Genomic DNA, 57671 nt, shown 5'->3' on the forward strand with positions numbered 1-57671 from the left:
TTATTTTGCCTTTCATGTTCTCTATTTAAATCTTCTTCATTTAAACTCAAATAATTAAGTAATTTTTTCAACACAAATAAACCTTCATTAAACCTATCAGGTCCAAGTTCAAATTTATTATGATGCATCACTACAGTTTGAATCTTTTGTGAGAACTCCATAGAGCTTTTTCCAGTAAGTTTAGCAAGATTTTCAGCTTCTATAAATTTCAAAAGAGCGCTATATGAAGTAGATTGATGAGTGATGTCCATGTCACAGCGTGTGTAGTTTGGACCACTTGGCTCTAAGCAAATAATATCTGGTATTTCTATATTCTCATCTTTTTTTCCCTTGTTAACTTTTTTATTCTTTATTTCATTCCAAATCACTGCATCAACTGCTTCTTGATTTTCATTAGATAAAGACCTTGTATCTCCTGAAAATTTAAATATTACATCTTCCTGTTCAGGATTTATTATCCAACCAGAAATTAAAGATTTATGATGATCACAATGATATCTACCAGAACGATGATCTGCTGGAATACTAATAAAATCTACTTTTTTTTCTATTCCGTCAACATCTTTGCTGCAAGAAATTTTTGTATACCATTCAACCTCCTCTACATTACTAAATCCACAACTCTCAAGTAATTTTTTGTCTTCCATGGGTACAAACACTCTTGGCTGAGGCCAATTTTTTTCTTGATGATGCTTTAATAATTCTTGTAGTGAATTTTTATCCACATGATCACGATGATTGTGTGAAATTAGAATAACATCGATTTTAGGTAGCCCTTCAATTTTTGGATGAGATTCTGTTTTTGCTGAATAAAGCAAATTCATTAAATCATAAAATACTGGATCTGTTAAAATATTAAAGCCTGGAATTTGAATTAATTGAGTTGCATGACCTATATTTTGAATAGCATATTTTTCCTCTGGATGTAGATCTTGTGCTCTGTCAAATTTATAAATTTTACTTTTATCTTTATCTTCTCCTTGAGAAAAGTAAGATAATTTACTCTTTATGTTTTTTGGTACAAATAGACTTATTAAGCTTCTTAATATTCTTTTTGCCTGAGTTTCCTTGAAAATCCTCGAATCATTGTCTGTATTTTCATTATTAGGATCTGTAACATACATACCTTGAACTTTTTCAACGCGTTTGAAATTTATTTCACTATAGTTTTCAGTAGTTTTTAATTCATCTATGTAATTAGGATTAACATTAATTGTACCTTCTTTTACACCGTAGTTTTGATTATTTAAAGATAAATTTTCTTCATCTTGCTTTGCTTCTTCCTTTTTTGTGCTGGATTTTGACATTTTATATACAGTATAAATAGCTGTAAATGCTGTAACTATTATTACTGAACATACTATATATGAAACCTGAGATTTAGTAGCAAAAAGCCCCGCTACTAATGTAGCACTTAGTAAAGCTGTTATACAACAAATACTTGTTTTTTCTACATTTTTTCTGGAGATAAATGAAGATCGAGTAATACTTGTATTGCATGATGTTGAATTAAGTTCAATAGATGGTCCTTGCATTTGAGCAAGTTCATTTTTAATGAGAGCTAAAATAAATTGTGAATTAGTATCAATGTTCTGTGCAAATTTACTACTCACAATATCACTAACTGCTTTTATTTTTTCTCCATCAGAAAGATTTTCTTTTGCACAAACTGTTTTTAGTTGCTCTAATCCTTTACTTTCTGACAGGTGCAGCAAATTACTTACTGCATTTATCGAAAAATAACCACCAGATATAGCTTCTCTTCTGGCCTTGAAGCATTTAAGAAGAAATTCAAAGTCTTTGTGATGTAATACATCTTTACCCTTGATTGCACGAGCTGTTTCACTAATTTTAATAGGAGATTTTCCATTTATGTCTATAAACCACGATAAGTAATCATAAAGTATGCTTTTTGTTTTGTTACTCTGTATTTCACTATTTATATCCTCATCTCTTTTTGCTTCAAAGTTTGCTAATAAATTACTCCATCTTAAATTGTCATTAAGCTCTTTAAGTATGTCACTAATTTGACTTTTATATACACCTGAATGAGGTGTTAGCCTTTCTCGCTTATGATTTGTCAAACAGTAACTAAAACACTCGTAATTAATTACTTTAGTAACTACTAAAAATACATTTTGTGCGTTTGTAGGATAAACATTTATTGGCCTTAGATGTGGATGATGTGCTTTGAACTCTTTAATTATTTCAGATTCTTTTAGAGTCTCCACATTGGATTTAAGCATTGATAGTTTTATGAAAAGCTCTAGAGCATGCTTTAAACCTACATTTAAGGACCTAAAAAATGCTAAATGAATTGCTGAATCTCCTAGACACACGCAATTATCTTTACTTCTATGTTTAGCATACCCACAACCAATTTCTATCTTTTTCACCTCAACACTGTTCAAATTTATATCACAATCATCCACTATAAGATTGCCCAATACAGAAGATATGGGAAAAAATATACTATCTGATAATGGATTTGAGGAATTAAATGGATTTAAAGGATTTCTGTTTATATCTGGAAATTCTCTGTCGAAAATAAGCGCCAATTCTTCAGTAATAAAAATAGGTATCGTCACATTCGAGAAACCATTGGCGTCTTTACATTTACTTATCACAGCTTCAGTGAGTTTGACATTTTTAACATATTTCATGACTTGGTATAGAGAAGGTACTCTATCAGTGATTTTTGCTTTAAAGTTAATGTACATTGCATGCTGAAGTGGAGTGATGACCAAATTACTTTCATCAGAACCAAATTCACCCATTCTCAACTTGCTGTTTTTTCCGGTGCAGTCTAATATTATTGGATTTGAATCTTTATGTTCTTTACGTAATTCCTCAAAACTGTTTACTTCCCTAATTACGTATTTAGCTCCTAATGACTTAGCTTCTTTTGTAAATTTTTCTTCCAGCTCCTTGATAAGAATTCTATTTTTTTGGTTGCGCAGATACTCATTTAACTTTGCAAAAAACTCACTTTTTACATTCAATTGAGAAAGCACTTTCTGTACTTCTTTAAAAAAATTACTTTCTATTTTTACGTTTATATTTCTTGTAAAATCTTCCCGTTTCTCATAAACAGTTACTTGAAATCCTAGCTGTACACATAGTACTGCCATAAATGATCCTACTGGACCAGAACCTACAGTTATAATTTTTTTCATTCTACTTTGTACAAACTACTTAACACAAATAATAGTATAAATTTGATTAAAATTTTAAATATACTTAATGATTATATTAAAATAGTAAAGAAAAATTATTTATAAGTCAAAATTTTCATTAATATTTTTTGAAAAACTTTCACTTAGCATAGCCGACCATTGTCTTCTATAAAATCCTTTTGCTTTACTTCTTTTTTCTTTTTTGTGCTGAGTTTTGATATTTTATGTATAATATGATAGCTACAAAAGCTACTGCTATATACATAGTGACTACATAAATTACATGTAATGTATTAAAAATAATATTGTCAACTACAAAAAGTGGCAACATTATAGCAGCGCCAAAGAACACATAAAGAGCTATACCTGTTGTTTTTTGTATTTCGTGGTCTTTCCCTAACTGTATTTTATCTAGATCTCTTGCTATTCTCTACATCAACTTTTGTACTTTTCTTTCACCACCTTCAGAATATTCACTTTGTCTTTTTAGACCCCTAGATAATTGCAGTGTAGAAGATGGATTGTTTGTACTATTTTGTGCATTGATATAATTTTTTATTAAGTGTTCTACCTCAATTAGTATACCTTTTATAGCAGCAAAATCCAAACAGGTATTCTCTTTTTTATTTTTGATATTAAAATTTGCTCCATTTTCTATCAACAGTCTGATAATTTCCATTCTGATAATTTCCATATTATATTTTTCAATAGCGATATGTAAAGAAATATTTCCTTTTATATTTTGGACATTAACATTTGCTTTTTTTTCTATTAAAAGTATTACTCCTTCTTTGAAACCTACCTCAACAGCCAAATGTAAAGGGGTAAATTCTCCTTTGTTTCTGGCATGAACACTTGCTCCGTTGTCTATTAACATGTTTGTCATTTCTATGTGACGATAATAAACAGCAAAATTTAAAGCAACATCTCCAAACGCATTTTGGGCATTAATATCTGCTCCTCTTTTTATTAACAGTTGTACTACATTTATATGACCTCTAAAAACAGCAACATGTAAAGGAGTATTTCCTTTTTTTTCGCTTCGAGCATTAATATCTGCTCCACCATTTATTAACATTTCTGCTACTTCTCCATTACCCACTGAAACAGCAAAGTGTAAAGGTGCCCAGTCATATTTACCTCCTGCTTTTATATCAATATTTGCACCACCTTCCAGCAGAGTTTTTGCTACATGGTAATAGCCGCTTTCAGCAACTATATGTATTAATCCTATGTTATCTTTATCTTTTTTATTATCTTGAAATGCAAAATCCAACGAAAACTCACTCTTCCTCCATGAATTACAAGCGTCCCCTATTTCTTGATATAAATGACGTGAATTAAGCTCCAAATATAAGAGCAGCTGTTCTTTCTCTAATGCTTCATATATTTTTTGAGTGATATTATTCTTGTTAAAATCTTGATCGTTGTTTAACGTCTTTAATATTTTTCGTAAAACGCTTATCATTCCCCTCTTCCCCATATTTATTTCCATAAATATTTAATATTATCTTTATACATAAAATAAAATAAAAAACAATACTTTAAAGGAGATAATAAAGACAAAATAAATGCATATTCGCCTACCTACCACTTAACAAATTAAGTAATAGGATATATGATCAAATATTATTTATTATTTTATCTAAAGGTTGAGAACAGAATACTTCATTCAATTTATTTCCTACCTTTTCAACAGTCCACACAAGTGGAGTAATAACTAATGCGGCAGCCCAAATAACACCAGTGCAGACATAACTTAAAATTATATTAACAAAACTAGTAATTGTACAACCAAGAGAACTTGCATTTTTTAACAATACATTTGCATAATTTACTAACGATTCAGTATTTTTTTTAAGGTAAGAGTTATCTGTTATTTTTGCTAATCCCTTTAATGGCCAGTATGATAAATACGCGAATGTTAAATATAAGATTGATAAAACCGTAGTAATTGGTAAAGTAATAACCCTAATTGTAGTACCTACACAGAACTCTTGTCTATTACCTATAGTGTTTTTTCTTTTGCTTCCACCTACCCCAAAAACTGCATCTTTGATAGGACCTATAACACTATCAATATAATGTACAGATTTATAAAAAGTATTTTGAGGAATTTGACTATTATTACCTTTTTCTATAGTAGGAACAGTACCGTATTTAGTATAATTATTAATATTTTTATATATAGGTGACATTTTCATCCTCAAAAAATCAGTTATAATAGCTATTATTATTTTATAATAAAGTCATTGCAATATATAACCATTATTAAGCAAAAAAACATCAACAATATTACTCAAAGTTCAATGTTAGAAAATTTAAAGGACATATCTCCTAGAACCAAATCACTAGAATGCAAAAACAAGAGATTTAATAACTTACACCTGTAGTTACTTGAGTAAATACTATTTAATATATTTATCAATAAGGGTTTCTATTGTTTCTTTCTTACAATCTTTATGCTGTAATCCTTTCACTCCCTATACTTATAAATTATACCTTTCCAAGGTTATTATTAAGTAATGTAGGTTCTTTTATTTGATTCAATATATTTCCTACCTTCTCAACACTCCACACAAGTGGAGTAATAATTAATGCGGCAGTCCAAACAACAGCAGTGCAGACATAGCTTAAAATTGTATTAACAAATTCAGCAATTTTACTAGCATGATCCATTGCTTTCAATGATAATCCATTTGCATAATCTACAAATAATTCACTTTTTCCTATTTTTTCTAATCCCTTTAATGGCCAGTACGATAAATATGCAAATGTTAAATATAAGACTTGCAAAGATATATTAACTGATGAGTAAATAATTAATTGATTAATACCATGAAAATGGCTGGATTTCAAATTTCTATTACCAATAGTATAGTGACTAAGATGTGCACATATTATTCCAACTCCAAAAATTGCATCTTTTATTGGACCCACAACATTATTAATATAGTTTACAGATCTATAAAAATTATTTTGCGGAACTTTTCTATTATCGCATTTTCTTACAGCAGGAATAGTTCCATAGTGAGTATAGTTATTAAAATTCTTATATACAGACAACTTTCTAATATTCAGTATAATATGATAGTTGTTTTAACTAAACTACAAACAATTGCAACAATTTATATTTAAACCACTATATTCAGATATTGTTTTAGATATTTACCAGTTAGACTTTCTGGCATTTCTGCTACTTCTTCCGGAGTTCCTGTTGCAACTACTCTCCCACCTTTTTCCCCACCTTCCGGCCCAATATCTATTATGTAATCTGCTGTTTTTATAACGTGCAAGTTGTGTTCAATAATTATCACTGTATTTCCCATGTCAACTAACTTATGAAGTATTTTTAGCAGATTGTTTATATCTTCAAAATGCAGTCCCGTTGTTGGCTCATCTAAAATATAAAGTGTTTTGCCTGTAGATCTTTTTGATAATTCTTTAGAAAGCTTAATCCTTTGTGCCTCCCCTCCAGAGAGAGTCGGTGATGGTTGCCCAAGTTTTATATATCCTAGACCTACTTCTTGTAAGGATATTAACTTTTCTTTTATGCAAACAAGACTTTCAAAAAAGTCACAAGCTTGATCTACCGTCATATTAAGTACATCAGAGATAGACTTATCTTTATACATAATTTCAAGTGTCTCTCGATTATATCTTTGACCTTTACATTCATCACACTTTACGTAAACATCAGGCAAAAAATGCATCTCTATTTTTAAATGTCCATCTCCTTTGCAAGCTTCACACCTTCCACCTTGAGCATTAAACGAGAATCGACTTATATTGTATCCTCGTGCTTTTGATTCTGGCAAACCGGCAAACCAATTTCTTATATGAGTAAAAATGCCTACATAAGTAGCAGGATTTGATGCTGGAGTTCTTCCAATTGGTAATTGATCAACCTCTATGACTTTATCTATATATTCCAATCCTTCAATTTTACTACACTTACAATGTTTTGTTGAGGAATTATTTATTTTATGTACTAAGTATTTATATAAGGTTTCTATTACTAAGCTTGATTTTCCCCCTCCCGATATTCCGGTAACACAAATAAGATTTCCTATTGGAAATTTTACATCTATGCTCTTCAAATTGTTTTCATATGCATTAAATAGCTTTATAAACTTACCTGTTTGTACTCTTTTTTTATTTATGAGAATAATCTTTCGATTACTTAAATATTGCCCTGTTATACTGTCTGTACTCTCCATAATTTTTTTTGGAGTGCCTTCTGCAACTATTTTTCCACCATTACCCCCAGCACCTGGACCGATATCAATTACATGATCAGCAGCCATAATTGTATCTTCATCATGTTCAACAACAATTACGGTATTACCCATGTCTCTTAAGTTTTTAAGTGTATCAATTAGTCTGTCATTATCACATTGATGTAAACCTATCGATGGTTCATCTAGAACATATAAAACGCCTGTTAATCCTGAACCAATTTGCGAAGCAAGCCTTATTCTTTGGCTTTCCCCTCCGGAAAGAGTGCCTGATTCACGACCAATAGTTAAGTAATTAAGCCCCACATCTGTTAAAAATACTAATCTTTTTATTATTTCATTTAGTATCTTATCTGAAATTTGCCTTTGCTGATCATTAAGTCCATTTGGTAACTCCCCGAACCAATCAAGAGATTCATCTATGCTTAAATTTGCCACTTCCCCTATGTGTTTATCACTAATTTTTACCGAAAGCGCCTCTTTTTTTAACCTAAATCCATCACAATTTTTACAATTCATTACAGAGCTATACTGCCCAACAAGTGCCTCATCGTAAACCATCTGATTTTCTAACATGTTAATCAAACCTTGAAAATTAACTTCTTTAGAGCCAAAAAATATTATATCCCTCACTTTTTGATCTATATTTTTCCACGGAGTATCAAGGTTAAATTTATAACTTTCAGTCAAAGATAGAATGATATTTTTTAAAGACCTATTTCTTACGTGCGTAATAGGCCCTATTGGTTCTATTGTACCTTCTAATATTGAAAGAGCTTCATCAGGTACTATTAGTTTTATGTCAATACTTAATTTTTTACCAAGACCATTACATATATCGCATGCTCCATATGGACTATTAAAGGAAAATAGCCTTGGCTCTATTTCCTCTAGAGCAAAACCGGATTCTGGACAAATAAAATTTTCTGAAAAAGTAAATACATGACCATTTTTATACTCTGAATTGTGAATATATGGTAAGCTGGTAATTTCTACATGAATCAATCCATTACCAAGCTTAAGTGCCAATTTTATACTGCTTAACAGTATATTAACTACATCATCAGACATAGCTATATTATCTACAATTACCGATATATTATGTTTTTTATTTTTATCTAATTTAGGTAAATTATCTATATGATGTATCTTATTATTTAACTTTAATCTCACGTAACCTTTTTTCTTTATTTCAAGTATTTCCTTTAAATGTTCACCTTTTCTTCCATGTACAATTGGTGCAAGTATCTGTATTTTAGTTTCTTTAGGTAATGCAATGATAGTATCTACAATTTGAAATATAGTCTGCTTAGTTATTGGTAAACCGGTTAAAGGTGAATGGGGAATTCCTATTCGGGCATACATTAAACGTAGATAGTCGTAAATTTCAGTTATAGTTCCAACGGTGGATCTTGGATTTTTTGAGATTGATTTCTGATTAATAGATATAGCAGGTGAAAGGCCAGTAATTGATTCAACATCTGGTTTATCTTGAATGTTCAGAAATTGACGTGCATAAGAAGACAAACTTTCCACATACCGTCGTTGTCCTTCTGCATAAATTGTATCAAAAGCTAAACTTGACTTACCTGAGCCACTAAGTCCAGTGATAACGATAAATTTATTTTTTGGTATATTAACATCTATACCCTGAAGATTATTCTCTTTTGCATTTTTAATTCTTATAAAATCATCCATGTTTTACATATTATATATCTAAAATTATTATATACTAAAAATATGTAAACTTATATCAGCACTTACTCAAAAAGGCTTTTATTAATTGAAGATGGGTTATGGACAAGAACATAACATTTACATCCCTATCAAGCGAACATTTTTCCTTTATTACTAAAATGACTGGAAACACCTCAGGTAAAAATATGGTGGGATTAAAATATAAATTGGACGTTAGAACAGATTGAAAAAAAATATAGTAGTTATGCTAGAGGATTTAAACGCTTGAAGCTTCAAACGCAAATCATTGAAAAACCAATTCATGCCTTTATCGTTAATTTTAATAAAATAGATATTGGTTATATCCAATACTACAATAAGCATGACTTTCTACCAGAGCAAGGTTATGACACTTCAATACTACCAAATAACTGTGCTGCTATAGATTGGTATATTGGTGAACTAGATTATGTAGGTAGAGGAATTGGTACACAAATCTTGAGTATATTTTTAGACGAATTTGTCTTTCAAAACTTTAAGAATGCTTTTGTTGATCCTGATATAACAAATATTGGTACAATTCGCGTTTACGAAAAAGTCGGATTTAATAAAGTACGAAAAGTTATATTGTGCAGCGGTAAAATTTATTATGATATAATTGAAATGTGTGAATTAAAAAAAGTCAATGATATAGTGATAATACGCATTGAACAGTTTTACCCATTTCCAGCTGACAAGCTAGCTTATGAACTTGATAAATATAAAAATGCGGAAGTGATATGGTGTCAAGAAGAGCCAAAAAATATGGGAGGATGGTTTTTTGTTGATGCACTCATAGAAGAAGTGCTATCTAACTTAGACGTGCAAGATAAAAGACCTAAATGTATTGCAAGACCTTCATCTGCATCTCCAGCATGTGGTTATTCAAATATCCATGCTAAGCAACAACAGGAAATTTTAGAACGAGTTTTATGTTGATTCTCATACATCTCCTTTCTTATCTTACATGAGATGTGAATTCTCATGTATACAAGCTTGAGTTCAAGTATATTTTTTTAATTGAGACATAATTTTTATAGGTAAAAATCTTATAAAATAAAACACTTTTTAATAGCAAAAAAGAATATACATATAGTCAACATTACTTCTTATAATTTAGTTATATACAAAAACAATAGACCTATTTTGAAACTAGAATAAAACCAAAAAGTGATTAGTTTTGGAGCAAGAGAAAATGAAATACGAAAAAGTGAAAGAGCTAGAAGAAGAGACATTTGATCGATTAAGTGGAGTAAAAAAAGCAACACAAAAAAAATGGCAGAGATTTTATGGGAAGGAAAAGAAGATAAAAGGTGGTAGGAAAACAAGCTGAGCGAGGAGAATATTCTACTTATGGTATCAGAATATCTCGGGGAATACAGGACATATCGCGCAAAGTTATGGAGTAAGCGAAAGCACAGTGTAAAAAATCATAAAGTAGATGGAAGATACTTTCCCAAATCTTGCGTTACCAGGACGAAAAGAGGTGTTAAAAAGAGACATGAGATTGATGCAAGCGAATGAGCAACCAAGTATTGGTATTTTTACTCTGAAAAAAAGAAAAAGCACACACTAAAAACGGAAATTGTCATACAGAAAATAGAAAAATTTTGTCAGTTTCGAAGTCACATAGAGGTAGAATGCATGACTTTAGAATACGAGAGAAATTTTGCCAGTAGATAGATGCCGATATAAAAAGTATCGCAAAAAGCTGTTGACACCAGAGCAAAAGGATCGCTGCTGGCATTGTTCAGAATGCGAGTGGAAAATAAGATCAGGGAGATTGTAAGCCAAAGAGTTGTGGTTGAAAATGTGATAGGTTTACTGAAAAATTATTGCAAATCGCTATCGAAATCAACGAATTGGGAGTTGTAAATCTACAGTTTCGAAAGAGGTCTATTCAATAAAAAGCTTCTAGGTCTAAAAGTAGTTTTTAAAGAAGATTCAAACTACCTAATTTTAGTTTTTTTAATAAATTAATGTTATTTTTTATAAGTCTCACAGAAATAAACAAATGATTTCTAAGAACTTAGAACAAAGTTTAAATAAAGCATTATTAATCGCTTTTAATCTTAAGCTTAAATATGCAAAATTGGAACATCTACTATTAGCTTTAACCAAAGATATAGATGTAAATTATTTATTATTAAAATTTAATATTAAAGCTGATGAAGTGATAAATCTGAATAATGTTTTATCTAGATGTAACATTCAGATGAATTACCAAAACCAAGATCCTTTACTAAATAATTCACAATCAATCGTTAATGAAATTGAACCCAGCTCAACATTTAAGCATTTAATACACAGATCTGTAATACATGCTTACAAATTAGGGAAAAAAGAAATTAACGGAGCAAGTGTTTTAGCAGAAATTTTATCTGGACAACATTTAGATGTTGAAGACCTTTTACAAAAAAAAAACTCAAAGAATTGTGATTTTATTTACTATATATCTAATATGAATTTCAGTGATATAATGAACATATGACTGGTCATAAAGTAAACTTTGATAGAAATAACGATATCTCGCTTTCAGTAAAAAAAAGTGAAATACTTAAAGATGAAGAAGTTTTACGCACTTACTGTAAAAATTTAAATGACTATGCAAGGAATCGCAAAATAGATCAAGTTATTGGTCGTAAATATGAGTTGGATCGCACTATAGAAGTATTATCAAGGCGTAGAAAAAACAACCCTCTGTATGTAGGAGAACCAGGTGTAGGTAAGACTACAATAGTTGAAGGCTTAGTATTAAAAATTATTGAGGGTAATGTTCCAAATCAATTAAAGTCTTGCGTAGTGTATGCATTAGATTTAGGATTACTTCTTGCTGGAACACGTTATAGAGGTGATTTTGAAGAAAGAATAAAGTCTATAATAAAAGCGATAGAAGCAAAATCTGGCGCAATTCTTTTCATTGATGAAGTACATACAATAATTGGAGCTGGCTCAACAAATGGTAGCTTCCTTGATACAGGTAATCTACTTAAACCTGCATTAGCAAGAGGTACATTACGCTGTATAGGTGCAACTACATACAGAGAGTACAGTAGTAGTTTTGAAAAAGATAAAGCATTAGCAAGAAGATTTCAAAAAATCAACGTTAAAGAATCTTCTGCGCAAGAAACAATAAAGATATTAAAAGGTGTGAAACATTACTACGAACAATATCATGGAGTATATTATACAAAATGCGCTATTCAATCTGCTGTAGAACTTTCATGTAAATATATTACTGGAAGAACACTACCTGATAAAGCAGTTGATGTTATTGACGAAGCAGGGGCAAGTTGTAAATTACTAAAAAATGGACGTAAAGTAGTAAATAGTAGAGATATTAAAAACGTTATTGCTAGAATTACGAATATACCTTGCAATTCTGAGCCCAATGATATGCAAAAGGTGATATCTTTACAAGACAATTTAAAAAGGGTAATTTTTGGCCAAGAACCAGCTATAGAATCTCTTGTTAACTCTATTAAAATAGCAAAATCTGGACTGAGAAATTACAATAAACCTCTGGCGAATTATCTCTTTGCAGGGCCAACTGGTGTCGGAAAAACTGAACTTGCAAAACAGCTAGCAAAAAGCATGTATATGAATCTGATACGTTTTGATATGTCTGAATATATGGAACCTCATACAGTATCTAGAATGATAGGCTCGCCTCCTGGATATGTAGGCTATGATCAAGGTGGATTACTCACAGAAGCTGTATCCAATTGTCCATATAGTGTTGTGCTTTTTGATGAGATCGAAAAGGCTCACAGAGATATCTGTAACATACTGTTACAGATTATGGATTATGGTTGTATTACAGACACTTATGGACGTAAAATCAGCTTTTGCAACGTAATTTTAATTATGACAACTAATGCAGGTGCTCTTGAACGTAACAAAAGTTCTATTGGCTTTGGAAATAAAAACTTTGATATCAATGATAGTGAAAAAGCAATTGAGCAAGTTTTTAGTCCTGAATTTCGTAATAGGCTTGATGCAGTAATTTCTTTTGCTGATTTAAGTGAAGAGGTGATTTTACATATAGTAAATAAATTTATTATGGAGCTAAAAAAACAACTTACACAAAAGGGCATAAATTTTTTTATAGAAGATGACGTAACATTTCACCTTGCACGTTTGGGTTATAATAAAGATACTGGAGCACGACAAATAGAGAGAATTATTGATAATGAAATAAAGATCTATCTAGCTGAAGAGATATTAAATCGCAAGTTAAAAAAAGGAACAAGATTGAGAGTATATATGAACAAATCAACAAATAAAATCTCCTTTGATACAAATTATTCTAATTGTAATGAGAAAATTTTCTGAAATAAATTGTACTAAATTAACTTTTACACTATTACTATACTGTTTAGCAGAAAATTATGAAACCAACTTTTTTAAAGCCAAAGAAAAGTCTAGGACAAAATTTTCTTTTATCACAAGAAGTAGCAAAAAAAGTAGTTGACTTAGCTGGTGATTTAGAAGGTTTTAACGTTATTGAAATTGGTCCTGGATATGGCTCTTTAACAAGGGAAATATTAAAACGTAATCCAAAATCTTTATTATCTATAGAAAAGGATAGTAATTTAGTAAAACAACACAATCAATTATTAAATTATTATCCAAAAAAGTATAGAATCATTCAAGCAGATGCTCTTTTCATTACAGAAAAAAATTTAATAGAACATCCTGTTAAAGTAATTGCTAATTTGCCTTATAATGTATCAGTAGCTTTGTTTTTAAAATGGCTAAATAATATAAATTTTTTTACAAGCTTCACATTAACTTTTCAAAAGGAAGTAGCAAATCGAATTGCAGCAAAACCTAATTCTAAAAATTACGGTTATTTATCAATAATAAGTCAACTATTATGTGATATAAAAATAGAAATTTGACCTTGATCCTAAAGAATTTTTTCCAAAGCCAAAAGTATATTCCTCGGTAATTACAGCAAACTCCTTGCCTAGGAAAAGATTTGCTGTAGATTTAGAAATTTTAACACAATTGACACACAAAGTTTTTACTCAAAGAAGAAAAATTCTTAGAAATAGTCTCAAAAATATAATACATAATGTTGATTCTGTTCTTGAAAAAGCTCAATTAAGAGGAAATGAACGTCCAGAAAATTTAAGTATTGAACAGTTTTGTACATTGGCAAATAACTGGGTTTTATAATTTTTCACGTGTTTAATCTTGTTCTATAGCAAATTTTAATGCTACATAAGTAGCTATAGTACTATTAGCTATCAAAACGATAAAAACCAAAGTGGTCATTGACAATACTTGAATATTCAGTGGTAAATATTCAGATTTTATCAACAATTCAAAATATACAAAAGTTGGCATTATCATTGGTAAAACTAAAATTTGTGAAATTGCTGATGCTGCAACGCTTTTACCAATTGTTAACGAGTGCCCTGTAGCTGATATATTGATTATCATTAACGTATTGATTAATAGAGATAAGCCTACTTTTATTGAATATTCAATACTATTGTATAAAGCTTCGATAAATATAAAAGAAACTACTGAAATTGGTAATCCAAACAAAATCCAGTGAGTAAAAATCTTACAAAAAATGATAAATCTAGAAGAAATTGGTTGTATAAAAATTTGTTCTAAGATTCCTTCATGGTAATCAGATGTAAACAAGTTACTTGTAGAAATTTGTAAAACAAAAGTAGTGCATATCCATATTAACGCTAAAATTAATTCTTGTTTATCATGCTTTTCTAATATAAACAAAGATAAACTTAGCATTATAATAAAAAGACACACTATATATGATAAATCAGTGATAATTCTCCTAAAAATATAAATCATATTTGTAATGTTAAATGTTTATTATTAATTATGTTATTTACTTAATAGTAGTATAATTCATGCTTTCTAGATTATATTATATAAAAATTCTTTTATTTAATTAGCGAGGTAATTATGAATACAAAATCATTCGAGACAATGTTATTACAAGAGAATATTCTATCAGAAGATGAAGAATATATGAATCTAAAGCATTTAGAGTACTTTAATAAGAAGTTACAATTTATGCTTAATGAATTGGAAATACAGAAAAGTGATGGTAGTACATACTACTTTATTGAGGATGATGAAAATGAAAAATTAATTGGGCGTAGAAAAGAAAAAGGAGAGAAAATTAGAGAAGCACTAGAAAAGATAAAGTTGGGTACTTATGGTTATTGTGAAGGCACTGGAGAAGAAATAGGATTGGAAAGACTTGAAGCAAATCCTCTTGCTATATATTGTATTGAAGAGCAAGAAAGAATAGAAAAAGAAAAAAGAATATATTATAGTGTTGAGGATTAATAAAATGTTAAGTACTTTAATACAGAAACGTAATACTTTACTAAATTCATCAATCTTGATATATTGCATGAGCAAAACCTATAGAATAGAAAAATGACAAGCTTAACTGTAAGAGAAGCTTTATGCATGGCACTTAGGGAAGAAATGCAAAATAATCCTGATGTTTTTGTGATGGGTGAAGAAGTTGCAGAGTACGATGGTGCATATAAGGTAACCAAGGGATTACTAAAAGAATTTGGAAAAGACAGGGTAATAGATACCCCTATTACTGAACATGGATTTACTGGACTTGCTGTTGGAGCAGCATTTGCTGGACTAAAACCAATAGTAGAATTTATGACCTTCAATTTTTCCATGCAAGCTATTGACCAAATCATCAATTCTGCAGCAAAAACAAACTACATGTCAGGAGGACAACTTGGTTGTTCCATAGTATTTCGTGGGCCAAACGGTGCTGCAGCAAGAGTTGCTGCGCAACATTCACAGTGCTTTGCATCTTGGTACTCACATGTACCAGGGTTAAAAGTAATAGCACCTTATTTCGCTTCCGACTGTAGAGGATTACTAAAATCAGCTATTCGAGACCCTAATCCAGTAATATTTCTAGAAAACGAAATAGCTTATGGACATGAACATGAAATTCCTGATGATCAACTTTTGAATAAAGAATACTTATTAGAAATAGGGAAAGCTGGAGTAATACGTGAAGGAAAAGATGTAACCATCACAGCTTTTTCATTGCAAGTAATCTATGCTTTAAATGCAGCAGATCTACTTGCAAGAGAAGGTATAGAAGCTGAAGTGGTAGATTAAGAACCCTAAGGCCCCTTGATAATGATACAATTATTAATTCCCTAAAGAAGACTAATAGACTAGTAAGCGTGGAAGAAGGGTGGCCGTTTGCGGGAATAGGAGCTGAACTTTCAGCTATTGTTATGGAACATGGTTTTGATTATCTTGATGCTCCAGTTATACGGGTTACAGGAAAAGATGTACCTCTTCCATACGCCGCAAATCTTGAAAAAGAATCATTACCTCAAGTGCAAGACATAGTAGCAGCTGTACGTCAAGTTTGCTTTAGAAAACGCTAAACTAAATTACTATTAATTCATTTTATTTTTAGGAAAATTATCACACTTTGTAAAAAGTTGTGAAAATATAATGACTATAAACAACATTCCACCAATAACCGAAATAACTCCTCCTATGATAAAACATATGCGCGCTAAAATTGATGAAATTTCTGGTAAATTCGCGGTTTTCCTTAAAGCACCGTATCCACCAAGCCATACGAGACCTGTAATATGTAATAAATGACCTATGCTATAGCTATAAATTTGCAACTTTACTATGAAATTTTTTGCTTTTTTGCAATTCAATTGAGGTAATAACCAATAAATAAAATTCATAAAAGCTATAGTAATTCCAACAACAGATCCATGATAGTGAGCAGGAATCACAACATTACCTTCTATTGTTAATACTCCTAGCACACCTCCATAAATGAATAATAAAAACGAATGTAATAAATAATTATCTTTATCATTAATTAGAGTTTTGATGTTGCAATATACTAATATTATTAAAAAGCATGGTAAAAATGCTCCAGCTATTCTCATATGCCAGGTAAAAAACTGTATTAACTCAACACTATCTACAGGGTAAATGAAATATATAAATGGCGCACATGCAGCTAAAATTGTGTTTATAAGCAATGGTAAAGTAGTTATTTTACTGTTTGTAGGGTTAAGCATTATTAAATACACTAGAAACATTCCTTGAGTAAAAGCAAATTGTAATAAATGCCCACCTCCCCAAAAGAGATACTCATAAAATAGATTTTTGTCTGAGTGATATAGATTTGGTGACATATTTTGATATGCCAAAACAAAGCACAAAAACGAGCATAAAAATATAACAGCTATACCAACTTGACCAACAGATAAGAGTGAAGTTTGTTTGCTTAATGCGAGTATTAAGGTTATTAATATACTAAAGACAAATAAACTGAGACCAAATAAAAATAATTTATTTTCTAGCACTGGAATATAGTTACTCTTAATCACTTCACTGTTTGGAACAAATGCAGAAACAAACATCAAAGACATTCCAAAAATTGATAAAATCCAGAATAAGTTAAACCAACTTTTTGCATACGGAAGATTAATAATAAACAGTAGAGATATTATTGAACACATCCATACTAAAATGGATAAATTCACATGTATTGTCAGTGCATTATCAAAAATATACTGTGCAGAAGGAATGTTAGAAGAAATGAAAGGTAGACGTAAAAACACAATAATTATTGAAAGCAATCCCGAAGAAGCAAGTGCAGACACTGCCAAAAATACCCACTTTTTACAGAATAAAAAATTACTTTCTATTATATTCTTTTGCATTTCAAGTATAAAGCATTAGGGTATTATAATATAAGTTACTTTATATTTCAAAACTTAATAGGCTAAAATAAAGCAAATAACATATTTTATATAATACAAATATTGAATAAGTCAGTAAATTTAATCTAGGATAAAAATCATATTAGAAGTAGCAAAATTGCTATGAATGTTATTAATACCTTTCTGAGAATGTACTATTACAAAATATCTGCAGGTGTTTTATCATAACAACACTTGTCTTAAGATCTTCTAAATTTAAAAATTTTCTTTCTGAAGATAACATTATACTTGTATATATATTGATTTACAACATAAAATACTAATTTCAATATGAGGGAAATGTATCACAATGTTATCTTATCAGAATATTCCAAAATTACTTACTTTAACAGGAAGAAAAGCCGTTACTGTAAGATTTTTAGCACTTATTCTTAATTTAGATCGCAATCGTGTAGGTTTACGCATAAGTAACGCATTAATAAGTAGCATACTTCAAGATAATACTAGCAAAACAGAAAAATTACTAAAAATGGTAAGATCTACTTTATTGAGTGAATTTCATGTTGTTTTTTTACCTAATGAGGTGAATGAATTTATACTTAGCACTACGGAAAAAATGATTTTTTCGGAAGAAAGTTTTTTTTACTCACTCAGAAAAGTAGTATCTATTATTAAAAGTAGTGGAGAAAATATTTCTAAATCTAATGTAAAAGCTTATATAGAAAAAATTGCCAATAAGGTGCAAGAAAAAGATATCATTATTGGTGACTCTAATTTAGATTCAGTAAGTTTATATAAAGAGTTAGCTCTCTTGGATATAGGTATTATAGAAAAATTTGTTTTTGATTTTCTGGCAGGAAATGAATTTCAACAAACTATATTGTCAAATAATAAGATAAGAAGTTTATTAAAAATAAATCAAGAAGATCATCCTCGAGAAGTTCGATTGATAGATTATTTTAATAAGAAAGACAAGCAAAAATTCACAAGAGCAATTGTTTAATCAAGTTACGAAGCAGATTAATTTTATTAATGAAAAAGGAATTAATGATCTAAATGTGAAACAAAAAATTTATCACTCAATATTACGTAGCGCTATAAGAAAAAATTGTAATAGTTTTATAAGTAGTTTTATGAATGCAAGAAACTCATTATATGCCTTCTTTATAGGAGAAAAAAGCATACTAGAAATGTCAGAGTTTATTTTTCTTAACGCTCTTACAGAGGGTAGAAGTGATATGATAAACTTCATTTGGGACTCTGAAGAACTTGGCAATAGTAGAGAAAAAGACAATATGTTAATAAAAATATTAGGAAGTTCAGATTTTCGTATCGACGGTTCATATGAATCTTTTTATACATTAAGATGGATATTTAACCATATTAACACCGATAAAAGTCCTAGACAGGGAGTAAAAGCATTTAGGATTGCTTGGACAGTACGTTCTTTATTTTCGTATGCTTTGTTACATGAAAGAATAGATATACTGAATTTTTTACACGATTCCTGGTTTTTGGTTTTTGAAGATAAAACACGAATGTTAGATTTGCTTGTACAACACCAATTTCACCATGGTAGCTCAGATGAGATGATAAAGTGGCAGCTGAATACTTTCAATACTTACTCCGAAAATACTTTAGATGCCCTGAGGTTAAGGTTGGCTGTATTATGTACATTACAAAAATCACTAAGTGAGTTAAATACAAGGCTTGATTTAAATTTAAATGAAGACATATTATCTTTATTGAAATTGACTGATAATAATAGCAGGGATATAAATAAGCTTATAATTGACAGGATAGTTGTTAGTGATGATGTAGAGATGCTGAACTCACTTTGGAATGATGCTAAAAAAAAAACGAGCAGAGTACGATATTAAACAAGGATAATTACCTTGATAACTTAGAAGAATCCATCTCTCTTTCACGTTTAAAAATACTAAATTGGATAACAGAGCATATCAGTGAAATTAATGTAGAACATCAAGATATCATACAATCAGATGATTACGATCTTATTTATCAAGCTGTAGACTCCAGAAGCCTCGAGACTTTTAAACTAATATTGAAATATACGCATAAAATTGGAGGAGTAGAAGAGCAAAAAAAAATATTAAAGCAAAATAATTATAGAATTTTTCAAGAAGTGGTGAATAGCAATAATGAACAAATAATATCCCAAATTTTAACTCTTGCTATGGATAGACTTACTCTTGATCAACAAATTAAAGCTGTGTTAGAAACAAGAGCTGCATTCCTCATGGTTGAATTATTTAAGAAAAACCTTAAAAAAGAAAAAAACAAAGAGGGTAACAAGTATGTAACCTTAATTGATAAATTTTTTAATGCGGTTGAATCTTTCTATTTCAATGGAAAAGACAATGAGCAATATCGTGCATTTTTAATAAAAACAGCAATATCTAACTATGCTATTTACTTAACAGCAATATATGGGAGTGCAGAAAAATCTGTAGTATGGAACCATTTAGTTAGTCTCTCAGAGTATCAAAATCCTATGTTTAAGGAACACGTAGACTTCATGTTTAATTACATTAATCGTATTGTGCCAGCATTAAACGACAATGATAACTACATAGATATATTTCAAGAATTCCTAAATAATTCAAATAAACTGAGTAATAGTGCTTATAATATACAGGAACATATATTAAAGATTATCATCAATTACTATAAAGACGTACAAAAAACATCAGCTATTGAACTTCTAGAATATATCAATAAATTACCAGAATATAGAGCTCAAAAAATACTGATTGCATCAACGGTTAATTCTTATAAACAAGACATAAACAATAAAATAATATCTGAGTCAGTTTCTCCTTCAAAAAGAAATCTAGATTCTTCTGATACGAATAACTCATTGTCAAATAAATTCTCAAAAACAGGTGATTTAATATGTTCTAAAACTAGTTCAAGGAGTAAAAGAGAAATAAGTAATTGTATATCATGGGAAGAAATAGATGAATTTAATGAAGAAAAAAATGAACCTAGAGATGTTGAAAAGATTAAAATTGACAGTGAGAAATTTCTAATTTATCTAAAAAATCAAAATGGTGAAAAACGCTCTAGACTAATAGAAATTGCGAATAAAGTAGGTAAAGAAAAGATAGGTGGTAAATTTCAGAGTAAGATAAATGTTCTTATAAATAACTATAGAGTAATAAGTCATTTAAACAAAGTAGGAATAATCTCTGATATGACTATGTACGGAATGATGGCTAAAAATGTTTTTGGTGATTTTTTTAATGGTGATTATGAAGGTGTTGCAATTAATGTGGGTTTCATTGTAGGTAGTCAAGGATTTGTTAAAGTTGCTGAAGCTGCATCTCTTAAAGGAGAAGCATTGATTTTAAATGACAAAGTAATGCTTGGTAAATCTCTAAAAGTAGCCTCACCTTTTCTTGCTCGTGGAACTTCAGCTTTCATTGCTTATGATCTAGTTAATCAAATAAAGGAATATAAGAAGGGTAATAAGGATGCTGCTGTAGATATATCTAGTGATAGTATCTACATTGGAGTTGATGTTGCAGAAATAGGTGTAGAAGTTGCTGAATCTTTTGAAATACTTGAAGGAGTTTCATCTGTTACTGGACCTATTGGTGCTGGAATTGGAGCTGTTGTGTTTATTGGTACTGATATATACAAAGCAATAAAGAGAGTTGCTAGCATTGACGAGGTCATTCATCTCAAATGGGATGAAAAATTAATTGAAGGGTTGCGTGCATTTGTAGGAGTAAAGCCAGAGTTAGAAATAGAAGAATTATTGGAAAAAAAAGAACTGTATAATAAATTGGTAAAACAGGCAATCAATTATTTAAAGCAACACAATAGTATTCAGAGATATGTTTTTCCTACTAGTAAATCAGTTGTAGATTCTTGTCGTGTCGTTAAGTATTTAGAATGGTGCAATGTTTATCGTTCTGGAACTATTAAACCATGTCGTAAAAAAAAAGAAGTATGTACAACTACACTTAAGGAAGATTTGAATAATATAGTCCTACTTGATGAAAAAAGAACCGACATAAAGTGGGATAGAACAAAACCTGATAATCCAAGTGAGGGAAAATTATTCTGTTTACCACAAGGGAATTATGAACAAGCTCCAGAAAGTGGAGCTTACTACTGTGAAAAAGCCATAGGTATAGAATATATAAAAGATAGAACAGGAAATTATACCTTATTTAACTTGGGCGATGGTAATGATTATGTTAAAGGATTTAAGAATTACAGTAATATTTTTATAATAGGCGATGGTGATAAGAACATTTTTGGGAGTGATGAAGATGACATTTTTATTTTACAAGGTAGTAATATTAAAGGGTATATTCACGGAGGCAGAGGAACTAATACTTTAGATTTAAGTAAGTTTGCTTTAGGAAATGAGTATCTAATGATTAGCCCAAATAGAATACATACCATAGATAGTGCAAGTTATGTATCGTTAAGCAGGATGAATAGGGTTTTAGCAAGAGAAGATGAAAAGGATATTATAGATTGTGATTTTAATATACAGTATATAGATGGACGTGGTGGAAAAAATAGTGTTGAGCAAGACATTATAAGTATAGGTTATGATGAGTGTTCTTCTGATTATAAATACTCTGGAAACTGTGGAAGTTACAGTCACATAAATGGAGTACAGATAATAGTAAGGCCTTATACTACAATTCACAACTATGTATCAGAGGGTAAGTTCAAATACTTCGTAAATCAAAAAAAAGGTAAAGCATCTATCAATCTTGAAAGTAGTGGTAAGCATAGTTTTTTATTAAAAATACACTACAAGATATTGCTACTATAAATTTTAATAACACCCTTCCAAATAGAACAAACATCAAGTTTAAATTCTTAAAAAACATTGAAACATCTATTACGTACAATAGTAATATAAAAGATATTTCTTATGAATTGAATGATAATACAAAAATTCACGTTGGAAACAAAGGTAATTTGTATGCAATTCAAAACACAGACAGATTTGTTAGCGAAATAATTACTCAATATCCATACATAGCAAATAACTTAAAAATGTCTCTCTTTATACACTCGTCATTAAACGATGAATCTATAGCTATAGGTCATGGCAAACATGATGTTCTTCCTAATAACCCACACTATAGAAGTCATCTGGTAGGAAATGGAGGTGAAAATATATATGTAATAGCTTCTGGTTATGAAAAGTTGAATCATAGTAAACTACCTATTCCAGAAGTAGTAATTTATGATGTTGATAAGGAAAATTTAATAGATACTCTAGACTTACGTCAAATAACAAAACAGGTAAAAAAAGACTTAGGTAAAACATTAAACACAATAATTATAATAGATAAGAAAGACTTATTAATTAAAACATATTATGATAAAATAAGCAAGTTAGTAAAAACACAATCACAGCTAATTTTCATTGTGAGCATAAGACTAAGGAATGCATTAGTGACAAACTGGTATGAAAGATTGCACGTAATTATAAACAATCTACCTATGAAGATTGAGGAGTTTGAGTTAAAGCCACTACCTTTAGTTTTTGCTGAAAGCGATAAAAATATTATTGTGATACAGCCTGAAGATATAGAGGAAGAAAGTAAGGTAGTAGTTTCTGAAGAGATAGGCAACTATACTTTTGCTCGTGTAAAAAATAATTTGATAATAACCAATGCTTTTTTACCAAATAGTAAGCTGTGTACCATTACTCTCGTAAAATTTTACCAAGAAGCAAAAATACAAACATTGGTAATAAAATTTACAGATAAAGAAATAGTATTGAAAGATCATAAAGAAAAAATAAGTGTAGCAAGAGACTTTGATGAGATAAAAAAAGAGTATGAAGACAAAGTCTATAATAGTGTTTTTCCTCATTCAAGGAAAGATGATGTGTCAGTCAAAACTCAATCTATCCATAAACATAGACATAAGCGCAAGCATAATCGTCATCGTCGTAACGCTTTTGAGAATAGTACAAATAGTGAACCTTCAAAAGATTTATTAGGTTGGCTAAACCGTTTTATAGGCAGATTATTTTATTCCAAATCCACTTTGATTACAGAATCAGAAAACACATCATTATCAAATGTTTCACAACCAATTGATCTTAATGGTACGCTAACGTTACTTGATTTATTTATTAGAAAGATTACAGGTCAAAAATATATACCTTTATTAGAGAAACAAATATCCCAATCAGAAGCACGAAGTTATGCACTAAGCATAACAAAAAAATTTAAGCAAATATTGAAAAATACAGCTAAAGAGTCTGGTGTATCATTAAAGAATATGGATTTTTTTACAATATGTACAGATATAGAATCCCATATAATAGGTGGAAGATATTCTAAAATATTAAAAACCTTATATTTATCTGCAGAAGAAGCCTTTCCAGAGTTTAAGCAAATAAATAAGTTTTCAGATATGTTGAAAATCTGTATTGAGAAAATGCTGGGCGAAATAATGCAAAATGAGACAAAAATTGTCAATAGCAGACAGAGTGAAAATCGCATTAAAAATGTAATTAGTCCACAATCTTCACTTAAAGATATCGATACAAAGCTCATAAAAAAAATACACTGTTTAATCTGATGGATTATTTTACAGGCCAATATATTTCTTTCAGCGCTGATTTCTCTAAATTTATTTGACTTACAGAAGTTGTATGTTTGAATTTTTTTTTGATATTTACATCTTTTTTAATAAGAATCTCTAAAGCTATCTTACTATCTTTATTCTGATCATTAATCCTAGCACCTTTGCTTATCAAAAATTCAGCCACACTAACATGCCTTTTTTAGCAGCAACATGTAAAGGAATCCAGCCATAATCATTCCTAATATCAACAAGAATACCTTTACTTATAAGTAACTCAACTACATCAGATTTACCAATGCTAGTAGCAAGATGTAAAGCAGTGCTGCAATTTTATCCCGAGCCAAACATTATCAGCACCAATTAAATTTTTAATTTCTTTATTATTACCTCATTCCAAAGCTTTTGAATATTTGTCATATAATAAAGTATTATTTTCAATTTTTACTCTTCTAAAATAAATCACACTCCATTACTAAAATAATATTATTTAAGAATTGTCAAATAAAAAATAAATTAAAAAAAGGTTAATACTTGCAGTGAGGGTGACGAATTATGTTAAAAAAGTGCAGGTTTATATGGTGATTTATGGAAAATCTTTGGGCAAATAGAGCAAGAGAAATCCCCTGCTCTATTGTTTTTTAGTTTACTTAAAAACCACCCATTCCACCACCACCCATAGGAGGCGAAGAATGATCATCCTTAGTTGGTACATCAACAATCATAGACTCAGTTGTAATTAATACATTTGCAACAGATATTGCTGTTTCAAAAGCGATACGAACTACTTTTGCTGGATCAATTACACCAGATGTGAATGCATTTGCATAGTTCATAGTTTCTACATTATAGATAAGTTCCTTATCATTCTGCTTAATTAGATGTTCTACTATAATAGCAGGATCAAGACCTGCATTCTTTACTAACTTTCTAATCGGAGCGCTAAGAACCTTTTTTATAACGTTAATACCTAATTGTTCTTCATCACTTATCCCTTTTAGTTTCTCAAGAGCAGATGCAGCATATAAAAGAGCAACACCACCACCAGGTACTATACCTTCTTCTATTGCAGCTCTTGTTGCATGCAATGCATCTTCAACTCTGTCTCTACGCTCTTTAACTTCCATCTCTGTTGCTCCACCAACTTTCAGTACAGCAACTCCACCTGATAATTTTGCTAAGCGTTCTCTTAGTTTTTCTTTATCATAATCAGAAGTTGAAGTTTCAATTTGAGACTTAATTTGTAAAATTCTGCTTTCTACTTCCTTAGATCCATTGTTTTCACTAACAATCGTAGTATTATCTTTAGTAATTTTAACGTTTTTAGCAGTACCAAGATCTCCAAGGGTAATATCTTCCATCTTAATTCCCAACTCATCTTTTATGACATACTTAGCACCAGTTAATGTTGCTATGTCCTCAAGCATCTCCTTTCTTCTATCACCAAAACCTGGTACTTTTACTGCAGCAACCTTCAACCCACCACGCAATTTATTTATTACTAAAGTGCTTAACGCTTCACCTTCAACATCTTCTGCAATAATTAGTAAGGGCTTTCCAGATTTAACAACAGCTTCTAGAATAGGAAGTATCGGTTGTATAATATTAAGTTTTTTCTCTGTGATTAAAAGGTATGGATCATCAAGCTCTGCTATCATTTTTTCATTATTTGTAACAAAGTATGGTGAAAGATAACCACGGTCAAATTGCATACCGGTAGTAAGCTCAACTTCTAATTCCTTAGAACCTTTACTTTCTTCAACAGTAATCACGCCCTCTTTTCCAACTTTCTTAACAGAATCAGCTATACTATTTCCTATATCTTTATCACCATTTGCAGAAATTATGGCAACTTGCGCAACTTCATCAATTTTTTCTAAAGAAATTGTTCGTGACATTGATAAAATCTCTTTCAAGACGACATCTTTTGCCTTTAGCATACCATTTTTAATACCAACACGATCACTACCTGCAGCTATCGGCTTTGAAGCTTCCATTACCATGTTACTAGTTAATATGGAACAAGTTGTTGTACCATCACCAACTTTATCGTTACACTGAGAACAACTTTGAGAAAAGATACTTGCTATTGCATTATTCAATGGTTCTTCAGGCTTTATACTTTTCATCACCTTATAACCGTCTTTTGTAATTTCTGGCGCTCCATAAGGTTTACTAATCCCTACAGTTAATCCTTTCGGTCCACCAGTTATTCCTACTGTTGAATCTACTAATCCTGCAATTTCACGAACAGCTTTCTGCAATTGTTCTCCTGATACTACTATATTACTCGTCATTTTTATCACCTCTCATTAATAAAAAACATATAAAAAAAATACTTTGATTGTACAATATAAAACTCACTTTATTATGATAGCTATTATATCAGACTCTTTCATAACAATGAATTTTTCACCATCATGCTCTATTTCCGTACCTGCCCATTGACGATATAAAACTTTATCACCAACTTTTACAGTAAGGGGAAGACGCACACCTTCTGAGTTACGTGCACCCTCACCTATAACTATCACTTCACCTTTTGTTGGTTTCTTTTCAGCATTTGATGGAAGCATAATTCCACCTTGCTTTTCTTCATTAATAGACTTTATTAATACACTATCATCTAATAGTTTTAAATTTGGATTTGACATTTATTTCTCCTCATATAACAAACTAATCTATAAAACTTATATAATACTTATAAATTAGATTTCAAGTGTTGGAGTTTGAGAAATATACAAGTAGTAAATCTTATAAAATAAGAAAATATTCTGTAAATTAGCTATAAAATATGTACTTTATACTGATGCTACTAAAACTATCATTTAAGCCGATTTCATTCGATGAATATAGTAAAATTATCGTATTTAAAACTACTTTTCTTAGAAATGATTTATATTAATTTACAAATTTGATTTATTTTTCTAAAGTATTAAGTGATGTTTTGGGTGACATTTTGTGACAATATCAATCTTAGGTGCCGGTGCATGGGGTACAGCAATTGCAATTTCATTGAGTAGAAAGCAAAATGTGATTCTGTGGACAAATAATAAACTTACAATTAATTCAATAAATGAAAAAAAGGAGAGCAACAAACTACCTGGCTGTTTTATTCCTGATAACGTATTAATAAAATCTTCAATTGAAGAGATAACTAGTAGTGCATCATTTATAATCATAGCTACTCCTACTCAATCTTTAAGAGAAACATGCCAACAATTGCATTATTGCAAGATACAAAAAAATATACCTATTATTATAGCTTGTAAAGGAATAGAGAAATCCTCATTAAGCTTACCTAGTGAAATAGTAAAAGAGATTCTACCTAATAATCATATTGCTATATTTTCAGGACCTAGTTTTGCTATAGAAGTTGCAAAAAAACTACCTTATTCAATGGTTCTTGCTTGTCAAGATACTACGTTAGGTTTAAAATTGATCTCAGAATTACAACAAGAAAATGTTAAGCTACATCTAAGTAATGATATTATAGGTGTACAAATCTGTGCAGCGCTGAAAAACGTTTTTGCCATAGCTTGTGGAATTATTTTAGGCAAAAAACTTGGATGTAATGCTCATGCAGCACTAATAACAAAAAGCATGAATGAAATTAAGGATTTATATTTTATCAAAGTTGGCAAAAATAATGTAGATACTCTATTAGGACCCTCATGTTTAGGTGACTTAGTTATGACGTGTACATCCTTTAATTCAAGAAACTTATCTTTTGGGTTTAAGATAGGTAGCGAGTGTGAAATTCAAAAAATTTTACTAGAAAGTAAATCAGTGATTGAAGGTTTTAGTACTGCTCAGTCTGTATTTAATTTAGCAGCAAAGCTAAAAATTAAAATGCCAATATGTGAAGCTATTTATAAATTATTATATGAAAATGCTTCTATAGATGAAACCGTTTCTATTCTTGTAAATTGTTAAAAAACATACTATGAAGTTTATATACAAACTAATATCAACTTGGATGCTACTTGGTACTATAAAAAAAATGCCAGGCACTATAGGGAGTTTAGCTTCACTTCCTTTAGCTCCAATTATCTTAAGCAACAGCACCTTAGGCGCAGTAGTAATCTTGTTTTTATTTTTATTAGGATTATGGTCTACAAACAATTACATAAAATATTATAAAACTGTACACGATCCTAAAGAAGTCGTGATTGATGAAGTAGTAGGTCAATTGTTGACAATATTTTTATGTTCTATGTTATTGCACAATCAAGAAATGGATTATTTTTTGTTGTCTTTATGTTTTTTTTCTTTTAGATGTTTTGATATAATAAAAACATGGCCTATCAAATTTAATTGACAAACATATTAAAGGATCTTTAGGTGTTATGTTAGATGATGTTATAGCTGCATTTTCAGCTTATATTTTTATAGGGGCATTTTATTGTTTATTATATGCAAAATAAGGAAATTCGTTGTTCAGATCTGGTTACTAAAAATCTAAAAGACTACATGCTTTATGCAGCAAATTTATCTAAATGGGAAATACACGATGAATTTGACGATACTGTATTTATAATTAATGGTAGTAGAGAATTTTTGTTTAATTTTGTATTTTGTGATAATGAGTTATCTATACAAAAAACTTTAAATTATCTAAAAGCAAGAAATATACAAGCAACATGGGTATATGTAAAAAAAAGAAAAATTTTAGCAAAGTACGGCATAAAACATGTTAGTACACCAAAGAAAGCTTTGCTTAACGTAACAAATTACTTTTTACCACCTGATGTTGTTCCAAATTTAAAACTTAAGATTATAGATAATAATCAACTTTTAGAGCAATTAGATTTGTATACTTCTAAAATCTTTAATCATAACATTGGAGCTGTTAGTGAGTTTTTTCGTGGATTACCTAATGATACATCAAAATTAAGATTATTTTTTGCAACATTAAACGATGAGTTTATAGGAACGTGTGGTATTTATATTCAAGATAATGTGGCAGGCTTTTACAGTGATGGTGTTTTACCAATTTATAGAAATCAAGGCATAGGTACACAAATGGTTCTAGAAAGAATAAAAATAGCACAGAAATTTAAGTGTAAATACGCAGTAGCACATTGTATGAAGTCTTCTATTAATCTTTATGAGAGATTAGGTTTCAAAATGTTCGGTAATCTTTACTTATACACTTCTTCAGTATAATTTATACATAACTCTTTATAATCAGAGTATTCATATTTATTTTAAAAGCGCCATGTTTTTCCTATATGAGGTACTTTCAGTATTAATTTTAGTATTATTTTTTTCTTTCTTATTCTCGATTAAAGATTCATGATAAAATCAAAATCTAGAAAATGAAAATGTCATAATTAATAATCTAATCGATACTATAGATGATGGATTTTATGTCTGGGATTCAAAAAAACGTATAGAAAAGTTTTCACCCAATTTACTAATTTCATTAAACACAGTTTTTTACTCATTTAACGAATTTGTAAATTTTTTTGAACAGTCAGAAGGCTTAGTTAAAAATTTTACTGAAGCAAAAAAGATAAATAAATCTTTCACTATAGATTTAAAAGCAAAAGAAAGTGAAATTTATTGTATATGTCATGGTAAAAGCATAATAGATTATTCTAATAATGTGATTGGTGTCCTATTATGGGTAAGAAATATCTCAAATTATGAGATAAGATCCAATGAACTTAAACTAGAAAACAAAAAATTAGTCAAAGAAATAGAGAATTATAAGGATATTTTTAACTCTTTATCATATCCAATACTAAAGTACAATAAGTATCAAAAAGTAAAATTTTATAATCTGTTCTACCACAAACATATAAACAATTCTCAAAGATTAGCTATCACTAAAATTGTTTATAATGAAAAATCAGAAAAATATATAACAATTTATGGAAACGAGCGTAAAATTTTTAATTTTATTAAAGTTTCAATACAAGGTTCTGATGAAATAGTTGTATACGGGCAAGACATTAGCAATGAAGAAAAATTACGTACTAAATTGAATAATCATCTAGTTACATATAAAATGTTACTTGAAGACTTACCAGTAGCCATTGTAATATATAATAAAAGTCAGAAAATTACATTCTATAACAACACTTTTATAAGAATTTTTCAACTTGATCACAAATTTCTTAAATCTCGTCCAACTTATTATGAAATTATGTCTTATCTTTTCGAATCCAAAAAACTTTTAAAAAAAGAGGATTTTCAAGTTATAACTGAGAAAAGAGATACTTTATTTAAAGAACTATTTGAATCATATAATAACACGTTACATCTAACAAATGGAAAATTACTTAAGGTATTAACTATAAATTATGCTTCAGAAGGTTTACTTTTTTCCTACACAGAATGCAAAAAATCTTAAACTCATTCTTATGCTTTATTTATCATAAGCTGCTTAATTTTAACTATTGCTTTTGCTGGATTCAGTCCCCTTAGGACAAGTTTTTGTACAGTTCATTATTGTATGACAACGATATAATTTAAATGTATCATTCAAATCATCAAGACGTTCATCTGTTTTATTATCACGACTATCAACTATCCACCTATATGCTTGTAATAACACTGCTGGACCTAAATATTTATCACTATTCCACCAATAACTTGGACAACTGGTAGAGCAACAGGCACATAATATACAGTCTGAAAGACCATCCAATTTTTCCCTCTCTTCAGGGGATTGAATGTATTCTTTCTCTTTCACTGAAGCTTCATCAGTTTGCAACCAAGGTTTAATCGTTTTGTACTGCTCATAGAAATTACTTAAGTCTGGTACTCAGATCTTTTATTACATACATATGAGGTAGTGGATATATCTTGATATCCCCTTTTATATCCTTGATAGATTTAGTACATGCTAGAGTATTAGTTCCATCTATATTCATGGCACAGGAACCGCATATTCCCTCTCTACAAGAACGTCTAAAAGTTAAACTTGAATCGATCTCATCTTTTATTTTTATCAGTACATCAAGGACCATAGTACCGCAGTCATCCATATCAATAAAAAATGTATCAATTCTTGGATTTTTTATATCATCAGGAGACCAGCGATAAATTTCAAATTTTCGAACATTCTTTTTTCCAACAGGAGTAGAATAAATTTTACCTTTTTTATTAATTTTAGAATTCTTTGGTAAAGAAAGTTGCACCATACTTTCGTATTATAAGATTAAAAACACTCTCATAATAGCATATACTTTAATATTATCACTATATTTTTCTTTACTTTTCATTCGCTTCCTTAATTGTTTACTATATATTTACTTGACAATTAATTATTATTTAGTTAATATATTAATATTAGATTTATTAGTAAGAGGTTTCGATGTTGAATAAAAAGAGAAATAATGTATTAAAGCAAGATAAAGTTGGTGAGGACTTTGAAATGGTTCAAAAGCAGCAGATAAAAGAAGATGTAGAAAATATAGGTCTTAGTTTTGAAGATTTATCAAGTGATTCATATACATATAAAAAACTAGGTTTGAAAGCTGGGGAATATGTAGCTACGTATCTTCCTGAGCTCTTCAGTGGTGCTTCTAAGATCGCAAGTTATATAGGCGATTACTCAGGAAAAACAAGTGATTGCATGAATCAAGCAAAACATGAAGATAAGAATTTGGTGGTTTGTGTTTTGGGAAACTATCTTTTCTGCAGTTAGTGTTATAGCAATTGTAGGTAGCTTTGCTTCTGAACAAGTCTATAAAGTAGTACGCCCTCTAGGTGATTGTGTATCCAGTAATTTGAAAAAATATACACAATGCTGAGGGATATCGACATACTCAGGCTATGATGCAAGGATGTTCTCAATAATACTTCATACATATAGAGCTTTTCTTGTTATGATATTTGATGCAAATAAAGTGCACACATATAGCTCATTTAACAATAGATCTGCTGCGAATAAGGAAGGCAACGTTTAGAGTTTAGAGTTTAGGGTATGGAGTTAGGAAAAAGCATTAAGAAGTAAGGTTAAAAACCATGAGTTAAATTGATAATTCCGGCAACAATATTAAATCTCATGTTATATTTTCTCTGAAAATTGCGATAAATATGTGACATTATCTTAAATATTTTATCTCCCTGATCTTGGTTTCACTCGCATTCCGAACGATGCCAGCTGTGCTCCTTTTCTATCAGATATTCAACTACTTCTTTATGATTATCTAGACTAGCCAAGTGTAAACAAGTGTTTCCATATTAATCTATAGTAGCATTAACATTCGTTCCTTTTTTTATTAGATCTCGAACTTCTGTAATATCACCTTTTTTTGCAGCATTAAATAACTGTTCTTGTGGCAACTATGAGTAAAGTTATCTAAATTTAGTTTTTATATACCAAGTGAACACGGTAAAAGATTTGCATAAATTCGCTATTATCAGTAGCATGTTAGTAAGTTTTTATAGGAAATAATATGCCGTCTGTTACTTTTATTCTACCTGATGGAAGAAAAAAAAATTATGAAGCTTCGGAAGGTGAAACTTTACTTAATTTAGCTCATAGAAGCGATCCAGATTTGTTAGAAGGTGCATGTGAGGGTTCTCTAGCTTGTTCTACATGTCACGTAATTGTTGATCCTGAGTTTTATGATACTTTAGAAAAATGTAATCCTATATCTGATGAAGAAAATGACATGCTAGATTTAGCATTCGGCTTAACAGAAACTTCAAGGCTTGGATGTCAGATTAAACTCACAAACGATATTAATGGTATATGTGTTACAATACCAAGAGTCACAAGAAATATATCATTAGATAAACAAGAAAAAGACTGATTATGCGCAAGATTTTTATCTATTTTACTATCTCTTTATTTTTTTTGATTCCTACTGTGTACTGTGGCTTTTGGTATTTTGCTTCATGGAAGGCAAGAAGTTTATTCGTAAAGGTAGTATCGAATATTCTTGATGAAGAGTCTAAAATTTCATACGATAAAAGAGGATTTCCTTCAAACCTTATATTTCAAATCAAAAATCCAAAATTTTCTAATGAAAAATTAACGATCTCATCCGAAGGTTTATCAGTAAAAAACAGGTTATTTGATAAATCATTACATATTTATATACCAAGTAATAAAATTGACATAGTTATTAATAATAACGAAAAAAGCTCAATAAACTGCAATATAAACAGCAAAAGCCATTTTATCGTTAAATTAAACAATTTACCATTTTCATCTCAATTTAGTGAAAATAATATTCTAGTAGACTATATAAATACTCTAATATACAAAGATTATGGGCTAAAATGTGATATTTTATATGGTTCAGAAAGTAATAAAAGTATTATTACTGAAGTAAATGAGAAAGCTAACTATGTTAAATTTAAATTTAATAAGAAATCTGATGAAAATTTTTTATTAGGATTTGATTTTTATTTATATCGTTTCAAAGATACTACAAATCCTGAAAAACTATTTTAATTTTAATGTCGATTTTAATTACGAATTCTTTAACAAGATTTCTGCTTCTAAAATTAACTTTGACATAAAAAGGTTTTTAATTAAGAGTAATGATTTTTCTGTCACTGTAAGTGGAGGAATATATGATTATAATTTAGTTACGTCTTCATTTAAAGATAAGATTCATGTAGATATATCAAATTACAAAAAATTATTGCCACTTATGATTGATACAAGGTCTAATATAAGTGCGTTTCAAGAGTTATTATTTTCTCTGTCAGACAAGATTAGCGATAATCATCTTCAATTTACAATAAGATATGATGACAATTTGGAATCAGTTTTATAGGAAATTTACCTATCGATGATTTTATTAACAAAGTTAATAAACTTACTGAAGATGAGAGAAGCTATTAAATTGCTTATTATTTTAATTATTTATACAGAAGTAAATACTTTTGTGTTAGATGATAAACTGGAAGATGCAAATATGGAAAAGCGAGCTATCGATTTATTTAAAATAATAAAGTGTCCAATATGCTCTGGAGAAACGCTTTCTGAATCTGCTGCTCATGACATACGTAAAGCAATCCGTAATAAAATTAATGATGGGTATACCGATCAACAAATTATCTCAGAGTTGAAAGGTATTTATGGTAACTCAATTATAATTGTTCCACCTATAAGAGTAGTACTTATTTTTTATGGTATATACCATTAATTACATTATTTGTTGGTTGTATTTTTATATACCAAATAATTCGTTAATGAGAGTGGAAATATATTGACTTTATTTACAATATTAGCTTTAAACCAGTAGAATATATTTCTTAAAATATGCACTTCTTCCGTTTCAAATCATTTGCTTTTTTATTATTTTACTTTTTATTTTTTTCATTATCTTCAGAGTCATACGCAGAATTTACTCCATTACCAAGGAGAAAAAAGCATCTAAATTCTGTTGTTGAACAACCTAGAAAAATAATTGAAATGCATAAAGAAAATTTTCTTGATAAAGATGAACCCATTCCAAAAAGGAAAAAAAATATACATACTTATAAACCTATAGAAAAAAAACGAATTAAAAAATAAAGTAGAAAATTTTAATGATCGAAATGATAAATTAATTATTGCAGAAATTACTAACTTGATACGAAATAAGCTGACAAAATGCTGGAATATTACTGATAACCTAGCTTATGAAAAAGGTTTTAATATAAAAATTAATATATTATTATCTACTCAAGGAGAAGTAGTAATGACAGATATAGCAGACAGTGAATCTTATCGACATAATTCACTTTTTAGGTCAGTTGCAGATAGTGCAATGCGCGCAATTTATAAATGTAGCCCTTTTAACTTGCCTAAAGAGCATTACCATATTTGGCGTGAAATAATTTTAGACTTTATTCTATAGCTCTTGGTAAAATTTTATGATACATATGAGAAAAAACTAAAATAGATCTTGATTCTTGGCAATAAAAGCTTTCACAAAAGGGTGCATATTTTTACTTGTATTGAAAAATTTATCAATAATCATAAAATTTCTCTTAATTCTCTTACATGACCAAGTTCTATTATCTCAATGTCATGAGAAGAATAATTGCCATTTTTAGGCATTATTGCTTTTTTAAATCCAAGTTTTTGTGCTTCCTTTAGTCTTAAATCTGCATGTGAAATATTTCTAATTTCGCCTGAAAGTGCAACCTCACCGCATATTATTGAAAATGTAGGTAATGGTAAGTTAATTACACTTGAAATTAAAGAGGCAGCGACAGCAAGATCAGCTGAAGGTTCTTGTATTCTCAATCCTCCTGCAATATTCAGGTATATTTCTTTATTCTGTAGAAATATTTTACAACGAGCATTTAATACAGCAATAATCATAGCTAGGCGATTAATATCCCATCCAACTACTGCTCTTCTTGGAGCTGCCATATAAGTTTCGGCTATTAATGACTGTACTTCCATAAGAATAGGTCTTGATCCCTCAACTCCTGCAAAAACTGCACTTCCTACAACTTCTCTATCATGTGCCATAATAAACAGTGATGATGGATTATTAACGGGTAATAATCCCATTTCAGACATCTCAAAAACGCCAATTTCATTTGCAGGTCCAAACCTATTTTTAATAGAACGCAAAATACGATATTGATTGTTATTTTCACCTTCAAAATATAAAACTGTATCGACCATATGCTCCAAAGTTTTTGGTCCAGCTATTTGTCCGTCTTTAGTAATATGACCAACTATTAAAAGAGAAAACCCATATTGTTTAGCCATAATAGTTAATTCATGAGCACAAGAGCGAACTTGAGTTACAGTACCTGGTGCTGATGTAATACTACTGTCATAAATAGTTTGTATAGAATCAATAATTACAAATTTGATCTTTTTATTATCTTTTATTGCTTTTATTACATCAGAAAGAGAAACAGTGGATAATAACTTTATGTTAGTTGCATTAATTTGAAGACGTTTTGCTCGTAAACTTACCTGCTCTAAAGATTCTTCACCAGAAACATAAAGACATTCACAAAAAGAAAGTTGTGCTGCAATTTTAAGCAAAAGAGTTGATTTACCAACTCCAGGTTCACCGCCAATTAAAATACTAGCACCTTGAACTATTCCTCCGCCAAAAACTCTATCGAGTTCTTCTATTCCGGTTAAAAAACGTTTTGGTGTAATAATTTCATCAAAAGATAAGACTTTTGCTTGAGTAATAGATATATTTTTCTTATCAAACTTTTCTTCAATAATCGTGTTCCAACCATTACATGAAATACACTTACCTACCCACTTACCCGTACTATGACCACAAGTCTGACATACGTATATTGTCTTCATTTATATCTTAATTTGCTCCTGGCTGTGCTTGTGATTTACATGATAATGCTTTCTCAATTTCTTGTTTAATTGTTTTAGCTATATCAGGGTCAAGTTTATTTATCAAAGGGTCGTCAATATTTGGAATTTCATCATTTGTTACTTTTTCGATAAATTTTGGAATTTCTCCTACTTTAATTTCACCTAGAATAGGCTTTATTACTGCATGACCTGCTGAACCTTTACTGTAAGTCATATTACTTTTATCAATACAACCACCTGCACCATATTCATTAGCCTTAATATTACTGTTACATTTATTTACTTTTTTATATTTTATTTTACCAGTTTTTATATATGCTACTTGATTGTCTTGAGTAGAATTCACATCATCTCCTCTTACAATTTTTTCTTTCACTTTTAATCTAGACTGATGAATGATTGTTTTAATATCTTTCATATTACCGTATATTTTTTGTCTACCTCCACCTGCAACTGTAATTAATTCCTTGCAGTTACGTCCCGTATCATCTTCACACATTTCTATTATTGTCGGACCTCCGTCCTTATTTGATAGTGCTTCCTCTTGATTACCACCACCTTCTGTAACTTTAACTTTGATTAAAGGATAATTGAGATCGATTTTTAATTTAGCTTTAATATAGTCACCTGGCATTCCTAATCTACTTTCTTGAGAGTGAGCTTTATTTTTTATATGACCTGCTTCGCCACCTCCCCAAGCCTCTATTTCAACATATTTATAATTTGATAAATCATCCGTGTATTCAGCACTACCTGAAAGAGCATAAATTTTACTATGAGAACCTTCTAGTGCTGTCTTTTTAGCCTTTAATTGTGCTAGTATTGTTTCATTTAATTTCTTCTTTAATTCTTGTAAGTCAAATTTACATAATTTTTCAGGGTAAAACACCTCTGCTCTATTTACTCTTACAGGAACTTCTTGTGATTCAACTTTATCATCTTTTCCCACTACTCTTCGCAAGAAAAACGGTTGATTGTTATCTTTTCTAACGTACCTAGTGTAACGATAATTATTATCCTTAATACAACCATCATCTCCAGGCTTGCATGCTTCTTTATATTCTGAATCTATTAACTTATATACTATTCTACATTCATCGCTATCCTTTTTCTTATCTAGTTCCTCATCTTTTTCGACAATGCACATGTTTCTTCCTTCATTATCTTTAGGAATGATAATATAGCCTTTTTTATCAAATACTATATCATTCAATTGATCCTGAGAGTGTTCTAAAATGTTGTTTATTTTATCAAGAGGAAAATAGTACATCTGTTTTGACTCTTTTGAATAAACTGTATTGTACTTAGCATAAGTAGCACTCATCAATTTTAGTGGTATCATTTCACCTTCTCTTTCCAACATAAATTCTTCAGGTTCCGGTTGCCAACCTGAAGCACAAAGCATTTTTCCTTGATCTTTGATCTCTTTCTCTTTATATTGAAATTCTGTTTTGATATGTCCTGTAGAATCTAATTCACATTTTCCGTTTAAAATCTCACACTTTGAATCAATAGCGGGAACGCAACCATATCTCTGTAGAATTTGAAATTCTTTATTTTTACTTAATATGTTCTTTAACGTTTCATCAAGGGTGTTATTGATTGTTTTGTTCATTTCTGGCTTCACTACTTTCAAAGAAATGTGGCCTATTTTTTTAGGGCGAGTATTAATACTAAAAGTACAACTTTTATTACCTCCATTATAATTTCCACCAATTAATCTTACACATATTTTTTCACTCATTTTCATTTGTATTTCTAGTGTATTATTACCTACTACTTGTAATACTTCAGGATGTGGCGCTGGTGGTGAAGGAAAACAACGAGTAAATTGTAAATTTTTTTCATTTACTCCTTGGTTTCCATAATATTCAGCACATAGTTCTCCTTCTTTTTTATAAGTTTTAAAATAAAAAATATTACCATCCTTATCTTTAATATGTTGTTCCGGATATTCGTCTCTAATATGTAAATCTATTTTGCTCTCCCCACCAACCATTACACCTATTCTAGGATCGAAATAATCGTTATCATTTATACTGATAGGAACAATTCTCACCTGTGGTAATGAACACTCAAGTTGATCGCAAAATGGAGGAGGACCTGGTAAAAGGGAAATAGGAGCACATTTTATTTTTTGTTGTCTACCATCCCATTCACAAGTATCACATACATTCTCCATATCTCCAGGACGGAAAATATTTTCTCCTGAAACTACTCTAGAAAACCACGCAGAAATACCGCTCATACATGCTCCCTTCTGAGTACAGGCACATATTTTTGGAGACTTGGCAAATTTCTTTTTGTCTTTCTCCTCTACACCATTTGCCCATTCCCATTCAAGAGTTTGAGCTATTTTACTACCAATTACTGTCTTATCCCCTTCCCAATCAATAAAGACTGCTGCAGAAACCCCTGCTCCACTACCTTGTGTTCCGTATATATTGTGACATGATGTTCCACCATATAACTCACTACAATTTTCTCCTTCATAATCACAAACTTTAATCCTTGGATTAAAGTTACCATAAATTCCTTGATCTTTTACTGCTTCTACTCTGATATACTGTAATACTTTTTCATCAAAAGCTAAGTTGCTCCATTCGAGTATAAAGAAATTTGCTGCTCCTTTACCTGTTTGATTAGCTGCAATTTCAAGTGCAGTATTACTTTTAACAAGCGGAGGACAATCAGCATTTCCTTGATAAGCAAATAATAAAAATATTAAAAATCTAAGATTTACACTTTTCATAAAACACAGGTAACCATTCATTAACTTGTTCTCCTTTTTCTTTTATTGCTTCATACATGTACTGTATACTATCTTTATTAGCTGAAAGAACATGTGTTTCTTGCATGTTTTTCAAATCTAAATTTAAAGTTACTAATCCCCTATATTGTTTTATCAAGAATAAACCTTCCTGTATCGGTGTTTGAAGAACTGTGTTTAATTCTTCTCTTGATAAAGAAAATGCTTTCATATATAACCTATTTGCATTAATATCAGGCATCAATATTCTTGTATCAATATGTTTATCTAAATACTGAGTAAATTTGCTTGCAAATGCCAGGTTTAAGTTTTCTGTGCTTAAAATTACCACAACATTTAACTCAGTCATCCTTTTCATCCAATTGTCAAATTCTTCCTCCGTAGCAAATATATTACTTATTTCCCAAGCTTCATCTAGCACAAGTATTGCAGGTGAACCATCACATCTTATCTCAAAAGAATATAAAAAATAGTAAAGTATAACGGACATGCATTCTTTGTATTGTATTAGATTTGTAGTATTAATAGATATAATTTTTGTTTCCCAATGAATATCTGACATATCACCATCTCTTAGAAGATATGCAAACTTCCCATCACCAAGCCACTTACTTATATTTCCTTCAAGGAGTTTAAGCACCTCAGAAATTTGTGAGATAGAGCGTGATTCTCTTGGTATCATAAATATAGAATGCACTATTTTTTTTATTTTTTCTTCTGTTTCTTGTGATAATAATCCACCTACCATTCTCTTTATTAATTCACACAGCATACTACGATTAGCTATATTATCATCAACATTTAGCGGATTAAATTTTAAGCTTTGATCTTTATATTTTGAATCTACTATATAATATTTACCGCCTACCGCTTTGGTAAAAATCACTGATTTTCCTGTATTGTCAAATATAATTATTCTTGGATTAAATTTTCTTGATTCGGACAATAGAAAATTAATTAGTGAAGTTCTGCCCGAACTTGGAGCTCCAATGATGGTAGTATGGCCATTGTTTTTTTTTCCATGAAAATTAAAAAAATAAGGATTTCCTTTTTTTGAAAAAAAAATTGTTACCGCTTCTCCCCACCTACCTCCCTTTAACATTCCTGATGTAAAGTTGTGCAACATAGCGAAACTACAAGCATACTGTATTAATATACTCTTTAAGTTTGTAATAAAAGTAAAATTACCTGGAAGCTGTGACCAAAAATGATCCTCCATGTGTAAGTCAGTTCTAAATGTCATCAAACCAACAACTGATGTTATAGATGATAAATTAATAATGTTTTGAACTAACTTCTTTTTGTCATCTGCAAAGACTAAGAAGATAATTTTCTGTTGGCAAAAGTTTATACTAGAATTATTTTCCAGCATTACTATTTTTTCTATTTCTGAATTTTTAAGCAAATTATTATCTTCACTAATCTGTAGTATATCAACTTGCTTTTTAAATTCCTTGATTGACTTGTTAAAAAATAAAATTATTTCTGTTATAATAAACTCAAAATCAAGTTGCAAGTATTGATCTATACTATCAAGAGAAACTTCCCTATATTCTTTTATACAAAAGATAGAACAAAATTTTTGTTGATCTTCAAATATTGTTCGAAATGTATTAAAACCAAAATCTACTTTAAGTTCACTAACAAATTGTGACAAATCACTTTCAGATATTTCACAATTTTTATATTTTAGTGTAACAATATAATTAAGAAATTCTATAATTTCAGAATACACTCTATCCTGATGAAACCTTAAACCTAGTTTTTTTGCTCCAAAAGGTTCTAAGTCATCCTTAATTAAGTCAGTTACTTTCTTTAATTCTTGATGTTTTTTTTGTAATAATAACTTATGCTTTTTTTTTATGTAGTTAAAAGAAAATGAATTTTTAATATGTTCATTACAATTACTGAATAATATTACTAAGTATAATTCATTGATATACTGTAATTTGCTACTAGTTATCTTATTAATCCAAGTTGAATATAATTGATCAGAAAAATCTTTAGTACTTTGCCACTTTAAATCAATTTTGCTATTTCTTCTAACAGTATGAATCCAAATAGTAAAGTATGTATTGTTAATGTTTTTTGATATACTTTTTCTGATCTCAGTTCTCAGATCACTATAATTACTGATAGAAGAATAATCTTCTAATTTAATTATCTTTAGTAATTCTCCTTGTTTAGTTAATATAGTTTCTTCGTCGTAGTGACAAGCGTAAGGGAAAAAATCTAAGTTGATCTTTTCTGTTGATGTTGTCAATGTTGAGATATTTTTTTTTTCAGGCTTATATCCCATATGCAGTGCTTTTGTTTGGATAAAACATAAACTTGATCACTTATACTTTATTAAAATAATCCAAAATATTTTAAATAACACTAATTCTCTGGGTGATTTTTATCATTTTTATCATTTTTATCATTTTTTTCCTTATTAAAAAGGTTAGATTTTAAATATATACTTTTTTGTAAGTCAAGCTTTTCTTTCACATAAACAATTAACTTTTCTGTGTTACCAAACATCATGAATAATACACCTAAAATTATTATGAATATGATAAGACCTCTAAAGATTAAAGCAGTAAGTATTAAAGCGACAGCCCCCCCTATAATTGTAGAAGGACTCATCTTATCAATACTACTTGACAATGAAGAAAAGAAGTTTCGCACTGATCCTTCTACATCTTTCCACTCGCTATCGACTGAGCTTGTATTACCATAATTTGGTAAAAAAACAAAAATCACAAAAAATAGAATTATTAAAATTTTATTCAATCGAACAAACATTAAGCAGACACCTCTTTAATCAGAGCAAATTATAACAACTTTTGTATCAACATACAATTCTTGTTTTTATTTTACATCAATGAGTAATATATATATTTCATGTTTTCCTTAATTTTATATTAAGAGGGATTTATTAGTTTGTGAAGTAGATTGTTCCCAACCAAGTAAATCATTCAACTTAGCATTAACTGTATTCAAAACTTCCTTGCCTTTATTTGTTGTTAATGCAAATACTGAAGCCAAAAAAATCACCGTTCCCAATGCTAAAAATATAATACCTAATTCACAATTACTTGTAGCGTATAATAAAATAGCACCACTAATTAACAATGATGTTGTAATTATTATACCAGGGGGCATATTTTCTTCTTCCTTAGTTTCAGAATTAGTTAAAATTGAATTTACACTTTCTGTGCTTAGTGAACGATAAAATGACGCACTACTTTTCATTGATAAACAACTACTTGTTTCTTCAAAGTTACATGTAATTTGTTGATTCTCCATATCAGTAGTATTTGAATCTTCAGTATCTGCTGACAGAACATCATAAACTTCTGTTTCATTGCTATTTTTTAAAGATGGTACTATAACTTCATCAGTAAACTCTTCTTTGAGTTGTTTAAAACCTCCAAAAATTCCTTTATCAGCAATAATACCTTTCTCAACAGCTGGAGAAGATTTTTTTCTCGATTTCTTTGATGTTATTCTAAGTAGTGACTTTATTTTCTTCACAATTTGCATAGAATTCCCTATAAAAATAAAATTTAATATTGTTTCTTTAATATTAATTTTCTATTTAATTTTGTTTAAAAAGATTATAAATCTTATTGCCAATATAGGCATAATAAATAAAAATTCTACTATATACCCACAATATAAAGGAGATATTTAGAGGAAAAAATCACTTACCATGAGTTTTAATTTTTATAAATAACCGTCTTCTCTGTTCTAGAATCAACTTTTAATAAAAAATATATAATTTTAATCTGGGTTAAGAAAAAAAGCTAAAATGATAGTAAAAACATGATAAAATCAGTAAATATTTGCAATATAATATGTTTATTGCAATTTTCAAATTATACTGCCCTTAATAAGCTAAGGGCAGTATTTATCTTTATTTAAAATTTTACCCCACTTCTTTTGTTAATTTTTCTTCTTTAGTTACTTCTTCCATAGATGATCTAGGGTTTATGAAAAGATATTCTTGTAACTTTCTACATTTATCCACATTTTTCAAATCAGTAGAAAACTCAACTGAATATTGATTCAAAATTTTCTTGAAATTAGCAATTTCCCTCTTCGATGGGCAATGTGAAAATTTCGACAATTCACTTTTAAAGAAATATATAACTTTACCATTTAGGACATCAGATCCTTGTCCTATGAAAACTGTTGTTTTAGATAAAAATTCGTTTACCATATTGCGGACTTTTATATAGGAAGGAAATTTACTTACCTCAGCTATCATATGATTTAAAGTTTCTGTGTATAATTCTACTGATTTTGAGAGTGCTTCTCTTGCAATGAGATCAGCTTCTTTATATTTATTATTGAGAATATCAATTTCACAGTTATAATTACTTTCAAATTTTATCATTTCTTTATTAACACTCAAAGTGCCATCCTCTTTTTTAATAAATTCAATTGTTTTAAGAAGTAAGGTTTATAATTGAATATATTTATTAAAGAAAATCATGAACATTTACACTTACCAAAATATAAAATTATAAAGGAAGGTTATCGTGTTTTTTCCATGGCTTTATTATTTTTTTATTTTTTAGTAATTCCAGCGCTCTATAAAGATGATATCTTGTTTTACTTGGTATGATTATATCATCAATATATCCATGCGATGCTGCAAAAAATGGATTAGCAAATTTTTCTTTATATTCTTTTATTAATGTTTGCTGATCTTTCTCATTTTTAAATATAATTTCAACTGCACTTTCAGGTCCCATTACAGCTATTTCAGCACTTGGCCAAGCATAATTTATATCACCTTTTAAATGTTTTGAGCTCATTACAATATATGCACCACCATATGCTTTTCTAGTAATCAAACTAATCTTTGGCACAGTTGCCTCAGCATAAGCGTAAATCAACTTTGCTCCATGTTGTATTATGTTGTTATATTCTTGGCTTGTACCTGGAAGAAATCCTGGCACGTCAATTAATGTAATAATAGGAATGTTAAATGCATCACAAAACCTAATAAATCTTGCAGCTTTTCTTGAAGAATCAATATCTAAACACCCTGCAAGCTCCATAGGTTGATTCGCAACTATACCAACAGTATTACCACCTAATCTGCCAAAACCGGTTATAATATTGCGTGCAAAATCAGGTTTTAATTCAAAAAATTTTCTTTTATCGCAAATTTTTTCAATAAGTTCATGCATATCATAAGGAGTATTGGAATGAATCGGAATAAGAGTATTCAAAGATTCATCAATATCAATCACAGAATCACAACTTGGTATTGACTGAGGTATTTCTAAATTATTTGATGGTAAAAAAGTAAAAAATTTACGTACTTGTAATAACATTTCAACATCATTACTGAATGCACAATCTGCAACTCCTGTTCTGCTTGTATGAATTTTGGCTCCACCAAGGCTTTCATGAGTAACATCTTCATAAGTAACCTTTTTAACTACATCAGGTCCAGTAATAAACATATAAGAACTATCTTTTACCATAAATGTAAAATCAGTTAATGCTGGAGAATAAACAGCACCACCAGCACATGGTCCCATAATTAGAGAAATTTGAGGTATTACTCCCGATGCGTCGACATTTCTTTGAAAAATTTCCCCATAACCTGCGAGGGAATTTACTCCTTCTTGAATTCTTGCCCCTCCAGAATCATTTAATCCTATGACTGGAACTTTAGCATTGACTGCCATATCAATAATTTTACATATCTTTTTTGCATGAGATTGACCAAGTGATCCACCAAAAATAGTGAAATCCTGAGAATAAACAAAAACTTTTCTACCAAAAATAGTTCCATGGCCAGTAATCACTCCATCACCAAAAAAATTGGTATTTTGCATACCAAAATTAGTTGAGTGGTGCTTTACAAATTTATCGTATTCTTCAAATGAATTTTCGTCGAGTAATATACTAAGTCTTTCTCTAGCGGTTAATTTCCCCTTTTCATGCTGTTTTTTAATTTTAACAGAACCACCTCCCTTTTCAGCTTCTAATATTTCATTTTTTAGGTCATCTAATGCTGTTAAATTTTGCATATTACATAAGTAACTTTTTATTAATAAAAAGTATACATCACTTTTTTAAGCTTATAAAGATCAGATTTTTAATATCTAAAATCAATATCTAAGACAAGTTTTATATTAAGGTTATTAACTTTATTAACCTTATAAATTACTGTTATAAATCGGATGGGCTTAAGCAAGAAAAATTCTGCTACTAAAAAAGTTTTTTAGCTTATGATAAGGATATTTTTCACAATATTTTGCATATTATTTTGAATATCTAGTTTATATCCTCAAAATATCTTATGTCTCTTTTTTGTTTTTTTCTGTATTCACTAGCTCTACAGTACATTCATAAATGAACATCTTACCGCAATAGGGACAAGCTATATCTTCTATTTCTTCTCCCATATCTAGATATATCATAGGATGACCTGAGCTTATATCATCTTCATCACCATGGCAGCAAACTTGCTTGTTTTTAACCTTTACTTCTGACAATGTATTCATTTGAATAAAATATTATGTATAGTATATTCCATTAAAAATATAAAAACAATAGACATTATTTTTTATCCTGCATAAATTTTACAAGCTCTTTTTGAACACCTTTAGGTACAAATTTACTTACTTCCCCCTTGAGTTTTGCTATTTCTTTAACAAAGCTTGATGAAATAAATTGAGTGTCCTCAGAAGCTGGAAGAAAAATAGTCTCAATTTCAGGAAGAAGTTTATAATTGACCCAGCTCATCTGAAATTCATAGTCAAAATCTGAAATTGCTCTTAATCCTCGTATTATTACAGAAGCTCCTTGTTCTTTTGCAAAGTTTATAAGCAGTCCATTAAAAGATATGACACTTGCATCAATTTTTAATTCACTAATCTCATTTTGAACCATTTTTGTACGCAACATAATATTAAAAGTGGAATCTTTGTTTATATTTTCTGCAACTCCTATAATTAATTTATCAACTAATTTGCATGCTCTTTTTATTATATCAACGTGACCAAAGGTAATAGGATCAAACGTCCCTGGATAAATTCCTATTTTTTGTCTACTATTCACCCCGAATTTTAAATTACTCTTGAAACTTTTAATAGACATAATAACATTTTTTATTTAAAAATAAAAGTATATCATAGGCCTGATAGCTCAGTCGGTAGAGCAAAGGACTGAAAATCCTTGTGTCGCCAGTTCGATTCTGGCTCAGGCCACATTTTTCATTAGCTTTAATTTTATTGCAATATCTTATGCTTATGCTATAATTCTTGTATATATTATATAGTGTTTTGGCTATGTCATTTAAATCTTACAATAAAGTATTTAGTTTTATATTAATAATGTTATTATTTGGTAATGATATTACTCATGCGTACTCTTATAAAGCTGAATCACAAATAAAAAATAATGACATTGTTGTTGGTATACTAAAAACAGAAAAAGAAACGTACCCAAAAGAGCTTGGACTTTCTCAGAACATTTATGAGATGTTTAATAACTTTGGAGTTAAAACTATACTAATTGATTATAACAAGTTAATTAACCTAAAAAAAATTAATGAAGAATCTATTTATTTTGCAAAACAAGATAAAATTCTTGCACAAAAATTGACTTTAGACCGGATAAAATTTGAAGTTGAAAGGTTTATTAAAGAACACAAAATAAACAGGATATTCATTCCTGGCAATTATTATAATTTACATTCAGAGCCCTTCCACCCACTCCTTGTCGTCAAATTGTAACAGAGGCAATTGTAAGAATAGTAGATGATAACCCTTCAATTCACCTATTAGGTATCTGTGGTGGTTTACAAGGAATTATGCATTCAAAAGGAATAGAGGTAATTCGTGTTTCTGATATGGTTGATGATGAGAAAAAACAAAAATCTCATCTAAAATCTGCTCCTAATCCACAAATAGAAAATGTTTCTCTACAACAGATAAAAATTGTACCAAATAGCCGATTAGCAGAGCTAGTATCTAAATTTTTAACTCCTGATGAAAATGGGTGGTTTTCAGCATGCTTTCCTGATGCTCATTCAGGGGCGGTGAATAACAGTTATGAAAATAGAAGGAAAATTGAACTACTAGGTTATAAAGTTGTTGGATTTGCTAATGATGGAATAATAGAAGCTATTGAAGATAAACATGGAAATATTCATTTTCAAAGTCACCCAGAAGCTCTTGTTGTAAGATCAGATAAAAATTTTTATTTATCTGAAAACAAGGAGCGAAAAATATCAACCTTAGTTGCAATTTCAATAATACATGATTTTCTTTACCGCAGTTAGATATTATTATAGTTAACTAATTTATAGTGAAGAAGACAATATTAAAAGAAAATATTTTTCTAATGTGATTGATTTTAGCACTATAACGTATATTTATGAAAATTGTAAATTACTATTTTCAAGTAAGTGGAATTACAATACTACTTGCTATTAAGTATTTATATTTAGATGTGCATAAAATTGACCAAAGAGAATAATATTACTCTCACGCAGTAAACTATTTTATAGAAAATATTTTTTCTGCACTTTAAACATTAGATACAAAAAATACAAATACACAGCTATATTCGTATATACATTAAATAATATTTCATAACTATATCATATAATTTTACTTTACGTTTTCTCATAAGCAGAAAATATTTTTTATTTAAATATATTATTATTAATCTAATAAATAGATTTTTATAAATGAAAACACCTTATTTTTTTAACATATTAATATTTATTCTTCTTTAATATTAATAATTTAAAATGTCAAATAGTTATTTTAGGGTTTTAATTGTGATGGTAATTTTTCTAATAGTATCTTGCTTTTACTATTAATATCTAAATCATATATTATAAATTATTTATTGATTTCTTTTAAAGGAAGAATTATATTGGTATATACAATTTAAAATTGTAAAATAATAATTAGCTTTTTAATATTGAGGGTTTTAATATGGCAGAAACTATAAGTTCTTCTATTAAAAATAGAGAAAAATTAAACACATACATAAATACAAGTAAGGAAAGTAGAAATTTAAATAGTTATGTGGAAAATTTTTTAAAGAAAGATTTTATTTTTTCCTACACGAGAAATTCAAAACTAAATAAATTTAGCGACAAAATAATCACATCATTAAATAATGATGCTGATCCAAATCAGTTGGAATTAACAGATTTTCAACAATTATCTTATGAGAAAAAAAAGAACTACTTTAAATTATTAGATCACTTAAATAAGGAGATAGAGAAACTTGATACGATATCACAAGAAGTAAAAAAACATATAATCCAGGAGATATATAAAACTCTCGATTTAAATGATTATGAAGGAAAAAAGTATCTTTCATTAAAAGCAATAAGAGAAAAAAACATAGAAAAATTAAAAAAATATCAATTTAAAGATAAAGAAGGCAATAATTTTTTACACATTATTGTTTCATTACCAAAAGGGCAAAAAGTAAAATATTTGGATTTGATAAATAAAGCTAAAATACCTATCAATGAAGAAATAAGTAGTAGAAATACAGTAGAATTAACACCTATAAAAACATTAATGCTTAATAAGATAGAAAATAATTTGCATTATCCTAAAAAGAATTTTTTTAATCATAAAACTAACACCATAAAATGCGCTATAGAATTATTAAAACTTGGGGCTAATGTTAGCGATTTGGATATATCTAAAGAACAACAGTCACACACAACCTGTAAAAGATACACTACTTTACTCAATGTGTTACGTAAATCAATAAAGGAAGAAACTACTTTGTCTTTAACATTAAAGAACAAAGTGTTGGTTCAAATAAAAAAAATTTTAAATGGCAATTATCCCTTACATGCAGCAATTATTAATAAGAACAAAAGTGATTTTCAAAAATTATTAAAAGCAGGTTATGACGTCTCTAATCAAAATGAATTGGAAGATACAGCTTTACATGATGCAGTAAAATTGGAGGGAAAAGAAAAATACGAATTTGCTAAGAATATTTTGGAAAAGCAGAGTGAAGTGGTAAATATTCAAAACCAAGATGGTAATACGCCTCTTTATGTATTGCTCCAATATATGAAGGAAAAGGGTAATAATAAATTATTGAATGATTTTTTAAATACTAATAGATATAATGATTTTTTAAATACTAATAGATATAAAGTATTAGGGCTCTTACTGAACAATGGTGCTGATATCACTATAAAAAACAAAGAAGGTAATAATGCTTTACATTACATTGCTTTATTACCTGGAAAACAAAAAATTGTATGCTATAATTTAATAAAAAAGTGCGACAAAATACCCCAAAAGCAATTAATTGAGGCTATATGTGATAAGAATAAAGATAGACATACCCCTATACAAGTCGCATTAAGTGAACAATCAAGCAAACCTGAAAACAAATTAACAAGTGCTTATAGGAAGATTATAAGGCACTATCATACCGCTGACTTTTGTACAGAATTATTAAAACACAATTTTAAAAATAAAGAGGAACACTTAATATTATCTAAGGAGCGTTACAGTAGAAAGTATTATAAGACCATAAAGAGAATTGAGCCATTATCAGGTATAGCCCTTCCTGCGGAAATAAAGGAAAACCTTATTTCAAGGTATTCTGAAGATAAGAAAAAAAAGTGCAACACAGCTATTCCAGTAAAATGGATAATTGCAGGATTAATCTCTGCAACAGTATTTAGTGCTTTGGCAGGAAATATGGCAAATGCGGCTATTTTTTCATCTATTATAGCAATTTGTGCAATTTGTTATCCTATTTATTTAAAATTAGAAAATGTTCTTAATAAATCTAATGGTGTATCACAAGAACAGAACCAAGAAGGTCCAAATACTAACATAAGCTCTGTATCAAAAATAAATCGTTTAACAGAGTTTTTCAATCGAGCATAAACTCATTTCGTTAATAATAATTAATATACTCTTTTTTCTGGAGGTATAAAATTAATTTCGTTACTAAGAGTTTGTTCTGACACTTTTTTATAGTCAATTTTTATATTAAATTGATCATCAAGCCAAGCTATAGTGTGTTTCATCCAGTTTATATCATCACGTTCGGAGAAATCTTCTCTAGCATGTGCACCTCTGCTTTCTTTGCGATTAGCAGCACACTCCATAGTAATTACTGCTTGTGGTATCATATTTGTCAACTCTAGAGCCTCAACTAAGTCACTGTTCCATATCATACTACGATCTTCTATTGAAATATCAGTCATCATTTTTCCTACCTCTTTTATGGCTTGTTTACCTTCTTCAAGAGATTCATGTGTACGAAATACAGATGCATACTTTTGCATAGTATTTTGCATTTCCTTTCTTATTTTTGATACTCGTAACCTACCAGAAGCAAATCTCACTTTATCAAATCTATCAATTATCCAATCTGTAGAATTTGAATCTAATTTTTTATGTGGTGTATCAGGTTTTAGGGTTTCTTTTAATCTCAATGCTACAGCTCTGCCAAAAACTACTAAGTCAAGTAATGAATTAGAACCAAGACGGTTTGCACCATGTACTGAAACACATGCAGCTTCACCAATTGCAAATAATCCTTTTACAACTTCCTCCTTACCTTTATTTAGAGTTATAACCTCTCCATTATAATTAGTTGGAATTCCTCCCATGTTATAATGAACTGTTGGAATTACAGGTATTGGATCTTTAGTGACATCAACACCAGCAAAGGTTTTTGCAGTTTCGCTAATTCCTGGTAATCTAAGTTTTATCACTTTTGGATCAAGGTGAGCTATAGTTAAATATACGTGATCCTTATTTACTCCAACGCCCCTACCCTCTTTAATTTCAACTGTGATAGCACGACTTACTACATCACGAGAAGCTAAATCTTTTGCCTTTGGCGCATAACGTTCCATAAATTTCTCACCTTGAGAATTTATTAAGTAACCACCTTCGCCACGACATCCTTCTGTCATTAAACATCCAGAGCCATATATTCCTGTTGGATGAAACTGTACAAATTCCATATCCTGCAGCGGTAATCCAGCCCTTACTACCATACCGTTTCCATCTCCTGTACAAGTGTGTGCACTTGTTGCAGAAAGGTAAATACGTCCATACCCTCCAGTAGCTAGTATTACTGAATGTGCAAAAAATCGATGAAGTGTGCCATCACATAATGACCAAGCAAGAACTCCACAACATGCTCCTGTTTCATTATCAATAATTAGATCAATAGCCAAGTATTCAACAAAAAATTCAGCACCAAACTTTAAGCATTGTTGATATAGAGTGTGGAGAATTGCGTGTCCAGTTTTATCAGCTGCTGCACAAGTACGCTGAGCTGATTTACCTTTGCCAAAGTGAGTTGTCATCCCACCAAAAGGACGCTGATATATTTTTCCATTGTCCATGCGAGAAAAAGGTACACCGAAATTTTCAAGTTCGATTACAGCTTTTGCTGCATTTTTACACATGTATTCAATTGCGTCCTGATCTCCAAGCCAATCTGAACCTTTAATTGTATCATATGCATGCCAACGCCAATCATCTTCAACAACGTTGCCAAGGGCTGCACTGATACCACCTTGTGCTGCAACTGTATGACTTCGAGTAGGAAAAATCTTAGATACACATGCGACTGAAAAACCAGCGGCTTTCACTCCGAGTGTTGCACGTAAACCTGCCCCACCTGCACCAACTATTACCACATCGTATTCATGATCTATGATTTTATATGCTAACTTATCCATGTTTTTCTGTAGTAAAACCTACCCCATGATAACATATGAGTAAAAAAAATCTATATAAGTTTTATAAGTTTAAAGAGACTATTATGTTATAAATAAGACCAGTCTGGTAGGTAAGCATTTGTAGGAGTAAAAACTACTTTATGTTCTTTTTTAATTAAATCGATTAAGTACAACTTAGAACTATTATTTGATTCTGTTTTTGTAAAAATAATTTCTTTACCATTTGGTAACCATGCTGGTGACTCAATTTTATTACCCTCTGAAAGAATAAATTCTTCTTTTCCATTTGGTTTCATTACCCCTATATAAAATTTTCCTGATTGAACTTTTGTGAAAGCTATCAAATCTCCTTTTGGAGACCAAACAGGAGTTGCATATCTTCCATTTCCAAAGCTAATTCTCGTAGGTTTTTTTTCCTTTTTTGTTAAGTCTATTATATATAATTGTTGACTTCCACTGATATCCGAACTAAAAACTACGTAATTTTGATCTGGAGACAGTGAAGGTGAAGTATTTATAGCTAAACTTTTAGTAATTTTGCTTATACGTTTTCCATTTAAATCTAGAGATAATATATTTGTTTTACCATTAATTGAGTGAGAAGCAACTACATACTTACCATTAGGAGAAAACCTTGGAGCAGAAATTACTCCCTCAAATATACTAATTACTGATTCAGTACTATCTATCAAATCTATCAGTATTAAATAACTTCTACCATTTTCATATGATACATAAACAATGCTTTTACCATTTGGTGAAAATCTCGGTGTTGAGACAAATTTATCACCATTAGTTAAGTATTTTATATTACTACCATCTTGATTCATAATTGCAACCTTACGAACAGATTTGTTATTTTCATCTCTTTCTTCAGCAATATAAGTAATTTTTGTTCTAAAGTGACCCTTCTCACCAATCAACCTATCGCATATTAGATCTGAAATAGAGTGACCCACCTGCTTCCCGTCTTTTTCTGAAATAATCATTGATTTATTGATTAGTTCTCTTTTTATAAGAGTGTCAAATAAGCTAAATGACATTTGCAGTTTGTTATTCTGTATTTCGTTTAAGTTTATTATAGCTAATACATCACCAGATGTTGAATTATTTGCTAATTCACGCTTTACATTAAATGGACCGAGTTTAGAGAGATTTGTTTCTATAATTTTTGTAATATCTGCACTTAACTTTCTTTCCCATTCTGTTTTACATATACCTGAAGAAACAACAACATTAATATGATCAGTACTGTTCTGTCTTATATCAACATATAAAACATTCTGTGCTAGACAAAAAATAGGTACTAAAATAAAAAGTATAGTACTAATGAATACTTGCATTTAAACTTGCTCTATTTGAACCTCTACTATAGGCTTTTTTAGTAAATATTCCTTTAACAGTATAGATATAGAACTTTCTATCTTATTTTTTATTTTTTTCGTTTGCTGAAGATTAAAGGCTAATTCAACCTTTTCGATAATTTTTTGTATGATAAATTTATCCTCCAGTAATTCAAAAACTCCAGGAGCATATATTTTAGGTTTTATAAGTAGTTTATTTTTTTTGTTTACGACTGCTGTAACTATAATTACACCTGAATCTCTCATTCTTTTACGCATTTTTATAACATTGCTTTCTGGATTGCGTAATAATTTACCATCGATACCAAAGTATTTAACATCAATTGAATGAATTTTTTCTCCATTCTGAAGGTTAATTATATGCCCTGGTTTAACCATTATTGCTTTTGCTATACCACACTCTTTAGCAAATTTCACATGTTCATGAGTATGAATATATTCTCCATGTACTGGTATGGCAATTTTAGGCTTTATTAAAGAATACATTTCTTTTAACTCTTCCTTTACTGGATGACCAGAAACATGGACATGTTCTGTGTCTTCAGTAACAACATCAACTCCCATATCAATAAAGGAATTGAATATATTATGTACACGAGTGTCATTACCAGGAATAATTCTTGAAGAAAAAATTATTGTATCACCTTGTTGCATTTTAAAAATTTGATGACTTTTTGATGCAAGCCTTGCTGTTGCTGCAAGTGGTTCTCCCTGACAACCAGTACAAATAAGTATTATCTTTTCTCTAGGTAAATTTAATGCTTCCTTTGCTTCTAGAAATTCAATTGAATTATTGAGATAACCGCTTTGCTGTGCAACTTTTAATATTCTCCACAAAGATCTTCCAAGCAAAACCACCTTTCTATTAAGTGAATGTGCAGCTTTAGCTATAGTTTCAATGCGTGCTGCATTCGATGCAAACAACGAAACAGCAACCAATCTTTTAGATCTTTTTATTATGTTGTAAATATTATTGTAAACCTCTGCTTCTGAACCAGACCTGTGCTTGCTAAGTACATTAGTTGAGTCACAGATTGCAGCAAGTAAATCTCCTTTTTCTCCTATTTCCTTAAAGCGTTTTATATTAGAGGGCAATTCAATAACCGGATTAGGGTCAAATTTCCAGTCTCCTGTATGCAATACTTTTCCTTCTTCAGTACTAATTAATATTGAATTTGTTTCCGGAATTGAATGGGTAACATTAATAAATTCAATAGTAAATGGACCTAAACTTATAGTGCTATTTATGTCAACTTCTTGTATTGGCACGATATTCTCTAATCTAAACTCTTTTAATTTCTCCTTAATAAAATTAACAGTAAATTTTGTTGCAAATATCGGACATTCTAATTCTCCCCATAGATGTGGAATTGCTCCACAATGGTCTTCATGAGAATGTGTTACAATTATTCCAAGCAAATCCTTTTTTCTGTTAGCAATAAAACTTACATCAGCAACTAGTAATTCAATGCCTGGCATAGTTTCATCAGCAAAACCGATACCCAAGTCTATCATTATCCACTTACCTTGGTAATGATATAGGCTAACGTTCATGCCAATTCTTCCAACTCCTCCGAGTGGAAGAAATAAAAATTCATTTTTGTTTATGTTCATCAGTTAAAATCTATTTAAAATTTAAAATAACAAAACTTTGTTTATTAATAAAGGTATTTCATATCATAAAAAAATAGATCTCTCAATATTAATAAAAAAATCTAATTTTCATTCTCAAGAACTTGATTTATATTGCAGAAAATCTCTCAGAATATAAAATAGGTAATTGTTTTTAGAAAAAGCTCTATGCGATTAAAAATTGCTTCAGTTATCTTTCTCTTTAGCATTCATTGTACTTTTGCAAAAGATGAAATGGAATTTAATAAAAGAGTAAAAGTTAGATATGAATGTACGTCGCTGAGTGAGATAGAGAAAAAATTCTCACAAGGATATATAGCTCCTGTTTTTGTTCGTCATATAGGTAATATAGTTGCTGATGGAAAGAAGGTAATTCATTATCTTGGAAAGTGGAAAAATAAAAAATTAGATCTGTCTGCTAATCATGAAATAATCAGCAAAATGGCTATAACAGAAATACATAGAGAGCATTTTATTCTGACTATAGATAATGTATTGTACATGATAAATGAAATTGAAGATGAAGCTCCTGAAGGTGTTGTTAAATGGAAAAAAGAATTAAAATCTCCAATAAAGGGAAGTTCTATAGACTCCAATAATAAATTAGCAGTACTTACTATTGATAATTATTTATATATGTTAGACGCTCAAAATGGTGACGTGATTTGGTCTTATCATAATGGCACTAGTGAAATGATAGGATTACATTATGTATCTCCCATATCTACGAATAACATGGTAATTGCTCCATTTTCAAATGGAGAATTAATAGCTTTCGATGAAAATGGAAAAAGGTTATGGTCTTATAAACTCCCTACAAATTTCTTAGATACTCCATTTACAGATATTACGACTACTCCAAAACTAAATAATAATATATTGATAGTTACAAACAATTCCTCTATTGCTGCTCTTGATGTAAAATCAGGAAATCTTTTATGGTCAAAACCCTTAAAAGTCAAAAATATGAATGAATCTATTGTAATAACAGCGGATGATGATGTTATAAAAATAGATACACTCAGTGGAAAAGTAATTTGGAGTACTAAGTTACCGATAAAAAATAATAAAGATATTTATTATTCTATACCGGTACGTGGTGGTAGATATGATGATTTTTTTATTGTGACTAATAAGGGCATTATGTTTTTATTAAATAAAGAATCTGGTATAGTAGAGGAAATAGTGACTATTCCAGAAGGTGTTTATCACCATATGGCGTTTTTTTCTCCATCTGATGATTTGAGTACATACTTTACAACCGAAAAAAAAGGTGTATATTTTTGCCGTGATACTTTATTTGGATAAAAGATATGAATGACTTGTATGATTTAGTAGTGATAGGAGGAGGTCCAGGTGGCTATAAGTGCGCAATTACATCTGCAAAGCTGGGGTTAAAAGTTGCTTGTATAGATAAAAATAGCATTTTTGGTGGTACATGTTTACGAGTTGGTTGTATACCTTCCAAGGCATTATTACATTCTTCTCATGAATACACTAAAGCAAAGAATGATTTATTAAAATTTGGCATAAAGACCAAGATGTAAGCTTTGATTTACAAGAGATGATAAGTTATAAAGAATCCAAAGTTCAAGAACTGGGAAAAGGTATAGATTATTTATTTAATCTTTACAAAATTACTAAAATCAATGGATTGGGAAAAATAACTTCTTTTGAGCAGGATAATCTGGAAGTTTCAGTTGAAAACAAGATATTAAAAACAAAAAATATAGTCATTGCTACCGGTTCTGATGCTAGTTCTCTGCCAGGAATTGATATTGACGAAAAAAATATTCTTTCTTCTACAGGTGTACTTTCGTTAAATGAAGTACCAAAAAAGCTTGTAGTTATAGGTGCTGGTGCAATAGGCCTGGAAATGTCTTCTGTATGGAACAGATTAGGAACAGAAGTTACTGTAGTAGAATTTTTTGATAAAATTGCTGCATCAATGGATAATGAATTGAGCAAGTTCCTACTTTCAAATTTACAAAAACAAGGAATAAAATTTTTACTTAGCACTAAAGTTGAAGCAATAGAGCAAGGTAGCGTTAAAGTTTGCTCAATTAAAGATAATCAGACAAATAACATAGAGGTAGATAAAATTCTATTAGCAGTAGGACGCAAGCCACTCACTGATGGCCTTGGTATTAATGATAAGGTATTACAAGATAATCGTGGTTTTATTCAAGTAAATATAAGATACGAAACAAATATAAAAGGAATATTTGCCATTGGTGATGTTATAGGTGGAGCAATGCTCGCTCATAAAGCAGAAGAAGAAGGAATAGCTGTTGCAGAAATAATAACTGGACAATTGCCTCACGTTGATTACAACATTATACCATCAGTGATTTATACATATCCTGCAGTATCTTCAATTGGTAAAAATGAAGAGGAATTAAAGAAGATTGGCCATAAATATAAAGTTGGAAAGTGTCAATTTTCTGC

42 protein-coding genes, 1 tRNA gene and 11 pseudogenes (1 of these 54 running past the window's edge) are annotated in these 57671 nt (G+C 29.7%); 28 read left to right on the plus strand and 26 right to left on the minus strand.

Annotated features, from left to right (window positions below; all coding sequences use genetic code 11):
- From NL275_RS02100 to uvrA, 5 genes are all read right to left on the minus strand, one after another.
- Positions 1-3176 (minus strand): MBL fold metallo-hydrolase (locus NL275_RS02100; RefSeq protein ID WP_253299871.1); only part of this gene is annotated, 3176 nt, incomplete at its 3' end.
- 430 nt (positions 3177-3606) lie between these two features.
- Positions 3607-4671: an ankyrin repeat domain-containing protein gene (locus tag NL275_RS02105; RefSeq protein ID WP_253299872.1), complete on the minus strand. Its 1065-nt coding sequence runs from the start codon at positions 4669-4671 to the stop codon at positions 3607-3609.
- A 127-nt stretch (positions 4672-4798) separates the two neighbouring features.
- Positions 4799-5374, minus strand: coding sequence for a hypothetical protein (locus NL275_RS02110; RefSeq protein ID WP_253299873.1), 576 nt, complete (start codon positions 5372-5374; stop codon positions 4799-4801).
- Between the two features lie 298 nt (positions 5375-5672).
- Positions 5673-6242: a hypothetical protein gene (locus NL275_RS02115; RefSeq protein WP_253299874.1), complete on the minus strand. Its 570-nt coding sequence runs from the start codon at positions 6240-6242 to the stop codon at positions 5673-5675.
- 68 nt (positions 6243-6310) lie between these two features.
- Positions 6311-9112, minus strand: a complete 2802-nt coding sequence (gene uvrA, locus NL275_RS02120; RefSeq protein WP_253299875.1) for an excinuclease ABC subunit UvrA — start codon at positions 9110-9112, stop codon at positions 6311-6313.
- A 98-nt stretch (positions 9113-9210) separates the two neighbouring features.
- On the opposite strand from uvrA, the pseudogene NL275_RS02750 reads away from it, so the two are divergent.
- The 6 genes and pseudogenes from NL275_RS02750 to rsmA all read left to right on the plus strand — a co-directional run.
- Positions 9211-9706: pseudogene (locus NL275_RS02750) on the plus strand (GNAT family N-acetyltransferase); the annotation flags it as partial.
- Positions 9689-10069 (plus strand): annotated as a pseudogene (gene sucA / locus NL275_RS02130) (2-oxoglutarate dehydrogenase E1 component); the annotation flags it as partial. The pseudogenes NL275_RS02750 and sucA, both read left to right, overlap by 18 nt.
- Positions 10070-10325: 256 nt before the next feature.
- A complete protein-coding gene (locus NL275_RS02135) occupies positions 10326-10463 on the plus strand; it encodes a hypothetical protein (RefSeq protein ID WP_253299876.1) in 138 nt (45 codons plus the stop codon).
- Between the two features lie 108 nt (positions 10464-10571).
- A complete protein-coding gene (locus NL275_RS02670) occupies positions 10572-10706 on the plus strand; it encodes a hypothetical protein (protein ID WP_256468532.1) in 135 nt (44 codons plus the stop codon).
- Between the two features lie 438 nt (positions 10707-11144).
- Positions 11145-13465: pseudogene (locus NL275_RS02150) on the plus strand (AAA family ATPase).
- 56 nt (positions 13466-13521) lie between these two features.
- Positions 13522-14314 (plus strand): annotated as a pseudogene (gene rsmA / locus NL275_RS02155) (16S rRNA (adenine(1518)-N(6)/adenine(1519)-N(6))-dimethyltransferase RsmA).
- Positions 14315-14326: 12 nt separating this feature from the next.
- On the opposite strand, the gene NL275_RS02160 reads toward rsmA, so the two are convergent.
- Positions 14327-14962 (minus strand): heme exporter protein CcmB, encoded by a 636-nt coding sequence (locus NL275_RS02160; RefSeq protein ID WP_253299879.1) that lies wholly within the window; start codon positions 14960-14962, stop codon positions 14327-14329.
- A gap of 114 nt (positions 14963-15076) precedes the next feature.
- Here NL275_RS02160 and NL275_RS02165 point away from each other — a divergent pair, with 114 nt between their 5' ends.
- Complete coding sequence (locus NL275_RS02165) at positions 15077-15466, plus strand: TraR/DksA family transcriptional regulator (protein ID WP_253299880.1); 390 nt, start codon at positions 15077-15079, stop codon at positions 15464-15466.
- A gap of 93 nt (positions 15467-15559) precedes the next feature.
- Positions 15560-16557 (plus strand): annotated as a pseudogene (locus tag NL275_RS02170) (pyruvate dehydrogenase complex E1 component subunit beta).
- A 12-nt stretch (positions 16558-16569) separates the two neighbouring features.
- Here NL275_RS02170 and NL275_RS02175 read toward each other — a convergent pair.
- The gene (locus NL275_RS02175; RefSeq protein WP_370107097.1) at positions 16570-17766 is read right to left on the minus strand and encodes a cbb3-type cytochrome c oxidase subunit I; all 1197 of its coding nucleotides are present in this window, start codon (positions 17764-17766) and stop codon (positions 16570-16572) included.
- Between NL275_RS02175 and NL275_RS02180 the strand changes: the two genes are divergently transcribed.
- The 5 genes from NL275_RS02180 to NL275_RS02200 all read left to right on the plus strand — a co-directional run bounded on the left by NL275_RS02180 (position 17675) and on the right by NL275_RS02200 (position 24462).
- Positions 17675-17887, plus strand: a complete 213-nt coding sequence (locus tag NL275_RS02180; protein ID WP_253299881.1) for a hypothetical protein — start codon at positions 17675-17677, stop codon at positions 17885-17887. The two genes, NL275_RS02175 and NL275_RS02180, sit on opposite strands and share 92 nt — an antisense overlap.
- A gap of 330 nt (positions 17888-18217) precedes the next feature.
- A complete protein-coding gene (locus NL275_RS02185) occupies positions 18218-18871 on the plus strand; it encodes a hypothetical protein (protein ID WP_253299882.1) in 654 nt (217 codons plus the stop codon).
- Entirely contained in the window at positions 18864-19748 is an 885-nt protein-coding gene (locus tag NL275_RS02190) for a hypothetical protein (RefSeq protein ID WP_253299883.1), read from the plus strand. Before NL275_RS02185 ends, NL275_RS02190 begins: the two co-directional genes overlap by 8 nt.
- A gap of 185 nt (positions 19749-19933) precedes the next feature.
- On the plus strand, positions 19934-22690 hold the full coding sequence (locus NL275_RS02195; protein WP_253299884.1) for a hypothetical protein: 2757 nt from the start codon (positions 19934-19936) through the stop codon (positions 22688-22690).
- Positions 22691-22797: 107 nt separating this feature from the next.
- Complete coding sequence (locus NL275_RS02200) at positions 22798-24462, plus strand: hypothetical protein (protein ID WP_253299885.1); 1665 nt, start codon at positions 22798-22800, stop codon at positions 24460-24462.
- A gap of 4 nt (positions 24463-24466) precedes the next feature.
- On the opposite strand, the gene NL275_RS02205 is transcribed toward NL275_RS02200, so the two are convergent.
- The 4 genes from NL275_RS02205 to NL275_RS02215 all read right to left on the minus strand — a co-directional run bounded on the left by NL275_RS02205 (position 24467) and on the right by NL275_RS02215 (position 27119).
- On the minus strand, positions 24467-24652 hold the full coding sequence (locus NL275_RS02205; protein WP_253299886.1) for a hypothetical protein: 186 nt from the start codon (positions 24650-24652) through the stop codon (positions 24467-24469).
- Positions 24637-24765, minus strand: coding sequence for an ankyrin repeat domain-containing protein (locus NL275_RS02730; protein ID WP_370107220.1), 129 nt, complete (start codon positions 24763-24765; stop codon positions 24637-24639). Before NL275_RS02730 ends, NL275_RS02205 begins: the two co-directional genes overlap by 16 nt.
- 350 nt (positions 24766-25115) lie before the next feature.
- The gene (gene groL, locus NL275_RS02210) at positions 25116-26762 is read right to left on the minus strand and encodes a chaperonin GroEL (RefSeq protein WP_253299887.1); all 1647 of its coding nucleotides are present in this window, start codon (positions 26760-26762) and stop codon (positions 25116-25118) included.
- A gap of 63 nt (positions 26763-26825) precedes the next feature.
- Positions 26826-27119 carry a co-chaperone GroES gene (locus NL275_RS02215; RefSeq protein ID WP_253299888.1) on the minus strand — a complete coding sequence of 98 codons (294 nt, stop codon included), beginning with the start codon at positions 27117-27119 and terminating at the stop codon, positions 26826-26828.
- Between the two features lie 307 nt (positions 27120-27426).
- On the opposite strand from NL275_RS02215, the gene NL275_RS02220 reads away from it, so the two are divergent.
- The 4 genes and pseudogenes from NL275_RS02220 (at position 27427) to NL275_RS02235 (ending at position 30826) form a co-directional block, all read left to right on the plus strand.
- Positions 27427-28401, plus strand: a complete 975-nt coding sequence (locus NL275_RS02220; RefSeq protein WP_253299889.1) for an NAD(P)H-dependent glycerol-3-phosphate dehydrogenase — start codon at positions 27427-27429, stop codon at positions 28399-28401.
- A gap of 10 nt (positions 28402-28411) precedes the next feature.
- Positions 28412-28892 (plus strand): annotated as a pseudogene (locus tag NL275_RS02225) (phosphatidylglycerophosphatase A family protein).
- On the plus strand, positions 28882-29634 hold the full coding sequence (locus NL275_RS02230; protein WP_253299890.1) for a GNAT family N-acetyltransferase: 753 nt from the start codon (positions 28882-28884) through the stop codon (positions 29632-29634). The pseudogene NL275_RS02225 and the gene NL275_RS02230 overlap by 11 nt, the downstream one beginning before the upstream one ends.
- A gap of 442 nt (positions 29635-30076) precedes the next feature.
- Positions 30077-30826, plus strand: a complete 750-nt coding sequence (locus tag NL275_RS02235; RefSeq protein WP_253299891.1) for a PAS domain-containing protein — start codon at positions 30077-30079, stop codon at positions 30824-30826.
- 8 nt (positions 30827-30834) lie between these two features.
- Here NL275_RS02235 and NL275_RS02240 read toward each other — a convergent pair.
- Positions 30835-31619, minus strand: a pseudogene (locus NL275_RS02240) (succinate dehydrogenase iron-sulfur subunit).
- Between the two features lie 173 nt (positions 31620-31792).
- On the opposite strand from NL275_RS02240, the gene NL275_RS02245 reads away from it, so the two are divergent.
- The gene (locus tag NL275_RS02245; RefSeq protein ID WP_253299892.1) at positions 31793-32125 is read left to right on the plus strand and encodes a hypothetical protein; all 333 of its coding nucleotides are present in this window, start codon (positions 31793-31795) and stop codon (positions 32123-32125) included.
- Between the two features lie 311 nt (positions 32126-32436).
- Here the strand turns inward: NL275_RS02245 and NL275_RS02250 are convergent.
- Positions 32437-32576, minus strand: a pseudogene (locus NL275_RS02250) (IS5/IS1182 family transposase); the annotation flags it as partial.
- Entirely contained in the window at positions 32560-32643 is an 84-nt protein-coding gene (locus NL275_RS02735; protein WP_370107222.1) for a hypothetical protein, read from the minus strand. The pseudogene NL275_RS02250 and the gene NL275_RS02735, both read right to left, overlap by 17 nt.
- Before the next feature lie 236 nt (positions 32644-32879).
- On the opposite strand from NL275_RS02735, the gene NL275_RS02255 reads away from it, so the two are divergent.
- The 5 genes from NL275_RS02255 to NL275_RS02275 all read left to right on the plus strand — a co-directional run bounded on the left by NL275_RS02255 (position 32880) and on the right by NL275_RS02275 (position 35282).
- On the plus strand, positions 32880-33239 hold the full coding sequence (locus tag NL275_RS02255) for a ferredoxin family 2Fe-2S iron-sulfur cluster binding protein (RefSeq protein ID WP_253299893.1): 360 nt from the start codon (positions 32880-32882) through the stop codon (positions 33237-33239).
- A 56-nt stretch (positions 33240-33295) separates the two neighbouring features.
- Positions 33296-33886 carry a hypothetical protein gene (locus NL275_RS02260; protein ID WP_253299894.1) on the plus strand — a complete coding sequence of 197 codons (591 nt, stop codon included), beginning with the start codon at positions 33296-33298 and terminating at the stop codon, positions 33884-33886.
- Positions 33887-34229: 343 nt separating this feature from the next.
- Positions 34230-34586, plus strand: a complete 357-nt coding sequence (locus NL275_RS02265; RefSeq protein ID WP_253299895.1) for a cytochrome c-type biogenesis protein — start codon at positions 34230-34232, stop codon at positions 34584-34586.
- 116 nt (positions 34587-34702) lie between these two features.
- Positions 34703-34957 (plus strand): hypothetical protein, encoded by a 255-nt coding sequence (locus NL275_RS02270; RefSeq protein WP_253299896.1) that lies wholly within the window; start codon positions 34703-34705, stop codon positions 34955-34957.
- Between the two features lie 55 nt (positions 34958-35012).
- Positions 35013-35282, plus strand: a complete 270-nt coding sequence (locus tag NL275_RS02275; protein WP_253299897.1) for a hypothetical protein — start codon at positions 35013-35015, stop codon at positions 35280-35282.
- Positions 35283-35401: 119 nt separating this feature from the next.
- On the opposite strand, the gene radA is transcribed toward NL275_RS02275, so the two are convergent.
- The 9 genes and pseudogenes from radA to coaD form a co-directional block, all read right to left on the minus strand.
- Positions 35402-36715 (minus strand): DNA repair protein RadA, encoded by a 1314-nt coding sequence (radA, locus tag NL275_RS02280; protein ID WP_253299898.1) that lies wholly within the window; start codon positions 36713-36715, stop codon positions 35402-35404.
- Between the two features lie 7 nt (positions 36716-36722).
- Positions 36723-39488 (minus strand): hypothetical protein, encoded by a 2766-nt coding sequence (locus NL275_RS02285; RefSeq protein WP_253299899.1) that lies wholly within the window; start codon positions 39486-39488, stop codon positions 36723-36725.
- The gene (locus NL275_RS02290; protein ID WP_253299900.1) at positions 39469-41805 is read right to left on the minus strand and encodes a VirB4 family type IV secretion/conjugal transfer ATPase; all 2337 of its coding nucleotides are present in this window, start codon (positions 41803-41805) and stop codon (positions 39469-39471) included. Before NL275_RS02290 ends, NL275_RS02285 begins: the two co-directional genes overlap by 20 nt.
- A gap of 80 nt (positions 41806-41885) precedes the next feature.
- Complete coding sequence (locus tag NL275_RS02295; protein ID WP_253299901.1) at positions 41886-42251, minus strand: hypothetical protein; 366 nt, start codon at positions 42249-42251, stop codon at positions 41886-41888.
- Between the two features lie 156 nt (positions 42252-42407).
- Positions 42408-43025: a hypothetical protein gene (locus tag NL275_RS02300; protein WP_253299902.1), complete on the minus strand. Its 618-nt coding sequence runs from the start codon at positions 43023-43025 to the stop codon at positions 42408-42410.
- Between the two features lie 394 nt (positions 43026-43419).
- Positions 43420-43908, minus strand: coding sequence for a hypothetical protein (locus tag NL275_RS02305; protein WP_253299903.1), 489 nt, complete (start codon positions 43906-43908; stop codon positions 43420-43422).
- Positions 43909-44017: 109 nt separating this feature from the next.
- On the minus strand, positions 44018-45544 hold the full coding sequence (locus tag NL275_RS02310) for an acyl-CoA carboxylase subunit beta (RefSeq protein WP_253299904.1): 1527 nt from the start codon (positions 45542-45544) through the stop codon (positions 44018-44020).
- 270 nt (positions 45545-45814) lie between these two features.
- Positions 45815-46021 (minus strand): zinc-finger domain-containing protein, encoded by a 207-nt coding sequence (locus tag NL275_RS02315; protein ID WP_253299905.1) that lies wholly within the window; start codon positions 46019-46021, stop codon positions 45815-45817.
- A 12-nt stretch (positions 46022-46033) separates the two neighbouring features.
- Positions 46034-46577, minus strand: a pseudogene (gene coaD, locus NL275_RS02320) (pantetheine-phosphate adenylyltransferase).
- Positions 46578-46653: 76 nt separating this feature from the next.
- On the opposite strand from coaD, the gene NL275_RS02325 reads away from it, so the two are divergent.
- The 3 genes and pseudogenes from NL275_RS02325 (at position 46654) to NL275_RS02335 (ending at position 50410) form a co-directional block, all read left to right on the plus strand.
- Positions 46654-46726, plus strand: a tRNA-Phe gene (locus tag NL275_RS02325).
- A gap of 81 nt (positions 46727-46807) precedes the next feature.
- A pseudogene (locus NL275_RS02330) lies at positions 46808-47802 on the plus strand (gamma-glutamyl-gamma-aminobutyrate hydrolase family protein).
- Positions 47803-48466: 664 nt separating this feature from the next.
- Entirely contained in the window at positions 48467-50410 is a 1944-nt protein-coding gene (locus NL275_RS02335; RefSeq protein ID WP_253299906.1) for an ankyrin repeat domain-containing protein, read from the plus strand.
- Positions 50411-50430: 20 nt separating this feature from the next.
- Here NL275_RS02335 and sdhA read toward each other — a convergent pair whose 3' ends face one another.
- The 3 genes from sdhA to NL275_RS02350 form a co-directional block, all read right to left on the minus strand.
- The gene (sdhA, locus tag NL275_RS02340; RefSeq protein ID WP_253299907.1) at positions 50431-52227 is read right to left on the minus strand and encodes a succinate dehydrogenase flavoprotein subunit; all 1797 of its coding nucleotides are present in this window, start codon (positions 52225-52227) and stop codon (positions 50431-50433) included.
- A gap of 86 nt (positions 52228-52313) precedes the next feature.
- Entirely contained in the window at positions 52314-53570 is a 1257-nt protein-coding gene (locus tag NL275_RS02345) for a protein TolB (RefSeq protein WP_253299908.1), read from the minus strand.
- Positions 53571-55205, minus strand: a complete 1635-nt coding sequence (locus tag NL275_RS02350; protein WP_253299909.1) for a ribonuclease J — start codon at positions 55203-55205, stop codon at positions 53571-53573.
- Positions 55206-55391: 186 nt separating this feature from the next.
- On the opposite strand from NL275_RS02350, the gene NL275_RS02355 reads away from it, so the two are divergent.
- Entirely contained in the window at positions 55392-56531 is a 1140-nt protein-coding gene (locus NL275_RS02355; RefSeq protein ID WP_253299910.1) for a PQQ-binding-like beta-propeller repeat protein, read from the plus strand.
- 5 nt (positions 56532-56536) lie between these two features.
- Positions 56537-57671, plus strand: a pseudogene (gene lpdA, locus NL275_RS02360) (dihydrolipoyl dehydrogenase); it runs 245 nt beyond the window's last position.

It is taken from the genome of Wolbachia endosymbiont of Chironomus riparius (genome assembly GCF_918315375.1).

Excerpts from the sequence above, each read along its gene's own strand:
- sdhA (WP_253299907.1), bottom strand. The coding sequence starts at position 52,227 with ATGGATAAGTTAGCATATAAAATCATAGATCATGAATACGATGTGGTA.
- NL275_RS02245 (WP_253299892.1), top strand. The coding sequence starts at position 31,793 with ATGTTGAATAAAAAGAGAAATAATGTATTAAAGCAAGATAAAGTTGGT.
- NL275_RS02105 (WP_253299872.1), bottom strand. The coding sequence starts at position 4,671 with ATGGAAATAAATATGGGGAAGAGGGGAATGATAAGCGTTTTACGAAAA.
- NL275_RS02355 (WP_253299910.1), top strand. The coding sequence starts at position 55,392 with ATGCGATTAAAAATTGCTTCAGTTATCTTTCTCTTTAGCATTCATTGT.
- radA (WP_253299898.1), bottom strand. The coding sequence starts at position 36,715 with ATGAAGACAATATACGTATGTCAGACTTGTGGTCATAGTACGGGTAAG.
- NL275_RS02670 (WP_256468532.1), top strand. The coding sequence starts at position 10,572 with ATGGAAGATACTTTCCCAAATCTTGCGTTACCAGGACGAAAAGAGGTG.
- NL275_RS02215 (WP_253299888.1), bottom strand. The coding sequence starts at position 27,119 with ATGTCAAATCCAAATTTAAAACTATTAGATGATAGTGTATTAATAAAG.
- groL (WP_253299887.1), bottom strand. The coding sequence starts at position 26,762 with ATGACGAGTAATATAGTAGTATCAGGAGAACAATTGCAGAAAGCTGTT.
- NL275_RS02160 (WP_253299879.1), bottom strand. The coding sequence starts at position 14,962 with ATGATTTATATTTTTAGGAGAATTATCACTGATTTATCATATATAGTG.
- NL275_RS02110 (WP_253299873.1), bottom strand. The coding sequence starts at position 5,374 with ATGTCACCTATATATAAAAATATTAATAATTATACTAAATACGGTACT.
- NL275_RS02185 (WP_253299882.1), top strand. The coding sequence starts at position 18,218 with ATGTTATCTTATCAGAATATTCCAAAATTACTTACTTTAACAGGAAGA.
- uvrA (WP_253299875.1), bottom strand. The coding sequence starts at position 9,112 with ATGGATGATTTTATAAGAATTAAAAATGCAAAAGAGAATAATCTTCAG.
- NL275_RS02350 (WP_253299909.1), bottom strand. The coding sequence starts at position 55,205 with ATGAACATAAACAAAAATGAATTTTTATTTCTTCCACTCGGAGGAGTT.
- NL275_RS02265 (WP_253299895.1), top strand. The coding sequence starts at position 34,230 with ATGATTTTATTAACAAAGTTAATAAACTTACTGAAGATGAGAGAAGCT.
- NL275_RS02315 (WP_253299905.1), bottom strand. The coding sequence starts at position 46,021 with ATGAATACATTGTCAGAAGTAAAGGTTAAAAACAAGCAAGTTTGCTGC.
- NL275_RS02165 (WP_253299880.1), top strand. The coding sequence starts at position 15,077 with ATGAATACAAAATCATTCGAGACAATGTTATTACAAGAGAATATTCTA.
- NL275_RS02335 (WP_253299906.1), top strand. The coding sequence starts at position 48,467 with ATGGCAGAAACTATAAGTTCTTCTATTAAAAATAGAGAAAAATTAAAC.
- NL275_RS02310 (WP_253299904.1), bottom strand. The coding sequence starts at position 45,544 with ATGCAAAATTTAACAGCATTAGATGACCTAAAAAATGAAATATTAGAA.
- NL275_RS02285 (WP_253299899.1), bottom strand. The coding sequence starts at position 39,488 with ATGAAAAGTGTAAATCTTAGATTTTTAATATTTTTATTATTTGCTTAT.
- NL275_RS02270 (WP_253299896.1), top strand. The coding sequence starts at position 34,703 with ATGCACTTCTTCCGTTTCAAATCATTTGCTTTTTTATTATTTTACTTT.
- NL275_RS02230 (WP_253299890.1), top strand. The coding sequence starts at position 28,882 with ATGCAAAATAAGGAAATTCGTTGTTCAGATCTGGTTACTAAAAATCTA.
- NL275_RS02135 (WP_253299876.1), top strand. The coding sequence starts at position 10,326 with ATGAAATACGAAAAAGTGAAAGAGCTAGAAGAAGAGACATTTGATCGA.
- NL275_RS02180 (WP_253299881.1), top strand. The coding sequence starts at position 17,675 with ATGGATAAATTCACATGTATTGTCAGTGCATTATCAAAAATATACTGT.
- NL275_RS02290 (WP_253299900.1), bottom strand. The coding sequence starts at position 41,805 with ATGGGATATAAGCCTGAAAAAAAAAATATCTCAACATTGACAACATCA.
- NL275_RS02345 (WP_253299908.1), bottom strand. The coding sequence starts at position 53,570 with ATGCAAGTATTCATTAGTACTATACTTTTTATTTTAGTACCTATTTTT.
- NL275_RS02255 (WP_253299893.1), top strand. The coding sequence starts at position 32,880 with ATGCCGTCTGTTACTTTTATTCTACCTGATGGAAGAAAAAAAAATTAT.